This window comes from Levilactobacillus enshiensis, assembly GCF_007115095.1.
GTDB classification, from domain to species: domain Bacteria; phylum Bacillota; class Bacilli; order Lactobacillales; family Lactobacillaceae; genus Levilactobacillus; species Levilactobacillus enshiensis.
Genome location: NZ_SULH01000005.1, coordinates 152199 through 209869 on the forward strand (window position 1 = coordinate 152199; position 57671 = coordinate 209869).

Sequence of the window (57671 nt, forward strand, 5' to 3'; positions counted from 1 at the left end):
AGCAGCCAGGTCCCTGCGCTTAACAAAAATAACCCTTCTGTCCGGTGGCGGCTTTTAAACTCAAGACTGTGTTAGGGCGTTATACTTGCTCTCGCCATTCAATCCCTATCCTGGCGGCCTCCGAAACGTGTTCCGCAAGGCAGGTCCCTGCGCTTAACAAAAATACACCTTCTGTCCGGCGGCTTTCAAACTGAATATTGTGTTAGGGCGTTACACTTGCTCTCGCCATTCAATCCCTATCCTGGCGGCCTCCGAAACGTGTTCCGCAAGGCAGGTCCCTGCGCTTAACAAAAATACACCTTCTGTCCGGCGGCTTTCAAACTGAATATTGTGTTAGGGCGTTACACTTGCTCTCGCCATTCAATCCCTATCCTGGCGGCCTCCGAAACGTGTTCCGCAAGGCAGGTCCCTGCGCTTAGTAAAAATAAGGACCCGTGTCCGGCATCGGCTTTTAAATTCAAGACTGTGTTAGGGCGTTACATTTGCTCTCGCCATTCAATCCCTATCCTGGCGACCTCCGAAACGTGTTCCAGCAGCCAGGTCCCTGCGCTTAACAAAAATAACCCTTCTGTCCGGCGGCTTTCAAACTGAATATTGTGTTAGGGCGTTACACTTGCTCTCGCCATTCAATCCCTATCCTGGCGGCCTCCGAAACGTGTTCCGCAAGGCAGGTCCCTGCGCTTAGTAAAAATAAGGACCCGTGTCCGGCATAGCCGAACACGGGTCCTTATTCTCACTAATGCTCAGGACCTAAGCGCCTTGCTCCACACTCTTATACAAAAAAGACCGAAGTAACCACTCTCCGGCCTCACTAGCATCATTAGAGTAATTCAACATAATCACAGATTGTAGTCAGGAAAACGCTGTTCGCTCAGATTAGCTATTGAATCTCAATATGTAGTATTGAGTTAAAACCAAAATACGTTTAGTTCTGGGAAAACTAATCGTATCATGAAGAAAACTCTAATTCGTTTAATTGAAGCTTTCTTCACAAAGTTGAGAACCTATCAAATACCGCTATTTGCTAACTTCTCAACCTGATTCATTGCTATTACAAGTCCTAGTATATCAGACAGTCATAGAATTGCAAGCGTTTTCATCGAGTTAGCTTATCTGAATTATTACTCCTCAGTTAACGGTTCACCCTACGGACTTTGTGAATAGTCCAAGGCCCGGACTATCCCGTTGGTAACGTGACAATCAGCTGGCCCCAGTGAAGCTTGAGTTGTAGGGCCATGGTTGCCGACTGCGAGAGCGACTCCCTTAGTTTAGAAAAGTCGAGAACTTCCTGTTCGGTCGTCACACGCGTATGGCCGTCTAACTTCGCATCGAGTGGCACGGGAAAGGTCAGTGAGAAGCGTAATCGACCAGCGACCTCTCTTAGCTCCAAAGTCACCATTGCTGGCGTTAATTCACTCACTACTGGCAGGACGACTGGCAGGGTCTGGTCAATCACGTCACCCAGTTCCTTCAACGCCGTCACGGTTGCCGTTAAAGGCTCTGGTGTCTGAACGAAGAGTTGAACCTGATTTTGCTGCGCCAACAGATAATTATGGTACAACTGAAATTTTAAACTGGGACTGGCAACATTATCGAGATCTTCAATCGTCAATTCCGCAGCATTACTGGTGGCCCAACCGGACCGAATGTCAATGTAGAGTTGCCGAAAACCGGCGTAATCCTTATCTTCAAGATAGCCCCCTAGTCCCAGCAACATGTTTTGATAGTCATGACTAAACTTACGGACTGCCGCCATCTGGCGATTGAGTTCCGCTGTGTACTGCTCACGAAATTCGTGTTGTTGGGTTTGTAGCTGCGTATGCTCCTCTTGCAAATGCGTCTGCATTAAAATATACGTGCTTAACGTCAATCCTACTAATAAAACACCAGCGATTCCCGCCAAAAAGATCAGGTACTGTTCCGATTGTTGTAGCTTTTGGAGCGAATACTCAAACAGGATGTAAGCAAGCGCCAAGACCGACATAAAGCCCAAGAAAAGGTACTCCGTCGACCGCCCCATGATATCACCAATCAAGTTTTCCATAGGCGCCCGCGTTAGCCAAATCGCAATACCCAATATTGCATAAATAATATTGTCGATTACAATTTCGATAAAGGTGCCCCAGAAACTGACCGCAAATGACATGCTGGTTAGCTGAATCGTTGCTGAGATGACCAGCATATCGATAAATTCCAATAGCACATAGGAAAGAATCGTGACATCAATAAACGCTGGCAAATACTTTAAGTGGTGATAGTAGCTCATGATGCCAACTTCAATTCCTAGAAAGAAGACGATGGGAATCGCACCCACCAAGGTACTAGCCGGCACAAATGAGACTGCTGTATTCAGCAATGCGAATCCCGCCGACAGTAACGCACAGTACAACAAGAAAAAATGTTCCTTATGGAGAAACCGTTCGTTACGTAACCGCGGAAACCAATAGTATTGAAAGTAAACAAACCAAAAGCCCAACGAGAAATTCGCCAGCGTGTAGCTTAACCGACTTACCGTAATCACTCTGAGGACCTCCCTGGTTTGGTTAAAATAATTGTAAAATACAGCATATCACGCTTCAATTCAATCTGTAGTGCCGCGTTACTGGTCTGCGCCACGATATCGTGAACCGTGTTCAATCCCAATCCGTGACTGCCACCCTTGGTCGTATACCCCGCAGTCATCAAGCGGTTGATTTTAGGCGGATTCTGCGGCGAGACGGGATTGGCAACCGACAACTCGACCGATCCCGGATAATCCAAAACCGCACAATGAATCTCCGAACGCGTCCCCACTGGACCGGCCTCCAAGGCATTATCCAGTAGAATTCCCATGATCCGCAAGAGTTGAATGCTGTTCATCGGGATTGCCCGAACCTTATCCGGAATCTCTAAGCGCAGACTTCGCCCCTGATTTTGCGCGGCTAATATTTTTTGAAAGAGGAGGCTTTTTAATGGCGGATCAGCCAGTCGCTGGAGGCCTTCTTCTTCCAGCCCCGCCAACTGACTAGTGGCGTGCCACCGATCATTTAACGTCCAATAGTATGCCTCCAAACCCGCGTAATCTTCCTTATCTAGATAAACCCCCAGTTGCAACATCTGCCGTTGATAAAGTTGTTTAAACTGCCGAATTGCCTTGACCTGATCAGACATCCGGCGATCATACCGCGTGCGAATCCGCGATTCCTGGTACAGCACCCGTAACCGCTGCCGTTGGAAGAAACTCTGAAGGAAAATAAAAAGACTGGCACTGATCAGCAGGACCATGACCAACTCGATACTTAAAGCAAACGTCAACATGGCATGCGTAATCTCTAGCTTATGGATCACGACCGTCGACAGCTGCGATAGAAAGCCCAGACTACCCATTAAAATGGTGACGATCCACTGTTCCTTCCGACTAAATGCTAATCGTTCGAGATTCCCAGGTTGAATCCGCATCCCCGATACAGCTAAAGAAATCAGCGAGTAGATTAGAATCTGAAATCCTAAGCGACTGACAACCACCCAAGGCTGCTGACAAAAGGGCAGTCCCCACAATTCGATCATCACTTGATGGACTAAATCATTGATCAGAACCACGACCAGATAAATCACGATAGTCGCATTCACGAAGATCAATGACATCCTTGGCCGGTGATGAATCAAGTACAGCAACGCACTTAACGGTGGCAACAGCAATGCCCACGGTCGCGCAATGACTGACGGGATCAGCGCCCATCCCATCCATTTTAAGGGTAGCTTCCAGTTTTGCGGCCGAATCAAGCCGACCCACAATGTCAAAAACCACTGGACCACTATCGCGAGGACGAAAGTAATCCAAAAGTACTGATCGAAGAAATGCACCGTTGTCACCTTCTTACTTCTTTAGATGCTTTTGCACCAACGTTTTGACCTCATGAAAACGGCGAGTGGCGACGTCCGTTTCATCGCCATTAGGAAAAAGCAGTCGTCGATTGGCCGTATCAATGCCGCTCACATTGTCTAAGTTAACCAAAAAACTCTTATCTGTTCGGTACAATTCCGGGTATTGATCCGCAATGTCCTTCAAGAATCCCGGGAATTCGACCAACTGACTAGCCGCATGGACCGTCACTTTATGGGGCGTTTCGGCGGTAGCAACGAAGTACACATCCCCCATCGGCAAACTAAATTTCCGGCCACCGATCGTATAGCTAAAGAGATTTTCCGTGTTGCCTAAATAATTGGTATAACGTTGATACCCATAATCCACATTTTCCCGCAGCTTCTCATCGATCTGCGCTCTGCCGAGATCCTTAACCACAAAGTCCATGGGCTCTACCTTCCGCTCGAACGTCAGGAGCGCCATCTCCGAATGGGTCGTCACGAAAACAATCTCAGCAAATCCCAATTGCTGTCGAATGGCAATGGCCGTTTCCAGCCCCGTTGTCTCCTCATCGGGAAACTCAATGTCGAGAAAGAACAACGCGTACTCTGGCGGATTAGCCGTCAAATCAGCCAACAATGCGTGAGGACTAGGCGTTGCTAGTCGAACTTGCATGTCAAAATCATTGATCATAATGTAGCGCTTCACGGTATCCGTGTAGTGCTTGAGCTGCTCAGGATTATCTTCACAGAGATAAACGGCTAACACCAAGATCACACTCCTTTCAATCAGTCTTAGCTAGCTAATTAGTGCTGCCATAGCACTACCCTGTCGTTTTACCGACTGTATCCTAAATATAAATACTATGTAACCCTATCACCCACTAATGTAACCTGAAAATTCAATAGTTGCAATTCTTTTCGTCACGGAGCTTTCAAACTGAGCATAACTATTTCGCTATTTTACTAACCAGTCTATTTACTATTAAATTTAGGGCGACCGCTAGCCATTAAAAAAGAACCACCCCATAGGTGATCCTTCTTTAAGTGGATTATTTAATTGCCGGTGCTGGCTTTATTAGCACTCCCCCAAGTTCTAACGTCGCATAACCCCTAGGCATTCCAATAACCATCACTTACTCTTCAGCTCATTGCTGTAAAACTGCCGTTCGCCTAAGTTGTGTTTGACGTTCTATCAGGCCGCCCGTATTCATTAGATAATCGTGGGATGCAAGGTCAGAATCAATCCGTTTGAATCGCTCACACTTTGATCCATTGACCCGCAAAATCAGTTGCCGTAAAACTGACCCCTTCCAACTGTTACTACTTTAACATGCTTTCTACCTAGCAAACGTTAAGCCGCACAAACGTCATTTTTTTAACGTTCAAGCGGAGTTTAACAGCACAATTTAATTGTGCTTGAGTGAATAAGTGACAAAACCACCCAAAATAATGGGGGCCATGAAGGCCAGTGCGATGTCGATCAGTAACCGCCAGTACCAGGCCTGTTTCGACTTAGGCGCTGCCGTTAACCGTGGCGCACGTTCTGGCTTGGCCATTTTTTCGTAGACCGACGCCGTTTCATCGGCTGCCTGTCTGCGTCGCCGTCGCCGCCGAAAGACCGGTGCTTGTAGCTCCCGGTCGTCCATCAAGATGACCCACTTGGCAAATGGAAAACAAACCCAACTCAACAGAAAATACCAATCCGCACCCGTAAATCCGCCAATCAACTGACCCTTCGCGTAATTAAAGTGACCCAAAACGGCAATAATCAGGACAAAGATCAGGCCAATCCCCGCCTGCTTTAACCAAAAACGACCAAAAGCTTTCATCTGACAACTCCCTTTTCTTTTTAAAACTAACTATGTAGAATGGAGACAACTCTGAAATAAATGAGGTGTTTCAATGGCAAATTCAGGTGACTTCAATCCCATCACAGCGGCCGGCTACCGCGACTTACAGCATAAAATTGCGGCGTTGGAGGCCGACCGACCGGAAAAAATCGCAATTTTAGCCGAAGCCCGGGCCCACGGCGACCTCTCAGAAAATGCCGAGTACTCCGCCGCCAAGCGTGACCTGCGCCATTTGGAAAGTCAGTTACGTTTCTTCAACAAGCAGCTACAGTACGCCAAGGTGGTCGATCCCACCAATAGTGACGTGGTCGAGCTGGGCAAATGGATCACCGTGGCCTTCATGGATGACAATGACCAGGAAACTTATCAACTCGTTGGCACCCAAGAAGCCGACCTCGATGCCGGTAAGATCACGCGGGTCTCGCCATTAGGCCGCGCGTTGTTAGGTCATCATCCAGGTGATACCGTCACGATTCAAGCGCCTAATGCCAATTATGATGTCCACATTATCACGGTCAGCTTGACGGCACCAGCCTAATATTAGTATACCATTAGAAAATACCGGTTAGACTTGCGCTCGCAAATCTCGCCGGTATTTTTTACGTGTATTTCTAAAAGTTGCGCCTTCCAAAGTACGTTCCTTGCCTGTTCTAGTCACCACAGTGGGACTGAAACTAGGCACAATGGTGGTTGTGTCGCCTTACTAGCTGGCAGATCGATGCGACTGAGACGAGGCAGGCAGCTCAACTTTCAGCCTTTAGACCTCAAAAGGAGCCCGCCCCCGACCACAACGGTCAGTAGCGTGCTCCTCATTTTTAAATCAAACTATTAATGGACTACTTCAGTGGCTTCCATTGCCAAGCGTTAACTTCTGGCAAGTCGGTCCCAACCTCACGGATGTAAGCATTGTGCTTAGCAACCATGTCGTCCATCCGTTGTGCAAAGTAAGCACCCTTAACGGCGTACTCATCAATATCACTAACGGCTTCCTTAGCCAAGTGGTAACGGTCCAAGTGGTTCAGGACACGCATGTCAAATGGCGTGGTGATATCACCGTTTTCACGGTAACCATGAACGTGTAAGTTGTGGTTGTGACGGTCGAAGAAGAGATCCTTAACCAGGTCTTCAAAGCCATGGAAGGCAAAGATAACTGGCTTATCCGTCGTAAACAGACGGTCGAATTCTTCGTCGGAAATCCCACGAGGGTCCAACTTAGGTGAACGCAACTTCAACAGGTCAACCACGTTGATGAAGCGCATCTTCATTTCAGGGAATTCGTCATGCAACAATGAAATTGCGGCTAATGATTCCCAAGTTGGTTCAGTACCAGCTGCGGCGAAGACGATATCAGGTTCTTGACCTTGGTCAGTAGATGCCCAGTCGATGTAGCCCAACCCATTGTGAACCAGGTTAGTGGCTTCATCAATGGAGAACCATTGTGGACGTGGGTGCTTAGACGTCACGATCAAGTTGATCTTTTCGCGGCTCCGGAATGCAACGTCACCGACAGCTAACAAGGTGTTGGCATCGGCTGGCAAGTATTCACGGATAAAGGCTGGCTTCTTTTCAGCTAAGTGGGTCAACATCCCAGGATCTTGGTGGGTGTAACCGTTGTGGTCTTGCTGGAAGACAGTTGACGTGTCCACGAAGTTCAATGATGGATAGTCATGACGCCAGTCTTGTTCAGCAGCCTTACGCAACCACTTGAAGTGTTGCGTCAACATGGAGTCCACAACACGACCAAATGATTCGTAAGTTGCGAAGTAACCATGACGACCAGTCAGAACGTAACCTTCCAACCAACCTTCAGCTTGGTGTTCGGAAAGTTGTGAGTCAATGATCCGACCAGAGTGGGCCATGTTTTCATCGTTTGGTTCATGAATGTCTTCCATCCATTGACGCTTCCCATAGTCCAGTGCGTCATAAAGCCGGTTAGACTTGGTTTCGTCAGGGCCAAAGCCACGGAACGTGTCTGGGTTCAACTTCATAACATCAGCCAGGTACTTGGACCAAACTAACATGTCTTGCGCAATCGTCTTGCCATGTTCAGTCGTGTCAACGGCGTACTTCTTGTAGTCAGGCAACTTCAATGGTTCTGGCTTGATCCCACCATTAGTGATTGGGTTCATTGCCATCCGTTGATCACCCTTAGGCGTCATTGCACGGACGTCAGCCTTCAGTGAGCCATCTTCGTTGAACAATTCTTCTGGCTTGTAAGACTTCAACCAGTCAGTCAACATGTCAACGTGTTCCATGTCGCCAGCGTCAACAGGAATTGGCACTTGGTGCGCACGGAAGGAGCCTTCGATAGGGTTACCATCTAAGTCCTTCTTAGGACCAGTCCAGCCCTTAGGTGAACGCACAATGATCATTGGCCATACAGGTAATGAGTCATCGTTGTTGTCACGCGCATTCTTTTGAATGTTCTTGATTTCAGGGATGACTTCGTCCATGACCTTAGCCATGTCTTCGTGGGCCTTCATGTGGTCTGCGCCATCCGTTTCGACAAAGTGAGGATCCCAGCCCATGCCTTGGAAGTACTTCGTTAAGTCTTCGTCGGACATCCGTGACAGGATAGTTGGGTTAGAAATCTTGAACCCGTTCATGTTGATGATTGGTAATACCGCACCATCTTTGATCGGGTTAATAAATTTGTCTGAGAACCATGAAGCGGCCAAAGGACCAGTTTCAGATTCCCCATCACCGATTTCAACAGCGGCAATGACATCTGGGTTGTCTAAGATCGCACCAGTCCCATGAGAAAGGCTGTAACCCAGTTCCCCACCTTCGTGGATAGAACCTGGGGTTTCAGGTGCGGCATGAGAAGCAACCCCACCTGGGAAGGAGAATTGTTTGAATAAACGCTTCAAACCAGCTTCGTCTTGAGAGATGTTTGGATAAATTTCACTGTAACTACCATCAAGATATGAGTTAGAAACCATAACTTGACCACCGTGACCTGAACCTTCAATGTAGAACATGTTCAAGTTGTACTTTAAGATCGCCCGGTTTAAGTGAGCATAAATAAAGTTTTGAGAAACAATCGTTCCCCAGTGACCAATTGGCTTAATCTTTACATCATCAGAGGTTAAGTCACGCTTCAATAATGGGTTGTCACGCAAGAATAACTGTCCGACTGACAGGTAGTTCGCTGCACGCCAGTACTTGTCAACGCCTTCCAAGTATGCCTTGGAGTCGAAGTCTGTATTTGCCATGTAATTAACACTCCTTCTTTGAATTCATAACTGCATAATCTAGTTGATAGAAAATGTGTAAAATTTATCTCGTAGTGAATACCGGGATGACTTTTACAGCCTCTATCATAGGCCGTTTTACAGAAAAGTCAACCTTTTTGTAAATTGGACCGTATCAATTTATAAAAAGAAGGCCCAAAGACATTTACAGGACCAATGCTGCCACGATTCCGGGTAACAACGGCGTTTTTTTACTGCGTCAGCTTGGGCTTTAGGTCTGACCGTCAAGCTTGGCGAACACCGGCCGAATTGGTATACTAGCAAACGACTCAAAAAAAACGACTACCCGAGGGCAGCCGCGACATGGTGCTTATTCTTCATCTAATGAAACAAAGGTGTTATAGTTCAAATATTGATAGTGTAGCCGCATATTCGAGACTTCAAATGGCGTCCCATCATCCAAGAAGAAGATGCCTTCCATAATGCCAACGGGTTCCACTGGCTTCAAATTGAGTAGCTCTTGGTCGTCCGCCGTCGAAGGCTGGGCTTGAATCGACATGAAGGACTTGGTGACGACTTTACCCTGACTCTCTAAATAATTAAAAATGGAATCCGCCACGGTTTTTTGCGACAAATTCGGGGCGATCTTAATTGGAATATAGCCGGTTTCAATCATGAATGGCTTATCCTCAAACAGCCGCAGTCGCTTGATCTCATAAACGAAGTCCCCTTCTGCTAAGAAAAGGTCCTGCTGGATTTCCTTGCTGGCTGGCACCACGTTAAAGTTCAGCAGTCGGATACCGGGCGTGGTGCCGGCCGACTTCATGCTGTCAGTAATTCCTAGATTTGATCCCTCATATTGAAAAATAGTTTGATTTTTCATATATAATGGGTTAATAAAGGTGCCTGACCCACGCTTTTTAAAAATAATTCCCTGATTGGCTAAAACACTGAGTGCGCGCTTGACTGAGCTACGACTAACTCCGTAGGCTTCGCTGAGGCTCCGCTCATCAGGTAGCCGCTTGTTGGGAAATTCATTTTGATGGATACGTTGCTTTAAGTCCCGCATCACCTGTCGATAGACTAAATCTGCCATGATATCTCCTCATAAACTCTTCAACTAGACATTCTCTGTGAGTAGAGTATAACAGGTTTTAACGGCGGTGTCTTCTTTTACTGAAAAACAACCGTCCCATTTATTTTTAAAGTGCGGTCCAATTTATATTTTTATCACCGGGATGCCGTTCTAAAGGCGTGCTTAAGGCCCCATGATTGCTGGCGCCTAATCGCGTTAATGACTGGTATTCCGCGAATAAGGAACATTAATTTTGATTTTGAAAGGTGAGCTAGATGGCCAAAAAGAAAAAAGGTAAACGTCTGCATAAGACGTTAGTTGAACAGATTCTCGACAAAAATAAGATCACATATAAACAATTTGAGTTTGCGACCCACACCAAGGGTGATGTCGCCCAGCTCGAAGTCGACCATGAGGCAGTTGATGAACATCACATCTATAAAACATTAGTCCTCAGCGGTCCCACGACCGGTCCCGTGGTTGGCGTCTTACCAATTGATGAACACCTCGATGAGAAGAAACTAGCCAAAGCGTCTGGCAACAAAAAGGTCGACATGGTCCCCCTAAAGGACCTGGTAAAAACCACGGGTTATGAACACGGTGCCAACACGCCCGTCGGCATTTGGGAAAAGAACCACTTCCCCATTTACTTCGACACCACCGCACAAAAACAAGGAACCATTCTCGTCTCCTCTGGTCAAATCGGTCGTTCCGTTGAACTCGACGCCACCGCACTGGCTGAGTTGGTTCACGGCACGTTCACCGACCTGCTGGAGTAAGGGTCATGAATACGGACCTCAATTTGATCTTTAAAAACCTGGGGATCGTTGGCCTTGATCTTTTAGTGATTCCCTTTGTGTTCGTGACATTGCTGACCTATCTGAATCGCGATACCAAAAAGTTTTTAGCCAATGGCTTCGGTATTAACAGTGAGCTCTACCTCGGATTCATCGGCATCTTTTTTCACGAGTTGAGTCACCTACTAACGGCGATTTTGTTTGGTCACCGGATCGATAAGGTTCGTTTACTTAAACGGCCCCATCCTAATCGCCGCGGGGCAGATGGTCAACCGGATCTGGCGTTAGGTTACGTCAATCACACCTGGAATCAGCGGAATTGGTACCAAGTTATCGGCAACCTCTTCATCGGAATCGCCCCCATCTTCGGGTGCGCCCTAATTCTGTTGATACTGACGGCCGTGCTGATCCCCAGCCTTTTTCAGGGTATGCTGGCCCTTATCGCCGATCCATTTCGTCTCGACTGGTCTGGCTTCTTTCAACGTATCGGCGGCGATGATCACCCTGTGATTCGCTGGACCGTAATGATTTTGCTCTCACTCAACATTAGCATCGGTGGCTTTGACCTCAGTACGGCTGATTTCGCCAATTCCCGAATTGGTCTAATTGGTTTCGTCGGGATCATCACGGCAATAACCGTCCTCCTAACGATGGGCAATCTGGCTAGTGGCTTTCTAAAATTCATTACGGCTGCCATTATCCTCTTGGCGGTAATTCTGAGCTATGCATTACTGGTTTCACTCTTCACCAATCTGTTAGTCCGCCTGGGACTGCAGATCAAGGAACATTAAAATATGATGAAAAAGACGTGGTCAGGGCAACCTGATGACGCCTTTTTAGTCGTACCACGGATACGCCCCCGCAAAAAAGTTTTGAACCGCCAGTTCATGTTGGGTGTTCAGCATGGGCGGCAGCGCTGTAGCCGGAAAATAGGTCAAGGCCAACGTCTCGTCGTGATCAGGATGCAAGTGGCCGCCGGTTCGCTCAACCGCAAAAGTAATGACCACTGCTTGAGCAACGTCGCCATTGGGATATCGCTGAATCTGATTGGAGGAGATCCCCAGAATTCCCGTAACTGCAACGTCTAATCCGGTCTCTTCTTTGAACTCGCGTATACAAGTTTCCCGCGCACTCTCGCCAAATTCAAGGGCCCCACCAGGAAGACCCCAGCGGTTAAAGTCTGACCGTTTTTGCAGTAAAATTCGGTGACGGTGATCGACTAAGATTCCCCCGGCAAAAGTTAAAATCACCGGCCGATGGCCAACTTTTTCCCGAAGTTCCTGAATGTAATCTGCCACATTGGTGCCCCCTCGTCCATCACAATTGTTTAAAAATAATTAAACTATAATTAAAATAAAATGTCAACATTCTAATTGTTCAAGAACTTCTGTTTATAACAAAACAAATTTAAAGTCACTGCTACCTAGTGCCAGCTAGTGTGACATCCCATCAGCTTTTTAATACGAACATTTGTTCTGTTAAACGCCAATGAAACCTGCTATACTACGATTACTGTCAAAGACGCCCAGTCATCACCTAGGAGGATTCTCGCATGAAAACCTACCAACTCGCTAAGTTGCACGCACATACCAAGCAACTCCTTCACCAAGTCGTGACGACCCAGCAAGCAATCGAAATTAAATTACCAGCCCAGCGCAGCGTGGTCGTCATGAGTAAGGATCGCTATGCCCAACTACTTGAGCTAAATTATCTCTGGGAAACGGGTTCCCTTCCCGCGGCGCTCCAGCAGCTCGACTTAGAAGCTGACGTAGGCTAATCCACGGTATACAAAAAGCACTGTCTGACCGACAATGCTTTTTGGTGACCACTACTTGAGGTGATAAGCATCACCGTACATTTTCCAATTCAGCGGCCGGTTCAAACGGTACTTTTTCTCGTTGATCAATTGCCGTTGCACATTTAATCGTGACAAATCTTTGTGTGCCTTTTCTTGCCGCATGACCCGTGTTCTAACTTTCAAAAAAGCCTTTAAATATGTCGCTTGGTCCCCGCCTTGTTTAGGCGAACGGGCCAATTTGAGTGCTCGCTGGCGAATACCGCCAAAGCTATTCGCATCTTGTCCTGGCCCATGAACGACCATAGCGTCGTAGTAGATATACTGCCCCAACGGACTCAGGTCATCCTTTTGCGCTGCTCGTAAAACCGGCCGCAGATAGACCCGATCGACCTCTACATCCTGTGCATGCCGCATCTGGCTATCCTGCGCTGCGTGCCGCCAATCACTTACAAAATGGTGACCGAGTCCCCGATGAGAAGCCGTACCGTCAACGCGCCGTAATGCGGGCAAGTATTTCCGCAAGCGATTGTGATACGGCTTTAACCGTACATACCTTTGGACCACCGTTCGTAAATCACCGGTGGCCGATGTAAAGCCAATAATCCCTGCCGTATAGCCCCGGCCATCCCCAATATCTTCGATGTACCGGTATTGCTGGCGGTAATTTAGGCTCGAATTCTCGGCACTAGAAACGAGGGCAAAGGTCGTGGCTCGCAACTTTCCCGTCCGAATCGTCTGATTTGCTTGATATCCCGGTGCCGCTGATTGGCCACAAGCCGTTAGTCCCAGCACTGTGCATAGCATAACTATTCCCCAAACTGCTCTCTTTACTTTCATCCCACTGACTCCCATTTAATAAAATTAACGTCACCGTTAGCTTACCAAACATCCCCAAACTTTTCTCGACTAATTAACTCGCCAACAAAAAGAACCTTGTCAAACTGACGAGGTTCCCCCTGATTACTTATCGTTCTTTTGATAGCGGAAAACAATGAAGTAGAACCCAAAGTTCAAAATGCTCAGAACAAAGATCAACCCAAATGCCAGTTGACTCCCAATCGCCGTCTCGTGAGCGTAAGACATGCCACTCACTTTTACAGACGACATCAATGCAGCCAAAATCGTTGTCCCTAGTGATCCGGCAAACTGTTGACCGGTATTATAAATGGCGTTGGCATCCGCCCGTTGGCTCATATCAACTTCCTTGAGCCCATTCGTTAGCGTGTTACTGAAAGCCATCGACCGCCCGATACTGAACAAAATATACATCGCTGAAATTAAAACGATACTTAGATTCTGACCGAACACGGTAAAAATCAAGGCCGCAACCAAAAACAAACTACTCCCGAGCAGAATTGGTAACCGCGCACCATGTTCATCCAGCAAGTGGCCGAACCAGGGTTGCAGAATGGCCGTAATCAAGCTACCAGGTAACAACATAAATCCACCGATTAGAGATGTCGCCCCAACAACGATCTGTGCGTAATTCGGTAGTGCAAAATTAATCCCGATATTACAGAATTGGAGGATAACGTACGCAAAAAAGCTATAGGTGAAGACTGGGTTCTTAAAGATCTCCAGCTTCAGCAACTGTTGGTCACTCCGGTGTGATACCCGCACGTACAGTAAAACGGCCACCACTGCCAGCAGCACACCACCTAAGAACTGCCAGCTCAAGATGCCGACCGCAGATACACTGTTAACCCCCAGCGTAAAACTAATAAAGGCTACTCCCAGCAAGATAAACTGTAACCAGTTAAATCGAACTTGCTGTACAGCCGAGAATTGTTTAATGGCGGTGACCCCTAGAGCCAGAATTAAAACTTCAACTGGCAATGTTGACCAAAAAATCATGCGCCAATTTGCCAGGTACACCATGAGGCCCCCAAATGTTGGCCCACTAGCCGGTGCAATCATTAAAATCAGACCGGCCATTCCCATGTAAAATCCTAAGCGCGAACGGGGCACACTTTCGACGATAATGTTAAACATTAACGGAATTGCTAGGCCCGCACACCCCGCCTGAATCAAACGACCAATCAGTAAGATTGGAAAATTGGTTGCGAGCGCACAAATTAAGTCTCCTAAAATAAACGCCGTTGCGGCGGCCACGAATAATTGCTTATTCGTAAAACGTTGCTTTAGAAAGGCCGACGTAATCATAAGGAGGGCCACCATCAGGAGATACCCCGTTGTCAGCCACTGCACAGTATTCAATGACACATTCATTTGTTTCATTAGTGCTGGAAACGCCACGTTCATTGACGTCTCTACCAAAATCCCTAAGAACGCCATCAAAGCAATTGCAAAGATTGCAATTAAATTCTTTCGGGGCACTTTCTCGGGTTGAATCGTTGTTTGCATCTAAATCTCTCTTCTCTCTTAATAGCATTACTTTCCATCATACGCATGTTGACCAAAAATTGCATGACAAAATTAAAAAAACGCGGTTGCCTAAGCTTCCGCGTTCCATTCAGCCTTGTATTCAGCTAGAAAATCAAGCATCACCTGTTGCCGATGTTCAGCCAGCTGTTTTGCCGCCGTTGTATTCATCAAGTCCTTTAGCGTCAGGAGTTTCTCATAGAAGTGATTAATAATGGTTTCATTGTCCAAGTTACGGTATTCCGCATGGGTCATTTCGGTCCGCGGCTTCACCGCCGGATCATAGATTTTCTCACCAAAGTGACCACCGAAGTAAATCGCCCGTGAAATGCCAATCGCCCCAATCGCATCTAACCGATCGGCATCCTGAACGATTTGACCTTCCAATGGCAACGGCTTAGCTGTCCCATCAAGGGTCTTATGGTAAGACATGTTATCCATAATTAAAAACACGGTGTCAATCTGCGCTGTCGTCAATCCTTGATTCACCAAGAACTGGCGAACTTCTTTACTGGCAGCAGCCGTATCTGTGACCAGTTTTTCATCGATCACATCATGCAGATAAGCCGCCGTTAAGGTCTCCAGCCGATCAGTCTCCGGATAGGACTTCCCGATGCGGTCGGCCAAGCCCACGACCCGTTGAATATGATCAAAGCCGTGTCCCGTCTCGTCATCCCCCATTTTAGACTGTGAAAATTGACGAACTGCTTCTAAAACACTTGTGTCTGTCATGTCTCATCCTCCTGATTAGTTGGTTGTGATTCCGTTGATGGCCCATTTCCACCAGCAAAGCCGTAGAAAAACAAATGAATCATTTGATCGATCAATCGCTGATACTTTTCTGATGGAATATTAGCGGTACTAAAGTACGTGACGTACATGTGTAAGTATAACAATAATGCTTCATCAGAGATATCTGGATTGATCATCCCAGCTGCTCGTCCTCGTGCAACCACGGCATCCCAAAATTTCTTTTCACCAGCCTCATAAGTTTGCTTGACCACACTACTTCCGTATACGCCCCGCATTTCATCCATCACGAATTGATAAAAGTCCGGATGAAGCGCGTTACTCAGTTTAACCTTATTTGCCATCATCGCTTTCACAATCTCTTGAAAGGGTACGGTGTCATCATCAATCAACTTTTGGAAGCTCGCGTAACCTTGGACAATCATCTCAATAACCACTTGCTGGCCTAATATCAGTTTGCTGTCAAAGTATTTATAGAGGGTCACCTGCGACACGCCAGCTTCCTTCGCAACTGCTGCAATGTGCGTTTCTTTAAAGCCATCCCGCGTAAACAGCTTGATTGCCGCTTCCAAAATCCGTTGTCGCTGTTGCGCCTTACGTTCCTGATTGGTTGCCACTTGCTTCACCACCCTCACTATCTCAGCGAATATTCGTTTCTAATTTTATCATACTGCAAAATACTTGGGTTTTTAATTTTGGTGAACTATTCCGACAAAATAGTTCACCTTTTCGTTGACTTTCGCATCTGCGGGGCTTACGATGTAATCGCTTTTAAAACTGTGAGGAGGGATTGCTGATGACAACTCCTGTACTTCAAATTAACCATCTTCAAAAGAAATTCGGTCACTTTCAGGCCTTAAAGGACATTACCTTTGAGGTCCAACCCGGTGAAGTCTTTGGCTTTATTGGCCCTAACGGCGCGGGAAAATCGACAACGATTCGAGTCCTACTGGGCATCATTCGTGCCAGCGGTGGCGATGCCACCATCTTCGGAAAAAACGTCTGGTCCGATAGCGTTCGTATCCATCAACGCCTCGCCTACGTTCCTGGCGACGTCTACCTCTGGCCCAACCTAACTGGTGGCGAAATTATTGATTTGCTGCTCAAGCTGAATGGAGCTACTCATACCGCTAAGACCGACGACCTGATTAAAAAGTTCGGTTTAGATCCCACGAAAAAGGCGCGCACCTATTCCAAGGGAAACCGACAAAAGGTCGCCCTTATCGCTGCCTTCTCGCAAGATGCCGACTTTTATATTTTCGATGAACCGACTTCTGGACTCGACCCCCTGAATGAACGTCTTTTTCAGGAGGCCGTCTTGGACCTCAAAGCTCATGGCAAGGCCGTCTTACTATCCAGTCATATTCTCTCTGAAGTTGAACGGATGTGTGATCGTATCGGTATCATCCGTGAGGGCCAGATCATTGAAACCGGGAGCTTAGCCGAAATGCGCCACCTGACTCGGACCATGATTACCGTCACGCTCGGTGATGATTTTGACGTCACGACCTTAGCCGGTATTCACGGCGTCACTGCGGGGCATCACCCTCACGACTGGCAATTCTCTGTCGAAGATGCACAACTCAGTGCCGTTATGAACACCCTTGCTCAGCATCAAGTCATCGCCCTACAGAGTACGCCACCCACTTTGGAAGACCTCTTCATGCACTACTACACGGGAAAGGAGTGACCGCCATGTCACGTTACGGACGTACCGGCCAACTGATCCGGTTGAACTTACGCCGGGATCGGTTCCGAATTCTCATGTGGATCATTCTCCTCGCCGCATTGATGACCAGTGTTGCTTGGAAATTTGAAGGAATCTACGGCACGCAATCTGAAATTGCCGCGATCAAGGGAACACTGGCCAGCCCCGGTATCGTCGCCATGTTTGGTGCCTTTTCTTTCACCGGTAAGGTGACCACCGCTGAAATATTTGCAAATGAGATGTTGCTCTTCATGGCCTTGATTCAAGTCGTCATGAACTTGACCCTCAGCATTCACGCGACCCGTTACGAGGAAGATCTTGGTATCACTGAACTCGTGCGCGCCCACGCCGTCGGCACGTTAGCGCCCTTAGCCGCCGCTGCGACTGAGTTGCTCCTCGTAAATGGCTTTCTGGGGATTCTTTACAGTCTGGGCCTCACCGCCGCCAACATGCCTGGTGCCACCATCGAAGGCAATTGGCTGATTGGCCTAGGGTTAGCCAGCACCGGCTTACTCTTCGGCCTTCTCGGCTTACTAACTGCTCAGTTAGCCGACCATTCGGCTAGTGCCACCGGGCTAGCTTATAGTCTGTTTGGCCTCAGCTACCTCGTCCGGATGATTACCGACGTTCAGCATCCCCGTCTCACTTGGTGGTCACCTCTGGGTTGGATTGAGAAATTAGCGCCCTACAACCACCCCAACTGGTCCCCCATTTGGTTGAGCTTATTACTAGCGCTCGTCTTGGCCCAAGTTGCCGTTATTGCCCATGATCACCGGGATCTCGGCGCCGGTGCCATTACGACCCGCCCCGGTCGCCGGAATGCCTCCGTCTTTCTACGTGGTCCCGTCTCGTTGATTTGGCGACGGCAACGCAACGTTATTCTCGGTTGGCTCATTGGTATCATTATCTTCGGCGTCGCTTATGGAACTGTGTTCAATACCATTGGTGATATTCTCAAAACCAATCCGACCATGCAACAAGTTTTCGGTAAAGCCATGGTCCATGAAGCCAATCATCAGGTCTTACTCAGTTTTACCTCTCTCTTAGCAATCGTCATGGCCGCCGTTGCCGTCATTCCCGGCATGCAGCTCATCCTAAAGTTACACAGTGACGAAACCCGCGGCTGGCTTGAGGCGCTCTACGCCCGGCCACTCAGTCGCACACGATTGCTTTTTAGCTACGTTGGCACTGCATTTATCACCAGTACGTTGGCCTACATTGGCGGCTTAGGCGGTATCGTTGTTATGGGCGATGCCAGTCTGAAACACGTTCAAGATGGCATCAGTGCCAGCGAGTTTTGGCAAGGTGTCTGGGCACAACTTCCCGAAGTTTGGGTATTCTTGGCGCTCAGTGTTCTCCTGGTCGGCTGCTGGCCCCGCCTGAAAGCCTTCAGTTGGTTTTACCTCGCCCTTGGCTTCATTAGTGTCTACATGGGGAGCCTCTTAAAATTGCCCACCTGGGTCAAGCGGCTCGCTCCCTCGGGCTGGATGCCCCGTGTTCCCCAACATGATGTGAACTGGACGACCTTTAGTTGGATGATTGCTTTAGCGCTTGTTTTCGTGCTTATCGGTTGGCTTGGCTACCGTCGCCGTGATCTTCACATGAGCTAACATCGGATTGTCATAACAGTAAACCGCTTAAGTGTCCGCATTAATAATCAAACTTGCCAAACTCATCACCCCACGTAGTCTTTAGGGGCTCTAGCTATCTGTCCCTCAGACCTTTCTGCCCCTAATTAGTACAGCATCATAATGCTCGCAATTTCCGAAGGCATCCGGTATGCTGAGGGTACGTTGGCTCCCCCGAGTCCATAACGTACGACTTAAATCAAAAACATATCCCCCGGCCACCATCGTTGGTAGTCGGGGGATATGTTTTTGACATCTTTTATTTGGTTAGGCGTTCAACATCACGCACAATCATGAGTTCTTCGTTTGTTGGTACAACGAGGACCTTAACCCGACCATCATCTGGACTGACAATATGTTCTTCACCCCGGAAATCATTCTTAGCGGGATCAATCGCGATGCCAAAGTAAGCGAGCTTATCCGCAATCGCTTGTCGCATCGCCACACCATTTTCACCAGAACCCGCCGTAAAGACGATGGCATCCACCCCATTCAACTCAGCAATGTAACTGCCGACATAGCGGACGACTCGGTTCACAAACATGGCTAAAGCGAGCTTCGATTTTGGTCGATCATCCTGTGTCTTTTCCAAATCTCGTTGATCTGGTGACAGCTCGGAGATCCCTAACAACCCCGATTTATGATTCAAGACATCGATCATTTCCGGCATCGTCTTCCCCAATTTTTCCGCCAAGAAGGCGACCAATGAGGCGTCAATATCACCAGAACGCGTGCCCATCATGACCCCCGCTAATGGCGTGAAGCCCATCGATGTGTCCAGCGCCTGACCATGGTCGAAAGCTGTAATCGATGAACCAGATCCCAGATGTAGCGTAATTAATTTCAGTTCTTCCAGTGGCTTCCCCAAAATCTCAGCCGTTCGGTGGGCCACATAGCGGTGGCTGGTCCCATGAGCGCCATATTTTCGAGCTCCGAGCTTCTCGTAGTACGCATATGGAATACTATACATATAGTTGACCGCCGGCATCTCAGCGTACAGTGAGGTGTCAAATACGGCAACTTGCTTGGCTTCCGGCAGCAATTGCTGAAAGACTTCAATGTAGTACGCCTGAACCGGGTTATGCAACGGCGCGTAGTCCTTTAATTCCTTGATCTGCTTCAACACGATCGGCGTGATGACCGCAGAGTCCTTGAACACCTCGCCACCAGCAACGATGCGGTGACCAACACCGGTAATTTCGCTCAGGTGCTTCACGATACCGTAAGACTTCAACCGGGTCAGAACCATTGCCGCCGCAAGTTCGTTGGTAATGTTGTCCTGCGTATCAACGATCTTCTTACCATCTGGTAGCTTGACCTTAAAGATCGACCCCGGGAGATTTAGCCGATCGACCATCCCCGATGCGATAACGGTTTCTTCCGGCATGGAAAACAATTTCCATTTCAATGTGGAGCTGCCTGCATTAATTGCCAATGTTTTTGCCATGATTAGTGTTACTCCTCCCATTTGACTTACTTCCTAGTCTAAAGAAAAATGTAACCGTTTTCAAGAAAAAGTTCACTCACCGGTGAAACTCTTTATCAATTTAGTTATAACCACCAAAAAAGGCCCGAGAATTTTCATCTCGGACCACCAATTTTAAATTTAGAACCAACCGTAGCCTAACCAGTGACGCTTAGCACCCTGCCATGACCCATAACGATTGTGAGCATAGTTATCAGCCGTCTTTTCTTGATTCGACTTGCTGTAGTCACCGCGCAACATGGAAACGGTCAATTGGTACTTTCCGTAATAACGACCATTACGGGCACGATAATTGCCACCAGATTCTTTTCTGGCGATCCAAGCCTTAGCGCGCTTTTCTTTCTTAGTTAGCGTGCAAACGTACTTGACGCTGGCATCAGCTGTTGTGGTGCTCATCACACCGGTGACGCTAGGCAGAGCCATGGAAACGACCATGACGATAACCATAAAAAATGTCTTGAGCTTCAACGTGGTTCCCCCTAACGGATTTGTTAAGAATATCATAACCTTTTCAGGTTACAGTCTAGTTGTCCGAATGTTACAGAACTGTAACATCCCACCCCACTTTTTACTGGATGGTGTCAAAAAGCGCTTTAAACCAGCAAAAAACGGCGGTTTCCTCAGGAGGAAATGCCGTCGTTTAGAAATCACATTTTTTTAGCTAACTTACCAAACGGGTTAAGCTCAGACTGTTTAGTACCAGCCATTTGCTTGCCAGAAGGATTTAGCAGCAGACCATGAACCGTAACGCGAGGTGACGTAAGAATTGGCCACCTTTTCTTGGTTAGCAGCGGAATAGTCCCCATTTAACAATGACTTGGTCAATTGGTACTTCCCGTAGTAGTTCCCGTTAGACGCCGTGTAAGAGCCACCAGATTCCTTGTTGGCAATCCAAGACTTCGCTGAAGAGGTGGAGCTAGAAGTGGTGTTCGACGTCGTGGCTGCCGTGGTCCCAGTAGCGGCAGACTGATTAGCGGACGTGGTCGTCCCCGTGCTCTTTTGACTGCTATAGTTAGTCGTCGTTTGTGCTGAGCCAGTCGTGGCTGCATTGTTCGTTGTAGCAGTCGTGGTGGTTGATGTGGTTGAATCCGGAATCGTTAAGGATTCACCCACGTAGATTAAGTTAACGTTTTTTAAGCTGTTAGCCGTTTCAATGGCCGAAACACTTGATTTATATTGATTAGCAATTTTAGCGACCGTGTCTCCTGACTTCACCGTTACCCGGACGTCGGCGTTAGCGGAAGTGGTGTTCGCGAAGAATCCAGCACCTAACACAGCAGCAGTACCTAACGTAGAAACTAAAACTTTTTTGATATTCATAAAAATGAACGTCCTCCTTTTGATTAGTGAAGCTTGTCTGTCTATCAATTACTTAACGAGACCTATCATAACCTGTGGACGTTACATCCGAGTTGTCGGGACGTTACACCCTGATTAAGAAAAACTGGCTTAAATGACAAACCGTAATGTGGTTAACAACACCGAAACATTTGCCACCTAATCTATTCACAACTGCGGGTAACCGGGAGATAATCTAACGGTTTCTTGCCAGTAAACCGATTTAAGTGGCCCCTCAATTTATTTGAATTTAGAGCAAATCTTGGTTGACTTACTTGCCTATCGGGACTTTTAACCCAATTTAGTGACGACTTGTAAGCAACGATCAGTCAAATCCATACCGATAGCTCGCAAAAAGTGCGGCTGACCCACAAATCAATAACTCAATCTAAGTGATCATTGATCCCACGTTACGTGGTTCTTACTATTATTAGTAGCCAAGGTCACAACATGTGGCCCTCAAAAGTTCCCGGATGGTATTGGCCAGGTCCTCACCCGCCAGCCATCCTGGTCAGAGATTCCGAATAACCATCATCAGTAGCTCAGATTTCTGGATCGCGTCTTGAACAGCTTAGACAAAAAACGCCCTCAGACCTGCATCTGAGGGCGTTACTTGAATTTAAACGTAAGTTGGCTTTACTAAGCTAGTTTAGTACCAGCCGTTTGCTTGCCAGAAGGATTGTGCTGCTGACCATGAACCGTAACGGGAGGTTACGTATGAGTTGGCAACCTTTTCTTGGTTGGCGGCTGAGTAGTCACCGTTCAAGTAGGAAGAGCTCAGTTGGTACTTCCCAATGTATTGGCCATTGGTTGCAGAGTAAGAACCGCCAGATTCCTTGTTGGCGATCCATGCCTTGGCACTAGCTTCTGAACCAGAAACGCCAGTAGAAGCAGTGGTGTTACTGCTGGTGTAGTTAGAAGTCGTGTTGTAGTTAGTGTTGTTGCTGCTTTGACTAGTTGATTGGCTAGCCGTGTTGTTGCTGTAGTTTTGCGTTGCAACTGAAGCAGATGAAGAACTGTATTGCTTAGCTTGGGTGCTGTTCGGCACGTTCAACGTCTGACCGACAAAGATCAAGCTAGCGTTGCTCAAGTTGTTAGACTTTTCGATAGCCTTAACGGATGAGTCGTACTTGTTAGCTAATGACCAAACAGAATCCCCCTGCTTGACCGTAACCTTAACATCGGCGTTTGCCGTTTCGTTTGTGGCGAAGAGACCGGCACCGACAACGGCAACCGTCCCAAGAGTCGTAACTAAAGCTTTTTTGATATTCATAGAAATGAATGTCCTCCTTTGTTTGCTTAACGGCTATTAGAATAACCGATAGGTATGTCATTCAGGTTGATGTTAGGTTACGCCAGTATTAAGAAAAATATTACAGTATGACATTCCGTAATATTTGTTACACCGTTGTCATATAAAACGCTTTTTTTGTCCCATTTTTACCCTTTTTAGCGAAAATGAGCCGTCAAAATCAGTGTGTTTTGCACGCAAATAGCTGTAAAATTTGTCATATTTAATGAAAATTCGATGATAATTTGACTCTTTTGCCTCAATTTTATTGAAAATGACCGCAAAAAATCCGTCATCAGTCTCGATGACGGATCATTTTTAATGACTCTGAGGAACCAAATCACTCTAAATTGCGACTCATTTCCAGGTCAATTCACCTCAGCAATTTAACAACGGTCGCCGGGCCGTCGTCAAAAATTGATGATAACCTGTCAGTTAAAACGGGGGTTTAATTTCCGGTCAATCAAAACGGGTCTATATTATAGTAGAAACCCACTTTTTTTAACACATTAACCCCCGCTAAACCCCTTGCCCGTATTGCATGCCAGCCTACTTTTGACTGGTTGGTCGGATAACCAATTCATTCATGCTGGTATTTTCTGGTAAGTTCACGGCAAATAGAACGGAATCCGCCACTTCTTCGGGACTGATTGCGTTGTCAGCCCAGGCATGTTCCAACCGATCCTTGGTGGCCGCATCCGTGATGTGATTAGTCAATTCGGTTGCGACCATCCCTGGTGAAACGACCGTGACCCGTACGTTACTGCCCGCAATGGCTTCTTCCTGCCGCAGACCTTCGCTAATGGCCCGCACCGCGTACTTCGTGGCACTGTAAACGCTACTTGCCGGATGAACCGCGTGACCCGCAACGGAAGCCGTGTTGATAAATTGCCCACTCTTTTGGGCCCGCATGATTGGTAAGGCCGCTGCAATCCCATACAAAACACCCTTGATGTTAACGTCGATCATGCGATCCCAGTCTGTCGTCCGCCCCTGAATCAGTTCGGATTGGGGCATCAAACCAGCATTATTCATCCAGACATCGATTCGGCCATAAGTGTCCACGGCTTTTTGGGCCAAGGCCTGCACACTGTCGCTGGCAGTCACGTCCGTTACCGCATAAACGGCCTCGCCACCGGCCTGTTCAATGGCCGCAACAATCTCTTGTAGGCGTGATTCCCGCCGTGCACCTAAGACCAATTGATTCCCGGCAGCAGCCAATTTCTTCGCCGTAGCCTCGCCAATGCCACTAGAAGCACCCGTGATTACAACCACTTTTTTCGTCATTTTGAAATTTCCTCCAATTCAGTTCTGATACCTCTATGATACCTCTTAGTTCTTATTTGGCAACTCATTTTCCATATAGGTAATTTTACCATTGACCTTTCGCCAAGCCCTCGCCTACTGGCCTCACCACTTTTGTATTTCCAATGACTAGCCACAAAAAAAGGCGACCACCCATTACTGAGCAGTCGCCTTCAATCAATCTTTATTTTTCAACGTTCTTTCCGTCGTATTCATCTAACATAATCTGTTTCAATTCGGAAACTAAAGGTTCCTTAGGGTTAGCCGTCGTGCATTGGTCTTCGAAGGCCAATTCGGCTAAGTGGTCAACGACCTTGTCGAAGTGGGCCTTGTCGACACCGTTGGCCTTCAAGCTCAACGTCACGTCGACGGAGTGGGCCAAGTCAATAATCTTCTTGACGAGGGCTTCCTTCAACTCTTCCTTGGTCGTTCCTGGCAAGCCGAGGTACCGCGCGATTTGAGCGTAGTCTTCATCGGCTCTGAAGGATTCGTACTTCGGCCACATGGACAGCTTCGTTGGTTCCTTGAAGTTGTACCGGATAACGTGTGGCAAAGTGATGGCGATGGCCAAACCGTGTGGTAACCCGAATTCCCCACCCAGTTTGTGGGCGATAGAGTGGTCGACCCCGAGAAAGGCGTTGGCAAATGCCATCCCAGCTAACGTTGAGGCGTTGTGCATCTCTTCGCGAGCGGTAATGTCACCATTGTAGGAGTTCGTCAGGTTGTCCATAACTAATTTAATCGCTTGTAACGACCATGGCCGCGTGTAATCGGAAGCCATGTTGGACACGTAGGATTCGATGGCGTGGGTCAACACGTCCAGACCAGAGTAAGCAACCGTGCGCTTAGGCACCGTTTCGATAAATTGTGAGTCCACGATGGCCACATCCGGCGTCAACGCGTAGTCGGCCAATGGGTACTTCACGTGGGTCTTGGAGTCCGTAATCACGGCAAATGGGGTGACTTCAGAACCGGTACCAGAAGTCGTTGGAATCGCAACGAATTGGGCCTTGTGCGGCTTATTGAACTTGTAAGCCCGCTTCCGAATGTCCAAGAACTTCTGCTTGGCACCAAAGAAGCTAGCTTCTGGATCTTCGTAGAATAACCACATGTTCTTGGCAGCATCCATCGCAGAACCCCCACCTAAAGCCACAATCGTATCGGGCTTGAAGGTCCGCATTTGGGCAACTCCCCGGTTAACCGTATCGGTCGTTGGGTCCGGTTCAACGTCGGAGAATAATGAGTATTCAATCCCGTTTGGTTGCCGCTTCAATTCGTTCAAGACGGTATCAATGTAACCTAACTCTACCATGGCTGGGTCGGTGACTAGGAAGACCCGCTTAACACCAGGCATGTCGTCTAAGTAACGCACCGACGTCTTTTCAAAGTAAACTCGAGGTAATTTAATCCACTGCATGTTATTTCGCCGCTTTGCAATCGTTTTGATGTTCAACAGGTCAAATGAGGAAACGTTGTGGGACACGGAGTTCTTACCCCATGAACCAGTTCCCAACGTTAATGATGGCACCATTTCGTTGTAGATATTCCCGATCCCACCAACGGCGGAAGGGGTATTGACTAAGACCCGACTAGCCTTCATCTTGATGCCAAATTCGGTTGCCAAGTCATCATTCATGGTGTGGATGCCGGCCGTGTGTCCCAGACCGCCAAAGTGCAGCAAGTCGTCACAGAGCTTGAACGCGTCTGCTTGACTCTTGGCCTTGTATACGGACAGAACTGGTGACAACTTTTCACGAGAGAGTGGGTACTTTGGCCCCACACCAGTAATTTCGGCAGCCAAGACCTTAGTGGTTTCTGGTACCTTGATGCCGGCTAAGTCAGCGATCTTTCGTGCGGACATCCCAGCGATTGGGCCTTTGACCCCACCGTTTGGCACAAACATAGCATCAGCCAATGCCTTTTCATCGCTCTTCTTAATGAAGAAGACGCCACGGGCTTCCATTTCCTTCTTCACATCAGCGTAGATCTCATGGTCAATAACGGCGCTGTTTTCTGAGGCACAGACCATCCCATTATCAAACGTCTTAGAAAGCACGATGTCGTAAACGGCCCGCTTGATGTTGGCCGTCTTTTCAATGTAGGCTGGGCCGTTACCAGGACCGACACCCAAGGCTGGCTTCCCAGTTGAGTAAGCGGCCTTGACCATGCCAGGACCACCGGTAGCCAAGACACTGGCAACCATCGGATGGTTCATCAGAGCGGTCGTGGCTTCCAAGCTAGGCTTTTCGATCCACTGGATCACCCCTTCAGGTGCACCGGCAGCAATCGCAGCATCCCGAACGACCTTTGCGGCCATGACGGATGACTTCTGTGCTTGTGGGTGGAAGGCGAAGATGATTGGGTTCCGCGTCTTCACAGCAATCAAGGACTTGAATAACGTAGTTGACGTTGGGTTAGTGACGGGGGTTACCCCGGCCAAAATCCCCAGTGGTTCAGCAACGGTGATCAGTTGCCGTTCGCGGTCGTCCTTAATGATGCCAACGGTCTTATCCTTCTTGATGGTATGCCAAATCTCTTCGGTCGCAAACATATTCTTGATGGCTTTGTCTTCCATGACCCCCCGGCCAGTTTCTTCAAAGGCGGCCTTGGCTAATGCCATGTGTTGGTCCAATCCAGCAATGGCCATCTGGTGGACGATGTGATCAACTTTTTCTTGGTTAAAATCATCCATGGCGCACAGCGCGTCGTGGGCTTTAGCGGTTAACCGATCGATCATTTGGTCAACCGTTTCTGTCGTTTCTTTAGGTGTCGCTTTTGAATTTTCTTTCACGTTTTTTAACATGCTTATGCCTCCATTTTTTGAAAACATTCTTGTTAACTTCTTCACGAGTTTCATATTATCATATTTGAAAAAGTTTGCAAGACGTAAATGTTAAAAATATCACAATTGGTTAATCCGGTAGTTAAACTCAACAGTATCAACGCTTACAGTCAGACAAGTTGTAAGCGCTAACACAAAATTAAAAACTTTTTGGGATTATTTTTCGGTGTGAATACAATCACTAATGGGTGCTTTCATTTTCATAACCGGACTGAGCTATTTTCAGGAAGTGAAATTTAGTGCAGTCACCCCTCCGCCACAAGTATTTTTCCAAATTTAAGCGCCAGATTATGCTAAAGTAAGGTATGGATTTGCTAAGCGTTGTCATCCTTAATCTTACATAGCAACTTTACTTTGAGAGGAGTTGAGAACTGTGCAAACTTGGCAGTTCTGGCGGGAATCAACTCGCCATTTTTTCCAGCACTGGGGAAGCTACGTCACCCTCGTCTTTGTGACCAACCTCGTCATTAGCTATCTCGCGGTCCCCGTCTTCACTTGGCTTACCGCTGAACTCATGGCTTGGCAACACGTCCCTTATGTGTCCTACACCAATATCGGCAGTATCGTCATCAGCCATCCCCTGGCCATCGTTGGGCTACTCCTGATTCTATTGGCCGTGGTCATCCTGATCTACTGGCAATTTGCCTATCTCCTATTAGGGATCACGAATATCAAACGGGGGCGGCCACAAACCTCCCGCGATGTCCTGAGCGACACGTTCCGGAGCATTGCCGGGGCCTCACCCAGTACCTTCCTTTTCTTCATTGGTTACTTCATTGTAATCATGCCGTTCGGAAGCATTCTGTTCACAACACCGCTGCTCAATAAGGCCCGCATCCCATCATTTATCGTCAGTTATTTAACGGATAATAATCTGTTCGCCGTGTTGCTGGGACTCTTCTACGTCGGTGCAGCCTACTTAGGGATTCGGCTGATTGCCGTCCTCCCGCTGATGATGATCGACCACCTGCATAGTCGAGCGGCGATTCGATCCAGCTGGCAACGGACGCGGGGCCATTTCTGGCGCTACCTCAGTCGGATCCTGCTGACGCTGGTCATGGTCAGCATTACCATCGCTGTCATCTATGCCGCGTTATACCTCGGTCAACTTCTCTTTGATAAGACCGGGATTGCATTGGCGGCCGCGACCGTGAATCTGTTTCTCATGGAAGTTATCACGGAATTTATCGTTTGTTACTCCACCGTCATCTTCATGATGATCATTCTGAGTAGCCACGACACCCACCAGTTATCACCGTCCATGCTCTTTAGCTTCCGCGAACCGGCGAAGACGCGCTTACGAACACGACTTTTAATTCTCAGCGGCCTGACCCTTATCAGTGCGGCACTTGTTGGATTCAACCTGATCTATCTAAATGGTCTTGCCATGAGTAAACCGCTTACCATCGCACATCGCGGTGTGGACAATGGCAATGGTGTCCAAAACACCATCCCCGCAATGGTTAAAACGAGCAAGGAAAAACCAGACTACGTTGAAATGGATATCCGGATGACCAAGGATCACCAATTTGTCGTGATGCACGATGCCACGCTAAAAACACTGGCGAACCTGAAACGAAGCGTCTCCAAGATGACCCTGGCTCAGTTGACCAAGGTCACCGTCACGGAGAACGGCTATCAGGCCAAGATTCCGAGCTTCAATCACTATCTCAATACCGCCATCAGTCATCATCAAAAATTGCTGATTGAAATTAAAACCGGTGGGGCCGATACACCCGACCTTCCCGAACGTTTCTACCGGCAATTCGGCCAGCGCATCATTGCCAACCACGAGCAGGTCCACACACTGAGTTATGGCATCATGAATCGGCTGAAAAAGGAACACCCTGATCTATTTGTCAGCTACATCTTGCCCTACAACTTGACCTTCCCACATACGCGCGCCAATGCCTATACCATGGAGTCGACGACCCTCAACGATTCATTTATCGACCAAGCTGACCGCGAACACAAGAAGGTCTACGCTTGGGACATCGACGATATTACGACCATGGATCAAATGATGTTCATGGGCGTCAATGGCGTCATCACGAATAATCTGCACCTGATTCAACAGGAAATCAAAGACAACACGGATCATCCCAGCTACGCCAACTTGCTGCTGACGTTTATGAATGATTTGTCGTTGGAAACCCAGACACAATGATCTTAGAAGCGAAAAAAAGGGAATCAGCCATCAGGCAAGCAGTTGCGCTTATAGCCCCCGCTTCGACACCATAATGGCAAAATAAAATCGGCTTTTTCAGAATTAACAATGTACTAGTCCTTGTCAACTTGACAGGGACTAGTACAAATTTCTGAAAAAGCCGATTTTGAGTTAAGTTAGTCTATTTTGCCGTAGTTCTAAAACTTTAACGTTATTTCTTCTCGATTTTTCGGAGTGGTCGCTTGATCAAGTGCAGTAACTTCTCCGACTGTAGCCGAGCAACCACTGCATCGACGGCCACCTGCATCAACTTTTCGTTTAAGTCTTTCGCCGCTGGTTGAACCTGTTCCTCGCCGAGGTGGTGAAGGCGATCCTCCAACTGACCAATAAAGTTGTCGTAGGCTTGCTTCGGATAATCACCAGCCGTGATCTGGTCGATCCCCGAACGGACCGTATCCGTTTGGAACATGGGCTTGAGGAGGCTGATCATCAAAATATCCGTCAATTGCATGGTCTGATACTTCTTCTTAACGGGTGCCAAAATGACGTTGTGCTTCACGTAATTATTGATCATTGCCGGTGTAATCGTGTCGATTCCCAGCGGTCCCAGCACATCGTTGATCAGCGCCGTAACCTGGTCCATGTAAAGGTCAAACTTCGGTAAGTCGTCCCAACGTGGGAGTCTGACGCCATGCATCTGATGTTCCCAGCGGGTGTATTGATTAAAATCAGCCATGTTACTTCCCTACCCTTCCGTTTCTACCTCCGATTATAGCATAGAATCTAGTCCTAATGACTAGCTAAGAAATAAATCCGGGAATTCACCTAGTGAAAAGACCAGTAACGGGTTAACGCCAGCGAATTCGGCTTAAGATTCGGCGACCCAGGATATCCTGAACCACGATAAAGACGGGAATGACGCTAGCCATGAGGGGCAGATACAATAGTGCTAATTTCCAATTCAACAAATTGACCAGCGAGAAAATCGGCCCAAAGAATAGGAAAATCACAGCGAACAAGCCGGCCATGATGGCCACTAGCGCAATCTTAAAGCGATTCAGTGGGCGGGCAACCATCAATAACGCATTTAAACTGATCATTCCCGTCATCAGGACGCTTAAGGTCGAGGTCGTCGCAAAGCTCAAACCAAATTGCGTTCCCAACGCCATGATCACGAGAATATACCCGACCACGCAGATAGCGGCCGGTGCGGCAATCTCCATGACCTGCTGCATGAAACGTCCCGTGATGCGGGCATAGTTGGGCTGCAACGCCAAGAAGAACGTGGGAATGCCCACCATTAATGACGAAATGGGCGTCAGTTGAATCGGTTCAAACGGATAGCTCCGCGTCATGAAGATAAAGATCAGCGTTAGAACGACCGAATACATCGTTTTGATCAAGAATAGGGACGCGACCCGCTCGATGTTATTGATGACCCGGCGCCCCTCATTAAGGACGTTAATCATGGCATCGAAGTTCGAGTCGACCAGCACGAAATCGGCCAGACTCTTGGTCGCCTCGCTCCCAGACGCCATGGCGATACTGCAGTCAGCCTGACGCAAAGCCAATAGGTCGTTGACACCATCCCCGGTCATCGCTACTGTGTGGCCGGCACGTTGATAGGCTTTAATCAGTTGTTCCTTTTGCTGGGGCGTGACCCGACCGAAGACATTATTCTCACTGACCAGTCGATCATAATCTGGTTCAGCGCCCACCTGACTCATGTCGACCAGCTGCTGGGCACCGGCAATTCCAGCACGCTCGGCAATACTTGCGACCGTAACGGGATTGTCCCCGGAAATGACCTTTAGGGCCACGTCTTGATTGGCAAAGAAGCCAAAGGTGTCCTTGGCCCGCGGCCGCAATTCATCCGTAATCAATAGGAGACCGATTGCCCGGGGGTTCAGCGGCCGTGGTGTAGTCAATTCATCAACTTCGGCCAACAACAACACGCGATAGCCCTGCGCTGCCAACGTTTGAATTCGCCGTTTGACGTCAGCCGGCACCGTTTCAAAGATAAACTCGGGGGCCCCCATGACGTAGGCGTGTTGATCAAAGGCCGCGCCACTCCATTTACGACCAGAAGAAAACGGCAAAATGGTATCGGCAGCAACCGTGGGCGTGCCCAGTGCCGTCTGAACGGCCTGAGCCGTTTCGTTATCATCCCCCGTTGCAGCCACCAGTTCGGCCAAGATCGCATTGAGTTGCTCAGTCGATTGCTGGGTCAACGATTCAATGCGTTCCAACTGAAGGAGACCATTGGTGATGGTGCCCGTTTTATCCAGGCACAACACGTCTACTCGCGCGAGCGCCTCAATCGCCGGCAATTCACGGACGAGGACGTGGCGCCGGCCCAACGTAAAGGCCCCCGCTGCCAGTGCCACGGACGTCAACAGGACTAACCCTTCTGGAATCATCCCGACCATGGAGGCTACGGTGCCCAAGATCGCGCGGTTTTGACTCTGACCGCGCATCATCGCTGAGATAAATAATGCGGCCCCCAAGGGAATGATGGCAAACGTGAGCACTTTAATAATTCGATTGATAATCGTCAACAGTTGACTGGCCGTGCGCCGTTTCTGCTTAGCCGAATGCGCCAATTGCTTAACGAAACTCCCATTACCGACCGCCGTCGTCTGCACGATGGCGTGCCCGCCGAGAATAACACTCCCGGAAACCAGGTCGTCTCCCGTCTGCTTGATAATGGGGGTCGACTCGCCAGTAATCTGGGATTCATCGACCTCCATGCCCTGCGTGTCACGAATCAGACCGTCTACCGGTAACTGATCTCCCCGCCCGATTTCAAGGAGGTCGTCCATGACAATGGCATCTTGGTGGCGCGGTGCGACCTGACCCTCGCGAAGCACGTTAATGTTAGCTTCTGAAAGTAAAGCCAGCTTGTCGACCTGACGTTTGGAGCGAATTTCCTGGAAGATACCGATCCCCGTGTTGACGACAACGACGCCCAAAAAGAGTAAGTTTTTGTAGCTCCCGGTGAACAAGACCAGTCCTCCCAGAAGTAAGTTGATTAAATTAAATAGGGTTAATAAATTATCCCGAAATATTTGTTTGACACTCCGAGTCAGCGGCGGTAACGGGTCATTCTGTTGGCCCGCAGCGATTCGCTCCTTGACTTCAGTGGCCGTCAATCCGCTAGTAATCGGTGGTAAATAACGGTCTGCCATCACACCAGCCTCCTTTACCGTTTCGTTACCCCCATTGTACTAGATATTTGGGATGCGCTCTCCTAATCCGTTCCAGTTTTCACCATCCTTAAGTGAATCGCTACCGATTTAACGGCCAGTCGTGAAACGGCTATACTAAAATTAAGAAGATTGTAGAACCCAGCTCACGTCCGCCTCGCGTAGGTGCGCTGATTTCTACAATCTGCCGGCCCGTCATCGGTCGAACCCCACTGATGAACTGGTCAACTTAATCCACGGGAGGAATCATCATGAATCATAAATCATCAGCTGTTATCCTATTTATCCTCTACTTAGTTCTGCTCGGATGTATGTTAGCCCATCAAGATATGCTGGCCATGTGGCTCATGACGTTTGGCATGCTGATCGAAGCTTCCATTAATCTTTATGACCAGTTTAAACGCCGGTAGAAAGCGTTGTCATTTTAGTAAATTTAGCCTAAACTAGACTTATTATGCTGACGACATTTGCCGTCAAGGAGGAACACACGATGACACCCACCAAGATTACGGATACGATTGAACTCGCCGACGGCAACCGCATGCCCGTTATGGGTTTCGGCACCTATTTAATCGGCGACCAAGAAACCATGAACACGACGATTGACGCCGCCTGGAACGCCGGCTACCGGATGTTTGACACGGCCATGATGTACCGCAACGAAGACATTCTTGGGCCAACGCTACACCAGCTAGGCTTACCACGCGAAGGCCTCTTTTTGACCAGTAAGGTCGCCGAAATTGTCCAAGGCTATGACCGGACGATGAAGGCCGTTGAAGGGTCGCTGAAACGGCTTCAGACAGACTATTTGGACCTCTTGTTGGTTCACTGGCCAGTCCACGAATACTTCTTCGACACCTGGCGTGCCATGGAACAGCTGAAAGCGGACGGCAAGGTGAAGTCAATCGGCGTGTCTAATTACACCATGACCCACCTGGAGTTACTCGCCACCCAGGCCAAGGAAATGCCGGTCGTCAATCAGGTCGAATACCACCCCTACTTGAATCAACAGGCGTTACTCGACTTCGACCGGAAGCAAAAGATTGTCACGGAAGCCTGGAGTCCTTTAGGCCGGCGCGTCGTTTTGGACAACCCCATGCTGGCAAAAATTGCCAAACATCAAGGGAAGACGCCCGCCCAAGTTATTTTACGTTGGGAACTACAACATGGTCTATTACCAATCCCCAAGTCCACTCACGTCGAGCGAATTCAGGAAAACGCCGATATCTTTGACTTCACCTTAGCCGAAGACGAGATGACCATGATCGACCTGTTGAATAAGAACGAACGAACCGGCAATGAACCGGAAATCGTTTATGAAACGGGAAAGCAATATTAACTTAAAAGTCGTGCGGCTATCCTATCTGGACAGTCACACGACTTTTTACTTCCTTATAGAAGTCACGAATGGTTTCGCCAGAACTGACCAAAAACGCCCACCCCAGAGCATCTCTAGGGTGAGCGTTTTGTTACTTGTAACGGTTAGTCAATGCTGATTTCATGATTATCGTCAACTTTGGTTTGTTTTGGCAAGGTCAGCGTCAGAATTCCAGCGTCATACTTGGCCTGAACGTTCTTCAAATCAATATCTGGGAGATAGAAGGAACGCGCAACATTTTGACTGCTCCGCTCTTGGCGAAGAATCCGACCATCATCGTTTTTTGCAGATTGGTTGACTTCAGTCTTGCCAGAAATACGTAACGTGTCATCGCGATAGTCGACGTGAATATCGTCTTTCTTAAAGCCTGGCAGTTCAGCCGTGACCACGTAGTCTTTGTCGTGTTCGACCACATCCGTCTTCATTGCGCCATCGCCACTAAACATGTCGCGACCCAAGTTACCCACTTCATTGAAGAAATTCATTGGATCAAAGAAATCAAAGTTCCGGTTCATAACATCGTTAGCCATAATTCATAACCCCTTTCTGCTTGATTACATTATCTATAATAGTCAGGAATGGTCAGGAATGCAAGTAATTAGCACTCGCTGTCTAATAGTGCTAATCGCTTGATGTAATCCCTATCAGAATAGTATTTATATCTATAGGTGTCCAATCCACATTAGATTTAAATCATATCTTTGCATTAAAGGTCAAATAAAATCAAAATATATCAAACTGGTAAAGGTTGTGTTCAGTCTTCGTAAAGGTGAACATTTGTTTGCCTTTTTATGCTAAACTTTGATTTGTCATCACGTTGCCGAAAAAAATGGTCGCTGCAGAAGTCATCTACAACGACCAAACCAAACTTAATTTTGACGTTTCAACCCGTCTCGTTCTACTTTGTATAATCCGGTCCGGACGCGCTGGTGGAAGACCTTTCGCACCATGACCGTAAAGGTATGATGGTACTCAGGAATCACCACGTATTGATAACGGAGAATGTTCTTCTTAAAGTCGGAATTGGACTCCATAAAATTCTCCTGACCGACCGCTTTATCTGTGAAGTAGTAATAATTGGCTAGATACCCCGCATAATAACTATCCACATCTCCTGGATGCGGATCAACAATCAACATCTTCGTGTGACTCAGCTTCGTCCACGGCTTTGAGGTTCGATCGAGCTGAATTGGCAACGTCCCCCGATTATAAATATTGGTATACTTCGTCCCATTGATTTCTGAATACATCATAATGATCGCAAAGAAAATCATCAGAAAGGTGCCCAATTGATACGCATTCTTCGTCACAATCGACTTGAACGCGCGCAGGTCCCGTTTGCTAAAGTTCTGCTCATAGAAGGTGCGGTCAATCGCACGGACTAGCACCATCGCGCCGATAAAGAGATTTAGAATCACCGTACTACTCATGTAACGTTCGAAGCCATCCAGCACAATCGCTTCAGCATATGGCATAGATAAGATATACATCCCAAACAGACTACCGTAGTAGAGGACAAAGACAACATCTAGCAAGATCAACATCCCCAGCAACTGATTACGCTGGTGATTCCGGTACCGAATAACAAACCAAGCAACAAACAGAATGACATTAATCAAAATGATGCCCTGCGTCGACAATGAGTTGAAGCTCAAAATCTGATGCAAGAACTTCTCACCGATCTTAATAATGTGGGTCGTTCCCTCACCAGATAGCTGGTGAGAATACGCCTGGGCACTAATTTCATGTTTAGACTCGGTAAAAGTCGTCTTGACGTGCCACTCCCACCAGAGAAATGGCGCCAAAGCCACACCCACTGTCATCGCAAAACGAATAGGGATACTAAATATCTGCCAATACCAATGGCCGTGTGCGTTCGTAATCAGCTCATACAAGAAATAAATGACTAGAACCGCCACAAAGAAAGCCGCTGAATTTTTGACCAACAAGAGGCTCGCGCTAAAGATCGCCACATGCACACTCAGATGCCACGGCTGGTTGCGATACACATAGATACCAACCAATCCAGCCACCGTGATAATCGGCAACACGTAATCCACCAGTAAGTTATTCAGGCGAATATTAATGTTAAAGACGTATGAGACCGCAATCGTCAGGCACAGGATAAATGAGGTCAGTCCCCGCGTACGGTCACGTAAAACATTAAAAATAGCATATGAGGCAGCCCAAATGAGACCAAATTGTGCAACCAGCATGGCACCTTCACTGTATCCGGTCCAAGTCACCATCTGCGTGATCCATAAGGCAGTCGCCGGTGGGTACGACGTGAACGAGATAATGGCATCATGCGCACCAGGAAGCCGGCCAGTAAACGTTAGAAACTTAACGATTACCGCCCAGTGAGAAAAGTTGTCATAGTGGACCAACGGACTGTGATACAGCACATACGCCATCACTAATCCCAATCCGACCATCCAGAAGTCAAAGCTGTGAATACCTTCGAACTTTAACGCACCCTTACCAAAGTACCCCAGTATCAAGCGAACCACTAATAGGAGCACCCCGAAAAAGGTCACCAGTCGCAGACCCAAGTGCAGTAATCCCAACATTGCAAAGACATAATCTAGGAGAATCTGCACTAAGATACTCGTAATCCACGCGAGGTACGGACTCACACCCAGACGACGAATACTGCCGTTATACCCCATCATTGATAAAATAATTAGTAGTAAACCTAACCAGGACAAGCTGGCACCTCTCTCCTAGCGATGACGCTTCTAATGCAGTTGCTGCAAATAATGCTGATGGACCTTAAACAGTCCCGTTTTGAGTTTTTGATGGTAGACCCGTTTTGTCAGTTTCGTAAATGTTCGATGATACTCCGGAATGACCACGTATTGGTAGCTTTGCACAGTCTGCTTAAAAACGGCTGGCGTGACCATAAAGTTTTCTTGGCCCACTGCCTTGTCCGTAAAGTAATAGTATCGCGCCGCATATCCCGCATAGTAATCGGCGACATCACCGGCATGCGGATCGACAACCAAAATCTTTCGATGATTCAAGTGTGTCCAGGGCTTCGAGTCCCGCTGCAGCTGCAAGGGCAACGTATTATGGTTCATTTCATTGGTAAACTTGGTCCCTGTAATTTCCGAGTACATCATGGTAATTGCAAAGAACCCGACGATCAACGTCCCTATCTGATAAGCATTTTTCGTCACGATTGTTGCAAATGATCGCGAATCTCGCTTCTGAAAATTCTGTTCATACATGGCCCCATCCATGGCACGTACCAGAAACATCGCCCCAATATAAAGGTTTAAAATTACCGTGCTTCCCATGTACCGTTCAAATCCATCCAGTAAAATTGCCTCTGCATAAGGCATGGACAGAATGTACATACCAAACAAGCTCCCATAATACAGTAAGAAAATCACATCGAGCATGACCGCAACCCAAAGCAACGCATTTTTCTGCTGACTGCCAAAGCGAATTATGACCCAAGCTCCGATTAAGATGACGTTAATTAGCAGGATTCCCTGCGTTGATAACGACCCGAGACTCAGGATCTGACTAAGGAACTTGTGGAAAATTTTCATAATCGTCTTGGCACTCTCACCCGACAACTGACTCGCATAGGCCTGCGAACTGATTTCATGCTTTGAAACGGTGAAGGTCGTCTTCACGTGCCAGTTCCAAACCAGGAACGGCACCACCGCCAACCCCAACGTCAGCGCCGCCTGGATCGGTATTCGGAGGGTTGCCACGTACCAGTGTTCCCGATTGTTCTGAATCAGGGTAACCACAAAGTAGATGCCAATGACCACGACGAAGAACGTTGCCGAGTTCTTGACGAGCAATAACACCGCCACAAACAGTGCCACATGGCCACTCAACACCCAAGGATGTTTGCGATAAGCCCAAATACCGGCAATCGCGGCCACTGCCAAGATTGGTAACACATAATCCACCAGCAAATTGTTCAAGCGAATGGCGATGTTGAAGACAAACGAGACCGCAATCGTCAGACACAAAAGCATTCCCATGAGCGCTCGTGAGCGATCCCGTAACACAGCAAAGATCGAATAAGCTGCAGCCCAGATCAATGCGAATTGCGCCAGTAACATCGCGCCTTCGCTGAATCCCGTCCAATGTAAAACCTGTGTGATATACAATGCGGTCGCTGGGGGATAGGACGTAAACGAAATTAGTTTATCTGCCGCCCCTGGTAATCGTCCACTGAAGAACATAAATTTGACCATGACAGCCCAGTGAGAAAAATTATCGTAATGGACTAGCGGACTGTGATACAGCACCTGGCCCATAGCGAGGCCCAAGCCAATCATCCAGAAGTCAAACAAGTGAATCCCTTCAAATCGGAGTTGGGCTTTTCGCCAGAAACTCAAGATTGTCCATAACACGAACTGCGCAACACCAATATAAGTGACCCACTGAATACCGGCATTCAAAACGCCAACCATGGCGCAACCATATAACACGATGATCTGAAATAACATGGCCGTAATCCAAGAAAGATAGGGACTAACGCCTAACCGCCGACAGGTTCCCCCGTAGCCGATCAGCCCTAACACGTATATTCCTAATCCCAGCCATGACACAGTCGACCACTCACTCTCTTTTCAAATTTAGAACCGGTTGAAACGCCGGCTAAAGCTACGTTCGAATGCCTGCGCCCGCACGATGAAGTTCATATAGAGCTCATCAAATGGGGTGATCCAGGTGTCCTGAACCCGCGGCAAGGTTTGGTTCGCCCCGTCGTAGATCAGCTGTAGATAATAATCGCGATTGCGGTCCGGTTCAACGGAAACCATGGCACTGTAAATAGCTTGCTTCCCTCGGTGACTGATGCGCGCAATCTTACCGTGCAAGATGATTTTCTCGTGCCGGTATTCGAGCTGAAAGTCTGTCTCGTCGCCTTCCTTAAGCGCAATACCACTGTCTTCTGGCATCGTGAAGGCAATCCCACCCTCAGAAACATCTTCCGTGGTGAATGGATGCCACGTCTTGTCACGACGGACTTGACCGGAAATCCGGCGTGTGAACCGTTCATTCTTCCGGTAAACTCGACGCCCCATAGCAATAAATAGGCACATACTCAAATTGATAAAGTGCATTAATAGCCAGAAGGTAATGACACTACCGACTAAGATTTCCGAACCATACTTGCCGTAATTGAACTTGATGATGGACACTAACGTAATGGCCCAGAGGAAAAAGTACGGCAAAATGTATAACCGATCTTTCAAAGAAATAGTCACGTTCTTCGCTGTCACTTTGAACTTTTTAGCTTTGATTCCCAACGTTTCCAACAAGACTGGAATGAAGAGGTATGGGGCAAAGAAGGTCTCCTGCACCTCACTCCAACGTTCATTTCGGATTTTCCCATTCGTCTCGTGCATGCCCGAGGTATCCCCCATCACGTAGTGTAGGAGAAAGTAACCGGGTGCCCACACGACCATGAGTACCCAGAAGTTGGCGTTAACTACTTGAATCTTAAAAAGCGCATAGAGAATCGGCGCGGTAATGTAGACCATCCGCCGAAAGAATGCCCACCAGTAAAAATAGGTGTTGATCAAGATCAACCGGTTGATCCAGGAAAGATTAGGATTCGTAAAGATGTGTAGGTTCCGGCAACTTTGGATAACACCTCGTGCCCACCGGGTCCGCTGTTTAATGACCCCTTTTAAGTCAATTGGCGTAATCCCACTAGATTCAGGTACCTTTGTCGCCAGACTGATGTAGCCTGCCATGTTCAACATGGTTCCCAGTTCAAAGTCTTCCGTAATCGTGTCCGTTGGAAAGCCCCCGACCTCGTCAACTGCCTTCCGTAAGAAAACAGCGTTCGATCCCGTAAACAAGGCCCGCTTGTTGCCCCCGTTAAGCACGTTCACATCGCGAGAAAAGAAATCCTGTTCGTTAGGAATCACCTTTTCGGAAAATAAATTGAATTGAAAAATGTCCGCGTTGTAAAAACTTTGTGGTGTCTGCACGAATCCCAGTGGCTCCGTATTGTCCGGATCTTCTTCCAATTCCCGAAAATTCTTCTGAAATAACGGTACCGTAGCGTTTAAGAAGCCAGAGAATGGGATCATGTCCGTATCAAAGATCACAAATAGCGGTGAATCCAATTTGGCCATCGTGCTGTTGATATTCCCAGACTTGGCTTGCTTGTTGTCGACCACTCCAGAGTAAGTGACGTGATAATGCTCAGCCAAGGCCTTAACCTCTGGTCGATTCCCATCATCCGAAATCACCACGTGGACCTTACTTTTATCAGGATAATCAATAAAGGTCGCGGCATTCACCGTTTTACGCAGGAGTTCAACGTCTTCGTTGTGAGTCACAATAATTAAATCCACATCGGGAACTGTTTGCGCTGGATCATAGTCCGGAATAGTAATGTCTTGCTTCTTCCGCGTCGCTAGCATCCGGAAGAAAATCAGGATGAATCCCGTAAAATTTGATAGGATTTCGCTAATCACCAAGAGTAACGCAAAAATTAGCGTAAAAATATTAGCATGCCACGGGATGGTAAAGAACACCCGCCACAACAAATAGATCACCGATAAGACAATGGCTAAGATGTAAACTGCTCGACGTTTATTAGACATGCTGTCCCTCTTTGAAAATCAGATTCTTTTGAATGTAGTAGCTAATCAGAAACAAACAGAAATCCCCCAACATTTTGGCAACCGTTGGCGCCCAGTGTGCTGAACCAAAGGGCAACATCACGGTCAAGCCATGTGTCAGATAGCCCGATGCGACCGTCTGAACGGCCAGCAAGGCACCATACTTTAACAAAGTTTGCTCACCAGCATTACCAAACACCATGTGGCGATTCAACAGATAATTGACGATAGCAGACAACAACCGGGCAATAATCGTGGCCACCATGATGGCCCGCAACGCGTGATTGCCAATGAGGCTCATTAGCAAAGTGAACAAACCAATGTCCACTAAAAACGAAACCACTCGCCGAGAATTTGAGAAAACGCGAGTAAATGGCGATAGAATCCCGAATCACCCGGAAATGAGAGGATGAATTACCATCGAGATAGATCGTCGGAATCGGTTGCTCGCTGATGGTCACGTGATACTTTTTTGCTTCGAGTAACATATCAAATTCAAATTCAAACCGTTCACCAGGGAAGCTAACCAACCGCTGAACGTAACTCATCGGAATGACCCGTAATCCAGTCTGGGTATCACTAATCGTTTGGTGCGTAATCAACCGCACTAACCCATCCGTCAACAGGTTACCAAACCGACTCCGAAATGGAATGTCCTCCGTGAACTTGCGCGCACCAATGACCAGGTCGTCTGGACGCTGACCCGCTAAGGCCAAGCACTTTTCCAAGGCCGCCACCGTATGCTGACCATCGGAATCCATGGTCGCAATCCCCGTCGCCGGTGTCGCTTGGTCGAGATAAAATTGAAAGCCCGTCTTTAAGGCCGCACCTTTCCCCCGATTATGGTCGTGGTGCAACACATGTAATCGGGGATCGGGCATCCTTTCAATCTGCTTAAAAATCAGTTGATGGGCCGCGTCACTGCCGTCATCAACGATTAGAATCGTTGAAATTGGCCCATTGCTAACCAGTAACTGGCGCAATAGGTCGATTAATTTTTGATCCGGATTAAGTGCCGGAATGAGTACACCAAAGGTTTGCATATTTATTTCCCCTGAAAGCCGAGGCGTTATATAAACACTCAACCTCGTTAATTAATTCCAAATAAAAATAGAATTGTTTTTCATATATAAGTCTACATATATGTTATAACAAAACATGAAAAGCGCCTAACGTTTCGGGACACTCTCAGCAGACTGGGTAGGCAAGTAATTTTCCATAATTAATCGCGAATCATCAGTTAATTTGTACGTTTTAATTTCGTTATTGGGGGTAACGGTTTCATGCACAAACCATGCTTAGTCCCAGGCCATCGTGTCGATTCATCATGCGCTGGGACCTAGCTCTAGCAGAATATCGTCTCAATTAAATCATATGTGGCGTTAATTATCGACTGGGTGCTTGTAATAATTACGTATAGAAAACAAAAAGTGAGCCCGAGATATTATCTCTGACTCACCTTTATTTCCAAGTAACAAATTAGTAGGTTGTTTGTTGAACCTCGTTGTTCACAATCTTTTCACCTAGAGCGTCTGCCAGGTCGTGCAAAGCTGCGTCTCTAGTCTTAACGATATCCATGTTGAAGATAACGGAATCGATATCCCCACCATCAAAATCGAATTGTTCGAAGTAAACGTACGGGTCATGGTCATCGTCGTCGTTTAAGAAATGCTTAGTTACAGCATCAGATAGCGCGGTTGCCCAGGCTAAATCTGCCATCTTTGGTAGGTCTTTTTTCGTCACATACCCCGGATCCAGAATCAACTTCGCTGCCTTTTCCACATCTTCTGCTGGAATGTCAACGGTTGGTGTTGCTGCTTTTTCCTTTGGTGTATCTGCCATAATCAAAATCTCCTTTGATGTTACTAAAATTAAGTCTAGTCCTTTTTGGTCAAAACGTTAAGCAATCCATTCTTTCTCTGACTTTTTTCGTCTGTTCGGTTGCTAAGCGAACTTAGAAAGGGTAGAATTTGCTACAATTCACCCCCTGTGAAAAGGCGGTGAGACGCGCTATAATAAAGAGACAGAACGATATGAAATGAGGAATGATGTGTGGATAGCGGTCAGATAGTTGTGAATCTAATTATTATTTTAATTACCTTCTTTTTTGCAGCTTTCTTTGTTGCCTGCGAGTTTGCTTTGGTTCAGACGCGTCCAAGTGCTTTGGAAGAAAAGATTGCGGCATTGGACAAGCCATCGACTAAGCTTAATCGGGCCATGAAAATGGTCACCAATTTAAATGAATATTTATCAACGACACAAGTGGGGGTTTCCCTCGCTGGAATCATCTTAGGGTGGATCGGGGAAACGTTCTTCGTTGACCTATTACTTGGCGGAATCGCCCCTGCCCACCTGAACACCGCCACGGCGCACACAATCAGTGTTATCGTCGGGGTGCTGCTGTTAACTTACTTAGAAGTGGTCTTTACTGAAATCGTGCCTAAGAACATCTCCATCGACATGCCAATGAAGGTGTTGATGCTCATCGTCACGCCGTTACACTACTGCCACGTCTTGTTCTACCCGTTCGTCTGGTTACTCAACACCAGCGCTTCCGGGGTTGTCAAAATGATGGGCTTGAAGGTTGCCAATGAAAGTGACGAAGTCTTCTCCCAAGCTGAAATCCTAAACCTTTCGCGGAGTGCCGTGGAAGGTGGCGAGTTGGAAAAGAACGACTTGGTCTACATGCAACGGGCCTTCGAATTAAACGACAAGGTTGCTAAGGATATTATGATCGACCGGACGCAGCTGATCGTCATCGACATCACGTCTAACGTTAAAGAAGCGTTGACGGTGTACCTGCAGGAACGGTTCAGTCGCTTGCCTGTGGTTGCTGACAATGATAAGGATAAGATCCTCGGTTACGTTTATAACTACGACCTCATTCGACAGCAACAAGTCGACTCCCACGTCCGCGTGGATAAGTTGATTCGTGACATCTCAACGACACCAGAAACAACGCCAATTACCCAAGTCCTTCAACAAATGATCAAGAAACGAACACCTATCGTGGTCGTTGTCGACGAATACGGTGGAACTTCCGGGATCATTACCGATAAGGATATCTACGAAGAGTTGTTCGGAACTGTTCGTGATGAAATCGACGATGCGAATGATCAATACATCTTCAAGCAACCTAGCGGCACGTTCCAGGTCAACGGGAAAATGACAACTTACGATTTCGAACGATACTTCAACGTTGATATCAAAGAGTTTGAATCGACCGAAACTGTGACGATGGCCGGCTACATCATCGATAATTACCCTGATGTGAAGGTCAACGATGTCATTCACTTGGAAAACTTCGACTTAAAGATTCTCGATTATGAAAATTCATTCATCAATTGGTTGGAAGTCACGGTCAATACGCCGCAAAAGCAGATTGAATTTCATGACACTGACGACAAAGATGACAAAAAAGATAACTAGAACCATTAAAAACAGGCCAGGACATGATTGTCCTAGCCTGTTTTTTTCGGTCGATCTTAAATCGGGTCTCTCTGATTAAGCCTTCGGTCTGTTCTTCTTGCCAAACAGCCCCGTAATCACATAGTAAATCCCACCAGCAATCAACAAGAGCGATACCCACCAAAAGACACTGGTCAATCGTACTGGCAAGATATCCCATACCATCAGTGCCAAAATCAGCACACCACTCCAAAAATCAACGGACTTATAAAAATATTTATTAAACGTCATGCTTTTTATGCTCCTTGTCATCCGTTGACTGATTACTGGTCAAGCCGCGAAATAATTCGTAGATGCCCACCATCAGTAAGGCAACGGAAAATATCCAATAAAAAAAGTCAGCCCCAATCGGCGATAATCCCCCAAAGCCCACAATCAGTGCTACCAACCCGGCCCAAAAATCAACGGATCGGTAAAATAAACGGTTAATGCGCATTTAACCTGTCCTCCTACCCCTATGAATCGGTGGCCCCTTACCATCCCTGTTCATTATATGACTAACTTCTCCCAAACAACAACCTGCCCAGAACTAATTCTGCCATTGATTGTTAATCACACACTTCGAATCGTCAAGTCAAGCCCCCACCCCAACTGCTGGCGGTGATGTTTCCTGGGTCCCGTCCCTAAAACCGTCGAGCAGCTGGGCAATTTTCTAACTATTGGCGTAATCATCACTGTTCGTTGCGGCGGACCACGGTTTGTCGTGAGCGTACGCTGGACCGTCTTCATTTATTTTCAAGCATTGACACGTTCATGAAAGCAGCGCCATAATAACCTTTGACTTGATCTTTTCAGAAGGAAGGCCCCCTAAATGGATATGGGACAATTAACCAGCCAGATCACCTTGATGTTTCTTTTAATGGCCATTGGACTGCTGATTAACAAGCTGGGATTCATGCACGGACAAACTGCCACCGATCTCACCAACATCTTACTCTACGTGGTATCCCCCTGCCTCATCGTGAATGCCTTTGAACAGCACTTTTCCGTAACTCGCCTCCAGGCTCTGTTCTGGGTAATGTTAGGGATTCTGCTCACGTATGGTGTCATGGTGATTGTCACCAACTTGGTTTTTAAACGCGTCACCGATGTCAATCTACAGCGCATTATGCGGTTTGGCGCTGTGTATTCCAACGCTGGTTTCATGGGCGTTCCCCTTGCCAGTGCGCTCTTTGGCAGCGCCGGTGTCTTTTTCGCTGTTGCTTCGCTCGCCGGCTTCAACATTTTTTGCTGGACGCACGGCATTGCCCTCTTTACGCCGCACAAGAATCAACGTCACATGAACTGGCACCAGATACTCTTAAATCCCAATATCGTGGCCATTGCTATCGGCCTGCTCATTTTCATCAGTGGCATTAAGCTCCCCAATCTGTTGAATCAGACCATCACCTACGTCAGCTCAATCAATACTCCACTGTCCATGATTGTGATTGGGAATAGCCTAGCCGCCGTCAAGCTAAATCGGCATACTCTGGACTATCGACTTTGGGCGCCCCTGTTTCTGCGAAATTTGCTCTTTCCGATCATCATGCTCTTCATGTTAAGGCTATTCGGTGTTCAGGGTATCCCGCTCTACACTACGGTTTTGATGGCTGCTTGTCCGGTTGCCGGTAACGTCGTTCTCTTTACCTTGCAAGCTCATGGTGACACCAGTCCAGCCGTTACACTAATGAGTCTATCAACGATTCTTTGTCTGATCACCATCCCAATCATTTTCGCGCTGAGCGATCTGCTCTGACTACGACTTCATCTTCAGTTTAAAACATAGCTTAGCCGTTATCACTGCTAATCATCCGCAATAAGCCTGTCTTTATTTATAATTTAATCAGGTTATAAATGATGTAATAGCATCTTTTTTTACAGTATTGTATAGTTGCTATTTAACTGTATAATTGTGCTAAAGGGGTGATTTACTTTATGAAACTTAAGCTTAACCTACTATTCGCGTTCCTTACCGGACTACTCATCACTATCGGCGGATCAACCGCCGTGGCCAAGCAAGCAGCGACGTCAACGCCAACCGCACTGCGCGGAACTTGGACACAGTACCATCCATCAGAGAAGAGCTACACTGTCGTTCAGATTAAGCCCCACAGCATCAGCTACCATTTGGAAAAAAATGGTAAACGCGTGGGGGGTAAACCTGCTGTCTTTACTTTCAAATCTAAGGGTTACCACCAGCTTAACGTCAAACGTTTCAATCATCCAAACGCCCAACCAAGTTACCAGCTGAATACTGCCCATCACTACTATGAAAAACTGCCACAAATGTGGATCGGTCACCAAACCATTAAGGGCCACCGTTACCGCGTCCTCAAAACCTATGAAAAGCGCGGTCACCGGGTTGGTGTCTTTACACCAAAGAAAATGACGGTCGATGCCACTTACGACTACGGGACACAGAAACCTGCATCATTCCTTGGTCATTAAAACGTGCCCCCAACTCGATAACCTGTTTGAAAACGCTTATGATTCGTCTAAAAAAGACGGCATCACCAGTTCTCATTGAGAACCTGACGATACCGTCTTTTGTACACCCTTCATCGTTCGGGCGTAGCTATTATTTATTTCGTTTCAGCCTTAGGTAACCGTAAAGCTAACAGGAAACCCACCAATGCCAACACAAAGGTAAAGTAGAACCCATAGTGAGTCCCATTGACAAACGCGCCAGCAGCATTGTTGGCACCATTAGCAATGTACGCCGCTTGACCAATCCCTAACAGACTGGTAGCAATCGCCGTCGCAATGGCGCCGACGATTTGTTGCAACGTATTCATAATGGCACTACCGTCAGCAGCGATTGGGCCCGTCAACGCGTTTAACCCGTGCGTTTGTGAAGGTGACATCGCAAGTGGTGCCCCAATCATCAAGATCACGTGGGCCAAAATAATGTACCAAACAGCCGTTGCGGTTGACGTTAAGGCCAACATCAAGGCCCCAACCATCGAAATGATAAACCCAATTCGGGCGGGCATCTGTGCGCCCACTTGGTCATATAAGCGACCAGCAACCGCAGAAACTACGGCGTTCATCACACCACCAGGGAACATGATGACCCCGGTCAACGCAACCGGTACCAACAGTCCCTTTTGGATGTACATTGGTAACAGATACATAGCGGACAAAATAATACCGAAGTTGATCATGACCAGCACGGCCCCCATCCGGAATCCCGGAATCGCAAAGGCCCGCAGGTTCAAGATTGGCTTTTCCATCGTCAATTGACGGTGGGTATACCAAGCCAGAACTAAGATACCAACAACCAAGGCACCAATGACAACGGCGGAACCCCAGCCCCGGTCACTCGCCATGCTCACACCGATCACCAAGCTCCCAAAACCAATCGTGGAGAGGATAATGGACAAGAAATCGACCTTTGGCCGTGTCACTTCAGCAATGTTCTTTAGCGATGTAACGGCAAACGCAAGGGCGATCACCAAGAATGGCACGAATAACCAGAAAATCCACCGCCAGGAAGCAACTCCCAAGACGATTCCGGCTAACGTTGGCCCCACGGCTGGCGCGAACATGATGACCAAACCAACCATCCCCATGGCAGCCCCCAACTTGTAAGGTGGGAAAATCTGCATAGCGACCGTAAACATCAGCGGCAAAATCAAGCCGGTCGCAATTCCTTGAATCATTCGACCAAAAAGAAGTATGCCGAAACCTGGTGCAGATGCCGAAATAATCGCACCGACCGTAAAGTCAATCAATGCGAACAGGATCACCTGCCGCGTCGTAAACCATTTCGTTAAAATACTGGATAGCGGGAGAACGATCCCCACCATTAACATATATCCGGTGACTAACCACTGAACCGTGGCCGTTGACACGTTTAATTGTGCCATTAATTGTGGTAACGCAATGTTCAGGGACGTCTCAGAAAACATCCCGACAAATCCCCCGATAAGCATCCCCATCATGGCAAGCATGGGGTGAGCAACTTGTACCCGTGCTTTTTTTGCCATTTCAGGTTGGCTACTTTGTACTGAATCCATTCGTTTTCACACTCACTTTCATTTCAAAACACAATGGATTACTCTAACAGAAAAAAATTCTTTTCGTAAGTACAAATTTAGAAAAACTTAAAAGTAAACGTTTTCTTGTGAAATTTCTATCCAAAACCCTCTATTTTGACGATTTGATAGCCGCAATCTGTTCACGAAGTTCCTTTAAACGTTGCGTATCCAATTCTGGTGCCATCATCGCTTGATCATACTCAAATTGTAATCGTGGCAAGTCCGTTGCTGGTGTCCCCACCGCTGTTCGTGCCGGGTCCGTCAACTGATGATCAGCAAGGGTCAACGTCCGCGTTGCCACGTGTTGCCGGAAGGTCTGGTCATGGGCCACAAAGAGCACGGTGCCCGGGTAGCCCTGCAGAAAGTCTTCCAACGCCCGTAAAGCCGGCAAATCCAAATAATTCGTGGGTTCGTCTAGAATCAATAGGTTGCTGGCACTGACCAAAATCGTCAGCAATTGCAGTTTGACCTGTTCACCGCCGCTGAGGTCCCCCACCAGCCGGTCGTAGAACTTAGCTGTTAATCCAAACGCTCCCATGATTTGGCGTGTCCGGTTCTGATCCAGGGCCGTGGCCGTCCGAATCACCTGCCAGACCGTCTTGTCCAATGGCAACTCCGTCATGTCTTGATGGAAGTAACCGACCCGCGCACTCGGTGCCAACCGGGTCTGCGCAGCATGGGCTAAAATGGCGTCGATCAAAGTCGACTTACCACTACCGTTCGGTCCGGCTAAAGCCACCCGTTCACCCGGCTTGATTCGCAACTTCACGTGTTGCAACAGATCATGCTTTCCACGAGTTAAATGTAAGTCGTCCACCGTGATCAAATATTTCCCGGTCACTGGTGGTAAGTCCGTTGCAACCAACTTCAAAGCGGCCGTCTCATGGGGCTTCACCGTTGTCGTCTGGCGATTGGCACGTTCTTGTAATGCCTTCGCACCACGTTCCATTTTACCCGCGTTTTGTTCCCGGACGGATTTACTGTTGGCCCGCTCCATGGCACTCATGCGCTTACTACCCTTGCGAACGCGAGCCGCCTTTTCGTGCCGGGCCTGCACGGCTTGCTGTAATTCACGCCGCTCCCGTTGCTCATGCTGGTACTGTGATAACGTATTTTGCCGGCGCTGTGCCCGATAAGCCTCAAAGTTAGCGAAGCTTCCGTTGTACTGCGTGTAGGTGTGCTCTTCCAGCGACCAAATTTGGGTCGCCACGTGGGCCAACAGGTCTCGGTCATGCGAAATCATGATCAGTAAGCCGTTGAAATGGTTCAGCTGTTCCGTCAACCAACGTTGGTGATCATCATCGAGGTTAGCTGAGGGTTCATCTAAAATTAAAATTTCTGGTCGTTGCGCTAAGGCGACCCGAATCCGGTCCAGCATACTCTGACCACCGGAGCGGCCCGCAGTTGGCGCAATCTGTGGCACCAAGGTCACCGGGGCCGTCACGTTGCGTTGCCCGGCAAAATCCGTATCTTGACCACTGATAATCCGTGCTAAGGTGGTCTTTCCAGTTCCATTAGCGCCAATAATGCCAACGCGGTCACCCGTTTGGGCGGTTAAATGGTCAACGGTAAATAATGTGACTCCCGCGACCGTTTTCGTTAAATTCGTTAGTGTTAGTTGTGTCAAAAAGTCGTCCCCCTTTTGTAAGCAGGGATTGTGGGTCCAACCGACCAATTTTCAGGTACAAAAAAGTGGCCGCTTTCCGTTCGGAAATGGCGCCCACTGGTTGCTTGGCAACTCAGTCGGCGTAACCCATCAATCCCAATTGCAGGCCCACTCCACCCCTTAACGGTGATGAAGCTGACTAACATTTGTGGATTGAATTAGTTACGCATCGGCTGAATACCTCGTTCTTTCTTAAAGTAGCTACAGAATAGCATATCGTTTAAAAATTGACAAGTCCCGACTTATCTAGCTGATATCACCCCGCCTAAAATCTTAAGAGCATTCCTGCCCAAATCCGTGTACACTAGGACTAAAGAATTTGGTGAAAACGGAGGAACAAACATGCAACCTTTACGACTATTATTCATCTCAATTGAGGGCAATACCCGGAGCTTCGTTGAACACCTGACCGCCTATGCCGCTAAGCAACACGCTGCTGATGCCAGTCTTCCTGAAATCGAATCTAAGGAAATCAGCGAAGCCAGCGACTTTGAGGACGAGACACAACCTTACTTTTGCTTCGTCCCGACCTACCTCGACGGCGGCAACGGCATCGACAACGGCGTGAAGGAGCTGATGACCAACGTTATGGGCGAATACATCGCTTACGCTGACAACGCCCACCAGTTACTCGGCGTAGTCGGCAGTGGCAACCGTAATTTCAATGAACAATACTGCTTAACTGCTAAACGTTACGCTCAGCAATTCAACGTCCCATTCGTTGCCAATTATGAATTACGCGGTGTTCCCCGCGACGAGACTCGGGTCTACGATGCCCTGGTCGCCCGTGCCAAGGAGGTGGCCCAAGCTTGAATCCAACATTAACCACCCTCATGGCGCACCGCAGCATTCGCCAATTTACCGACCAACCGTTGACGGCAACAGAAGTCGACACGCTTATCACTGCTGCGCAGCACGCGCCAACCAGCACCTTTTCTCAACAATACAGCATCATCAGTGTGACCGATCCGAAAAAACTGGCCGTCTTAAGTGACATCACTGGCCATCATTGGTTGAAACGTGCTGGCCACTACTTTATCATGGTCGCTGATCAATACCGCAACCAACAGTTGGTACCGGCAACTGCCACGACCCAGGCTAACCTCCACAGTCTTGATAAACTGCTGGCCGCTATCTTCGATGCCACTATCGCGACAGAAGCTATGGTCACGGCCGGTGAGAGCATGGGGCTCGGCAGTACCATTATGGGCAGTATTCTGAACGATGCCCAACGCGTCATCGACCTGCTGGACCTGCCACCACTGACGTTTCCCATTCTCGGTCTCGCCATGGGTCACCCCGCCGAACAACCGGAACAAAAACCACGGTTGCCGCAATCACTCATGCACTTCACTGACGGTTACCAACGATTGGCAGCCAATGATCCAACGCTGATGGCTTACGATCACCTCATCACGGATTACTACCATCAACGCGGCAGTCACCAGCGCGATGAGACCTTTACGCACCACATCATTAGCGAAATGAATCGTGACCCGCAAAACCGGGCTACTATCTTAACTGCTTTACAACATCAAGGATTTTTAACTCATTAACTAGTTGAAAGATAAAATCCAGGTCTCATCTCAGTATGGGTAAGCTGTCACACCGTTAAATTAGCCTAAATTGAGCGCACTCCGGCTGCCAGGGATTCCGCCTGCTGTGGGGACGCTTCAGCCTGGCAGAACACCAGTCTTCTCGCTCGATTTGAAGCCACGAAAACCACGTGTCTCCAAAGTCGCCCGTGCTGTAAGCTGGCTCACCAGCTAACACCACTTTCACGGCCGGCTCCATCCCTGACCTCCTCCGACGCTGACGGCGTTTTATCAAGACAACGACAGCTACCTGGCATTTTTTGAATTCGCTTAATAACGACCATTATGGTTATTCTCAGAGTCGTCTGAGAACACAATGTAAGCCGAGAGGTCGGCAGATATGAGCTCAGGCGCGTCGTTCTACTTAGTCAGTAAGTGACTTTCTTACTGGCTTAGTAGAAAACCAAGCTTGTAGACTCGGACCCTTCGAGGCTTCAAGTTGTGTTCGCACCGTTCCAGCTCATATCTGCCGACCGGTAAGGCGACTAGCCCACCAAGTTGCCTACTTTTAGGGCTACTGTTGTTGGTAGAAACCGCACTTTGGAGCTTTATTAACAGGCGTGCGTCAGCCCCGAAATGGACTGATCGACGCCTTTTTATTTTGCAATAAATGGGGATTCAACGCCACCTGCAAGCCAGCTACATCAATGGGGCGCGCCAATGGCATCTCTGTGACCGTCGTCAGCGGGAGTAATTGACTCTCACCCCGATAGTTTTTTTCGGCCAAATAGATCTGATCCGGACTCAGCGTTTCCTCAATCAGGAGGGGCTGGTTCGTGACTAGGATCAGTTGGCTCCGATTGGCTGCCGAGTTCAATAATTCCAATAAGGCTTCGACCACGATGGGTTGGACGGCCAGCGCGAATTCATCGGCTAACACAGTTTGGGGATACGGTGCCCGTTGCGCGGCAATCATGGTCAGCCCCAATGTTACCAGTTCCTGAATCCCTAATGAGGCTTGCTGGAGCGGGAGTTCATCCGTTCCAACGACTTCGCCCTCTTCATTGTATTTTTCATAGATGAGGTATAGATCAGGTCGGGTAAAGGCCGAGCCATCCAAAAACTGCACGGCCACTTGGTGTTGTTCGATTCCTGCGACCTCACTATCCACAGCCTGGAGGTACTGCATCAGCTGATTCGTAACCCAGTCGTCAATGACTAAGCCAGAATTGGGGCGCTTTTCGAGCACCAACAAATCCTCATTAAACCAGCGAAAAGCTGCAATGGCTGGCCCATAATTCCAGTTTTGCAACGTGTACAGTAGGAGCATGTTGGGCCGGGTGTTGGCCACCGCAACAGCCTGATCGGCGGGAAACTGAGTCACCTCGCCATTTTCACGAACAAAGAGCACCTCATAGTCCTCACCAGTCGTCTGGGCCAGGGATTCATTGATCACGTGGGTCGCGTCATAGCTGAGCACGTAGCGGTAACGCCGGTCGCCACGGGTAAAGTTCACGACGAAATCAGTCTGCCCGTTCTTAGACCCTTCATCGAAGCGAAACGGATCGAAGGGCAGGTCATCGGCAATCTGTTCGGTCGGCGTCACGACTAAGCGTTGGAGCATCGCCAACCCCGCTAACAACGTACTCTTGCCGGCCCCCGCAGCGCCAAAAACGGCCGCACATTTCAACAGGCTTAATTGGTTATCTACGGTGAGCGTCTTTTGCGGCCGCTGTAACGTCCCACCCGTCGCCACCAACGATAGCGTCGCGGCATCCTTGAACGAACGAAAATTAGTCAACGTAAAATCAATTAGCACGATGAAAACCTCCCTTATGTACTTGTGAATGTTACGCCAGTTATACTGATTCACAACTACTTGCATTCGATTCAGGGAAATCGGCTATAACAGCTTTAATAATCAGTCCATATTTGACTTTAGAACCCGTCACCTCCGGAAATATCACTACTTTCTTTGGGTTGCTGGTTGTTGTAAAAAGGCCGCCTTCACCAGAAGACGACCCCATTATCACTTATTTAATTTAGCTATATTCAAGCGATTCCGCACCATCACTGCTGCTAATGCCAACAGCATGAACGCTGTGACCGACCAGAACAATGACTGGTAATTGCCATATTCAATGATCAGACCACCATATAGGGGCCCAACTGCCCGGCCAAAGGAAATTGCCATATTATAGATTCCTTGGAACTTCCCCTTATCATTGTCGCCTGCCAGTGAATCGATCCACGCGGGGATTCCCGGGAAACCGGTCATTTCACCCACCGTCAGGATAATCATCGTGATCACAAACATCGCATAGCTCTTGGCGAACACCAACAACAAAAAGGACAGAATAAAAATCAACGACCCCACCGCAATCTGTGAACTCATCTTAAAGTACGTCCCAATTCGATTAGCCAGTGGTTGGCCGAACACGATCAATAGCCCGTTCAGCGTCCAAAGCAGACTGTAATGTTCAAACGAAATGCCCAGATTAGTCATGTGGACCGAGATCACACTTTCCCACAGTGAGTAACTGAGGTACATGCAGAACACCAAGAGGGCGATCAACCAGATCAAGTTTAGTTGCGCTGGCTTGGCTGGTCCCTTTTTAAGGTGCTTGGTCTCCTGCACAATCTCCATGCGGAAGTCCGCAATAAAGATGATCAAGAGAGCGGCATAGCACACGCTGGCCGTAATGAAGACCAGTTGCACCCCATGATCCATTAAATAGCCGACCATCAAGGTTCCCAGCACGACCCCTAAGTTCATGCCGATGTAGAGCCAGTTAAAGACCCGGCGACTGCTAATTTGGGTCACGTTCGCCGCAAATGAGTTCACCACGGTCATGACGATCCCGTCACCTAACCCGATAAAGAGCAGCATAATCCCAAAGATTGGCCAACCGTGGAAGAAAATCAATAAGACCATTGGGATCAGGGAGCACAGGGTGCCCACCACGCCCGAGAGAAACGGTGACCACTTATCAAATAACACGCCACCGAGCCAATTGCCTAAAATCATGCAGAGCGACATGCCCAACAGGGCCACTCCGGCTAATGCCAACGTTTGGTGAAGCTGATTATGCATATAAACAGTCGTTAACGGCCACATGCACGCGGCAGCGGCGTTAAGTAGCAACGTTGCCGAGAGAATCCCCGCTAAACTGACTTCCTTTCTGGTCTTCCACATTTCATGTCCCTCACTTCTTCTAGATTCCACCCCTCATTGTCGCATACTCTAGAAAAATCCGAAACGGTTAGGTGACTAAAAAGGTTGTTAAGTCGGCATTTATGGGCAACTTCTCATAATTATTTCAATAAAAAGGAAAAAACTTTGCCCGACTTGATTTGAGTCAAGTTCTTTTCGACCCGTGCCCCGTATACTAGGTCTTGTAATCAAGACAAACGAAAACCTGAGGAGGTTTTAATTATGAGTAAAGTAACCATGAAGTTAGACGATCTGACCTGCCCATCTTGCATGACCAAGATTGAAGGTGCGCTCAGCAAAAAAGACGGCGTCAAGGACGTTAAGGTCCTGTTCAACGCTAGCAAGATCAAGGCCGAATTCGATGATGCGACTGTCACCGCTGAAAGCTTAGCCGACACAGTCACCGACCTCGGCTACACCGTTAAGAGTTCTAAAGTTAAAGCCCTCTAAGCCAGTTAAAATCTGAAAGGAAGTTCATCCAATGACTACAACTACCATGACTATCGAAGACCGTTACGCTGCCGAACAAGCCCAAACTGAGCACGACCACCACGTCCCAACGGCCGGCGCCATGACCAACCACATTCTGGCTAACCTGCACATCTCAATTGTGAAATTCCACCAAGTACGCTGGTCCGTCAAAGGCCCATTAGCCTTGAGCGTGCGGCACCTACTCAGTGACTACATCGCTACCTACCGCGACCAATTCGACGCCTTAGGTGAACTTCTCTTAGACGAGGGCGAAACGGTCTCCACAACGACCAAGGAATTCCACGACTACAACATGCTCCAAGAAGGCGGCGACAAGAAGTACCTCAGTGCCGAAGACCAAGTCAGTGAGCTGGTTCGCGACGCGGATACCCACAACCTCTTTATCGACCGGGCCATCAAGCTTGCCGAAAAGGAAGAACGCCCAGCCTTAGCTAGTTTCTTAGTCAATCTGCGGGGAACGAACAACCACATCATCCGTGAACTGCAAGCCGTTCTAGGCAACGATGCCCGTGACGGTCTGGACGAAGAAGACGATGACGATGATGAAGACTAATCTTTAACTTTGAGGGAACGTCAACACACTGCGAGGTGCTGGCGTTTCCTTTTTACATCCCCTATACTAGAGGTAGGGGTGATTTCATTGCATACATATCTTCGCCGAATCGGCATCGGCTGTCTCTTTATCTTTTCACTGTTGATGGCCACCGTGGCCACACATCTGCTGCCCGCGTATACGCTTTTACTTTATATTTTGGCTGGTATTTTCTTGATCAGCGCCATCGTTTTGATTTTTAATCGACGCGCACCGGATGACAAGTGAATCGGTATTGATTCTTATTTGCCGTTTGCTTAGTTTAACATACAAAAGCAAACAAACGTTCGAAGAGAGTGAACCTGTACTTACTCTTTACAATCTTTACACAGCAAAGGACCGCGGCAGACTTGTCGCGGTCCTTTCTCTAGTTTTAGCTAAAACACAAGGTTAGCCCACACGTTTGACACTTCCACGTTCCACCAGTTTGACCGGGACGAACGTCGCCGCCGCTTCGCCCAGCACTCGATCGACGCTCTGGGCACCAATCTGATAAAAATCCTGCGTCAAGCTGGTCAATGCCGGCGTGGTGATCCGGCAAATATCGGTCCCGTCAATGCTGACCAGCGACAACTGCTCTGGCACTGCGATACCCGCTTCCTGGGCCGCATTCAATAACCCCGCCGCGACCATGTCACTAGCCGCAATGATGGCCGTGACCTTCAGTGGGAGGAATTCCGCCAACAACTGCCGCCCCGATTCGTAACTGTAATCGCCGTATTTAATCGTCGTTTCCTGAATATCACGTGCCGCTAACGCCCGCCGGTAGCCAGCAATTCGCTGACTCCCCGTGTGGTAGGTGTCAACGCCGGCGAGACCAATGTGCGTGTGACCGTGATCCAGAAGATAGTCCGTTGCGGTTGCCGCCAACTTTTCATTATCTGAACTGACTGCTAAGACTTTGTCGGTACCCAAATAGACCGAGACAAAGCAGAACGGCACGTGGGATTCCTTTAGCAGCGTCAGATCCTCTGCATCCGGCTCAATCGCCGCCAGTAAAATACCTGACACCGCGCGTTCCAGCGCCGTCACGATTGCTTGATGCTGCAACTCGGCGTTCCGGTTGCCCGCGTATAAAATAATCACGCCCTGCCCCAATTCGCCGGCCCGGCGTTGAATCCCGTCGATAATTTGCGTGGAAAAGTTGGTTGGCGTGGCGTTAATGATCAACGCAATAATCGCTGCCTTTTTCTTGACCAACTCCACGGCGGTTGAATTTTTTCGATAGCCTAACCGCTTGGCTACGGCCAAAATTTTAGCCTGTGTTTTCTCACTATACGTTCCCGTTTTATGGCTCAGCACTCGTGAAACGGTGGCAATCGACACGCCCGATTCGGCGGCGATATCCTTAATCGTTGGTTTCATCCGTCCCCCACCTCACTTTAAGATACTCCCATTATAGCCTTAAACCGGCCGTTTTCCTAGTTAAAAGAGTAAACGTTTACATTCCTTCCGAATAGGCATTGTAAACGTTTACGTAACGTGCTAGTATGATGGTGTTGAAAGAAGTAGCCATTATTTAAAACTCAAGGAGATGCCATTACCATGAATCAACCAGCAACTAACTCGCTGGGAAATCACAAAGTCACCACGGCTGCCCCATCTAAGACCAAGCGACTCGCGAACTCCCTGCCTAATTTACCGTTAAAAACACTATTTGCCATCACGTTCGGCTTCTGTGGGGTCAACATGGCCTTTTCCCTGCAATCCTCACAGATGAGCCGCATCTTCCAGACCATCGGTGCTAACCCGACTAACCTGGGACTGTTCTTCATTCTGCCCCCGCTGGCTGGCTTAATCGTGCAACCCTTAGTCGGCAAATATTCCGACCGAACCTGGAACCGTTTCGGTCGGCGGATGCCCTACCTGTTGTTCAGTGCCCCCGTTGCCGCTTTAGTGATGATCTTACTGCCTAACGCCGGCTCGTTTGGCTTCGGCTACGCGTCCATGGCGGCTCTGATCTTCGGTGCCGTTGCCATTCTGTTCATGGACCTGTCCAGCAATATCTGTATGCAACCCTTCCGAATGATCAT

Annotated in this window: 51 protein-coding genes (1 of these 51 only partly in view); 18 read left to right on the forward strand and 33 right to left on the reverse strand. The window is 48.1% G+C overall.

The features are described 5' to 3' along the window. Positions 1 to 1177 precede the first annotated feature (1177 nt). From FAY32_RS06810 to FAY32_RS06825, 4 genes are all read right to left on the reverse strand, one after another. Positions 1178 to 2521 (reverse strand): signal transduction protein, encoded by a 1344-nt coding sequence (locus FAY32_RS06810; RefSeq protein WP_143462702.1) that lies wholly within the window; start codon positions 2519 to 2521, stop codon positions 1178 to 1180. Beyond that, a complete protein-coding gene (locus FAY32_RS06815; RefSeq protein ID WP_143462703.1) occupies positions 2518 to 3843 on the reverse strand; it encodes a GHKL domain-containing protein in 1326 nt (441 codons plus the stop codon). The genes FAY32_RS06810 and FAY32_RS06815 overlap by 4 nt, the downstream gene beginning before the upstream one ends. Before the next feature lie 13 nt (positions 3844 to 3856). Beyond that, positions 3857 to 4612, reverse strand: a complete 756-nt coding sequence (locus FAY32_RS06820; protein ID WP_143462781.1) for a response regulator transcription factor — start codon at positions 4610 to 4612, stop codon at positions 3857 to 3859. Positions 4613 to 5252: 640 nt separating this feature from the next. Further along, positions 5253 to 5675 (reverse strand): hypothetical protein, encoded by a 423-nt coding sequence (locus FAY32_RS06825; RefSeq protein WP_143462704.1) that lies wholly within the window; start codon positions 5673 to 5675, stop codon positions 5253 to 5255. Between the two features lie 73 nt (positions 5676 to 5748). Between FAY32_RS06825 and greA the strand changes: the two genes are divergently transcribed. After that, positions 5749 to 6234, forward strand: a complete 486-nt coding sequence (greA, locus tag FAY32_RS06830; protein WP_143462705.1) for a transcription elongation factor GreA — start codon at positions 5749 to 5751, stop codon at positions 6232 to 6234. Positions 6235 to 6532: 298 nt separating this feature from the next. Here the strand turns inward: greA and FAY32_RS06835 are convergent, their stop codons facing one another. After that, a complete protein-coding gene (locus FAY32_RS06835) occupies positions 6533 to 8911 on the reverse strand; it encodes a phosphoketolase family protein (RefSeq protein ID WP_143462706.1) in 2379 nt (792 codons plus the stop codon). Between the two features lie 349 nt (positions 8912 to 9260). Continuing rightward, the gene (locus tag FAY32_RS06840) at positions 9261 to 9986 is read right to left on the reverse strand and encodes a GntR family transcriptional regulator (protein ID WP_048734019.1); all 726 of its coding nucleotides are present in this window, start codon (positions 9984 to 9986) and stop codon (positions 9261 to 9263) included. 254 nt (positions 9987 to 10240) lie between these two features. Here FAY32_RS06840 and ybaK point away from each other — a divergent pair, with 254 nt between their 5' ends. Together ybaK and FAY32_RS06850 are read left to right on the forward strand one after the other, a co-directional pair. Beyond that, the gene (gene ybaK / locus FAY32_RS06845) at positions 10241 to 10744 is read left to right on the forward strand and encodes a Cys-tRNA(Pro) deacylase (RefSeq protein WP_143462707.1); all 504 of its coding nucleotides are present in this window, start codon (positions 10241 to 10243) and stop codon (positions 10742 to 10744) included. Between the two features lie 5 nt (positions 10745 to 10749). Next, positions 10750 to 11553, forward strand: coding sequence for a hypothetical protein (locus FAY32_RS06850; RefSeq protein ID WP_143462708.1), 804 nt, complete (start codon positions 10750 to 10752; stop codon positions 11551 to 11553). Positions 11554 to 11598: 45 nt separating this feature from the next. Here the strand turns inward: FAY32_RS06850 and FAY32_RS06855 are convergent, their stop codons facing one another. Next, positions 11599 to 12060, reverse strand: a complete 462-nt coding sequence (locus FAY32_RS06855; RefSeq protein WP_143462709.1) for an NUDIX hydrolase — start codon at positions 12058 to 12060, stop codon at positions 11599 to 11601. Between the two features lie 254 nt (positions 12061 to 12314). Here FAY32_RS06855 and FAY32_RS06860 point away from each other — a divergent pair, with 254 nt between their 5' ends. Continuing rightward, a complete protein-coding gene (locus tag FAY32_RS06860; protein WP_143462710.1) occupies positions 12315 to 12539 on the forward strand; it encodes a type II toxin-antitoxin system Phd/YefM family antitoxin in 225 nt (74 codons plus the stop codon). 51 nt (positions 12540 to 12590) lie between these two features. Here FAY32_RS06860 and FAY32_RS06865 read toward each other — a convergent pair whose 3' ends face one another. The 4 genes from FAY32_RS06865 to FAY32_RS06880 all read right to left on the reverse strand — a co-directional run bounded on the left by FAY32_RS06865 (position 12591) and on the right by FAY32_RS06880 (position 16309). Then, entirely contained in the window at positions 12591 to 13397 is an 807-nt protein-coding gene (locus tag FAY32_RS06865) for a chitosanase (protein WP_158727553.1), read from the reverse strand. 123 nt (positions 13398 to 13520) lie between these two features. After that, positions 13521 to 14924 carry an MFS transporter gene (locus FAY32_RS06870; RefSeq protein WP_143462712.1) on the reverse strand — a complete coding sequence of 468 codons (1404 nt, stop codon included), beginning with the start codon at positions 14922 to 14924 and terminating at the stop codon, positions 13521 to 13523. A gap of 90 nt (positions 14925 to 15014) precedes the next feature. Beyond that, positions 15015 to 15674, reverse strand: coding sequence for an HD domain-containing protein (locus tag FAY32_RS06875; RefSeq protein ID WP_143462713.1), 660 nt, complete (start codon positions 15672 to 15674; stop codon positions 15015 to 15017). Beyond that, complete coding sequence (locus FAY32_RS06880) at positions 15671 to 16309, reverse strand: TetR/AcrR family transcriptional regulator (RefSeq protein ID WP_158727554.1); 639 nt, start codon at positions 16307 to 16309, stop codon at positions 15671 to 15673. The genes FAY32_RS06875 and FAY32_RS06880 overlap by 4 nt, the downstream gene beginning before the upstream one ends. A gap of 179 nt (positions 16310 to 16488) precedes the next feature. On the opposite strand from FAY32_RS06880, the gene FAY32_RS06885 reads away from it, so the two are divergent. Together FAY32_RS06885 and FAY32_RS06890 are read left to right on the forward strand one after the other, a co-directional pair. Beyond that, positions 16489 to 17382 (forward strand): ABC transporter ATP-binding protein, encoded by an 894-nt coding sequence (locus FAY32_RS06885; RefSeq protein ID WP_404820122.1) that lies wholly within the window; start codon positions 16489 to 16491, stop codon positions 17380 to 17382. A 5-nt stretch (positions 17383 to 17387) separates the two neighbouring features. Next, positions 17388 to 19010, forward strand: coding sequence for an ABC transporter permease (locus tag FAY32_RS06890; RefSeq protein WP_143462715.1), 1623 nt, complete (start codon positions 17388 to 17390; stop codon positions 19008 to 19010). Positions 19011 to 19287: 277 nt separating this feature from the next. Here the strand turns inward: FAY32_RS06890 and FAY32_RS06895 are convergent, their stop codons facing one another. From FAY32_RS06895 to adhE, 6 genes are all read right to left on the reverse strand, one after another. Continuing rightward, positions 19288 to 20475 carry an acetate/propionate family kinase gene (locus FAY32_RS06895; protein WP_143462716.1) on the reverse strand — a complete coding sequence of 396 codons (1188 nt, stop codon included), beginning with the start codon at positions 20473 to 20475 and terminating at the stop codon, positions 19288 to 19290. Between the two features lie 159 nt (positions 20476 to 20634). Beyond that, entirely contained in the window at positions 20635 to 20982 is a 348-nt protein-coding gene (locus tag FAY32_RS06900) for an aggregation-promoting factor C-terminal-like domain-containing protein (RefSeq protein ID WP_143462717.1), read from the reverse strand. Positions 20983 to 21207: 225 nt separating this feature from the next. Further along, entirely contained in the window at positions 21208 to 21834 is a 627-nt protein-coding gene (gene apf / locus FAY32_RS06905) for an aggregation-promoting factor (RefSeq protein ID WP_143462718.1), read from the reverse strand. A 667-nt stretch (positions 21835 to 22501) separates the two neighbouring features. Next, positions 22502 to 23125: an aggregation-promoting factor gene (apf, locus tag FAY32_RS06910; protein WP_143462719.1), complete on the reverse strand. Its 624-nt coding sequence runs from the start codon at positions 23123 to 23125 to the stop codon at positions 22502 to 22504. A gap of 567 nt (positions 23126 to 23692) precedes the next feature. Continuing rightward, entirely contained in the window at positions 23693 to 24430 is a 738-nt protein-coding gene (locus FAY32_RS06915; RefSeq protein WP_143462720.1) for an SDR family oxidoreductase, read from the reverse strand. A gap of 202 nt (positions 24431 to 24632) precedes the next feature. Further along, complete coding sequence (gene adhE / locus FAY32_RS06920; protein WP_143462721.1) at positions 24633 to 27251, reverse strand: bifunctional acetaldehyde-CoA/alcohol dehydrogenase; 2619 nt, start codon at positions 27249 to 27251, stop codon at positions 24633 to 24635. 412 nt (positions 27252 to 27663) lie between these two features. Here adhE and FAY32_RS06925 point away from each other — a divergent pair, with 412 nt between their 5' ends. After that, a complete protein-coding gene (locus FAY32_RS06925) occupies positions 27664 to 29457 on the forward strand; it encodes a glycerophosphoryl diester phosphodiesterase membrane domain-containing protein (RefSeq protein WP_143462722.1) in 1794 nt (597 codons plus the stop codon). 211 nt (positions 29458 to 29668) lie between these two features. Here FAY32_RS06925 and FAY32_RS06930 read toward each other — a convergent pair whose 3' ends face one another. Together FAY32_RS06930 and FAY32_RS06935 are read right to left on the reverse strand one after the other, a co-directional pair. Continuing rightward, positions 29669 to 30193 carry a DUF1836 domain-containing protein gene (locus tag FAY32_RS06930; protein WP_048733978.1) on the reverse strand — a complete coding sequence of 175 codons (525 nt, stop codon included), beginning with the start codon at positions 30191 to 30193 and terminating at the stop codon, positions 29669 to 29671. A 112-nt stretch (positions 30194 to 30305) separates the two neighbouring features. After that, positions 30306 to 32645 (reverse strand): cation-translocating P-type ATPase, encoded by a 2340-nt coding sequence (locus FAY32_RS06935; RefSeq protein WP_143462723.1) that lies wholly within the window; start codon positions 32643 to 32645, stop codon positions 30306 to 30308. A gap of 269 nt (positions 32646 to 32914) precedes the next feature. Here FAY32_RS06935 and FAY32_RS14795 point away from each other — a divergent pair, with 269 nt between their 5' ends. Further along, positions 32915 to 33073 carry a hypothetical protein gene (locus tag FAY32_RS14795; protein ID WP_191988156.1) on the forward strand — a complete coding sequence of 53 codons (159 nt, stop codon included), beginning with the start codon at positions 32915 to 32917 and terminating at the stop codon, positions 33071 to 33073. Between the two features lie 80 nt (positions 33074 to 33153). Further along, positions 33154 to 34002 carry an aldo/keto reductase gene (locus tag FAY32_RS06940; RefSeq protein WP_143462724.1) on the forward strand — a complete coding sequence of 283 codons (849 nt, stop codon included), beginning with the start codon at positions 33154 to 33156 and terminating at the stop codon, positions 34000 to 34002. Positions 34003 to 34145: 143 nt separating this feature from the next. Here FAY32_RS06940 and FAY32_RS06945 read toward each other — a convergent pair whose 3' ends face one another. From FAY32_RS06945 to FAY32_RS06970, 7 genes are all read right to left on the reverse strand, one after another. Continuing rightward, the gene (locus FAY32_RS06945) at positions 34146 to 34571 is read right to left on the reverse strand and encodes an Hsp20/alpha crystallin family protein (protein ID WP_143462725.1); all 426 of its coding nucleotides are present in this window, start codon (positions 34569 to 34571) and stop codon (positions 34146 to 34148) included. Between the two features lie 339 nt (positions 34572 to 34910). Then, positions 34911 to 36749: an ABC transporter permease gene (locus FAY32_RS06950; RefSeq protein ID WP_143462726.1), complete on the reverse strand. Its 1839-nt coding sequence runs from the start codon at positions 36747 to 36749 to the stop codon at positions 34911 to 34913. A 30-nt stretch (positions 36750 to 36779) separates the two neighbouring features. Beyond that, the gene (locus FAY32_RS06955; protein ID WP_143462727.1) at positions 36780 to 38618 is read right to left on the reverse strand and encodes an ABC transporter permease; all 1839 of its coding nucleotides are present in this window, start codon (positions 38616 to 38618) and stop codon (positions 36780 to 36782) included. Between the two features lie 27 nt (positions 38619 to 38645). Further along, positions 38646 to 40631 carry a glycosyltransferase family 2 protein gene (locus FAY32_RS06960; protein WP_143462728.1) on the reverse strand — a complete coding sequence of 662 codons (1986 nt, stop codon included), beginning with the start codon at positions 40629 to 40631 and terminating at the stop codon, positions 38646 to 38648. Next, positions 40624 to 40950 (reverse strand): GtrA family protein, encoded by a 327-nt coding sequence (locus tag FAY32_RS14880; RefSeq protein WP_263862544.1) that lies wholly within the window; start codon positions 40948 to 40950, stop codon positions 40624 to 40626. Before FAY32_RS14880 ends, FAY32_RS06960 begins: the two co-directional genes overlap by 8 nt. After that, positions 40838 to 41692, reverse strand: coding sequence for a glycosyltransferase family 2 protein (locus FAY32_RS06965; protein WP_225428304.1), 855 nt, complete (start codon positions 41690 to 41692; stop codon positions 40838 to 40840). Before FAY32_RS06965 ends, FAY32_RS14880 begins: the two co-directional genes overlap by 113 nt. Before the next feature lie 436 nt (positions 41693 to 42128). Then, positions 42129 to 42491: a hypothetical protein gene (locus FAY32_RS06970; RefSeq protein ID WP_143462729.1), complete on the reverse strand. Its 363-nt coding sequence runs from the start codon at positions 42489 to 42491 to the stop codon at positions 42129 to 42131. Positions 42492 to 42701: 210 nt separating this feature from the next. Between FAY32_RS06970 and FAY32_RS06975 the strand changes: the two genes are divergently transcribed. Further along, positions 42702 to 44078 (forward strand): hemolysin family protein, encoded by a 1377-nt coding sequence (locus tag FAY32_RS06975; RefSeq protein WP_143462730.1) that lies wholly within the window; start codon positions 42702 to 42704, stop codon positions 44076 to 44078. Between the two features lie 75 nt (positions 44079 to 44153). On the opposite strand, the gene FAY32_RS06980 is transcribed toward FAY32_RS06975, so the two are convergent. Further along, a complete protein-coding gene (locus FAY32_RS06980) occupies positions 44154 to 44348 on the reverse strand; it encodes a hypothetical protein (RefSeq protein WP_143462731.1) in 195 nt (64 codons plus the stop codon). Further along, entirely contained in the window at positions 44338 to 44553 is a 216-nt protein-coding gene (locus FAY32_RS06985) for a hypothetical protein (RefSeq protein WP_143462732.1), read from the reverse strand. The genes FAY32_RS06980 and FAY32_RS06985 overlap by 11 nt, the downstream gene beginning before the upstream one ends. Before the next feature lie 375 nt (positions 44554 to 44928). Here FAY32_RS06985 and FAY32_RS06990 point away from each other — a divergent pair, with 375 nt between their 5' ends. Together FAY32_RS06990 and FAY32_RS06995 are read left to right on the forward strand one after the other, a co-directional pair. Next, entirely contained in the window at positions 44929 to 45855 is a 927-nt protein-coding gene (locus FAY32_RS06990) for an AEC family transporter (protein ID WP_143462733.1), read from the forward strand. 179 nt (positions 45856 to 46034) lie between these two features. After that, positions 46035 to 46547, forward strand: a complete 513-nt coding sequence (locus FAY32_RS06995; RefSeq protein ID WP_143462734.1) for a hypothetical protein — start codon at positions 46035 to 46037, stop codon at positions 46545 to 46547. 134 nt (positions 46548 to 46681) lie between these two features. Here FAY32_RS06995 and FAY32_RS07000 read toward each other — a convergent pair whose 3' ends face one another. Further along, positions 46682 to 48118 carry a DHA2 family efflux MFS transporter permease subunit gene (locus FAY32_RS07000; protein WP_143462735.1) on the reverse strand — a complete coding sequence of 479 codons (1437 nt, stop codon included), beginning with the start codon at positions 48116 to 48118 and terminating at the stop codon, positions 46682 to 46684. Between the two features lie 130 nt (positions 48119 to 48248). Then, complete coding sequence (locus tag FAY32_RS07005) at positions 48249 to 49766, reverse strand: ABC-F family ATP-binding cassette domain-containing protein (protein WP_143462736.1); 1518 nt, start codon at positions 49764 to 49766, stop codon at positions 48249 to 48251. Between the two features lie 381 nt (positions 49767 to 50147). On the opposite strand from FAY32_RS07005, the gene nrdI reads away from it, so the two are divergent. Beyond that, positions 50148 to 50618 carry a class Ib ribonucleoside-diphosphate reductase assembly flavoprotein NrdI gene (gene nrdI, locus FAY32_RS07010; protein ID WP_143462737.1) on the forward strand — a complete coding sequence of 157 codons (471 nt, stop codon included), beginning with the start codon at positions 50148 to 50150 and terminating at the stop codon, positions 50616 to 50618. After that, positions 50615 to 51361: an NADPH-dependent oxidoreductase gene (locus FAY32_RS07015; protein WP_143462738.1), complete on the forward strand. Its 747-nt coding sequence runs from the start codon at positions 50615 to 50617 to the stop codon at positions 51359 to 51361. Before nrdI ends, FAY32_RS07015 begins: the two co-directional genes overlap by 4 nt. A gap of 604 nt (positions 51362 to 51965) precedes the next feature. On the opposite strand, the gene FAY32_RS07020 is transcribed toward FAY32_RS07015, so the two are convergent. Both FAY32_RS07020 and FAY32_RS07025 read right to left on the reverse strand, forming a co-directional pair. Further along, positions 51966 to 53159 carry an AAA family ATPase gene (locus tag FAY32_RS07020; RefSeq protein WP_158727555.1) on the reverse strand — a complete coding sequence of 398 codons (1194 nt, stop codon included), beginning with the start codon at positions 53157 to 53159 and terminating at the stop codon, positions 51966 to 51968. A gap of 210 nt (positions 53160 to 53369) precedes the next feature. Next, positions 53370 to 54536 carry an MDR family MFS transporter gene (locus FAY32_RS07025; protein ID WP_143462740.1) on the reverse strand — a complete coding sequence of 389 codons (1167 nt, stop codon included), beginning with the start codon at positions 54534 to 54536 and terminating at the stop codon, positions 53370 to 53372. A gap of 240 nt (positions 54537 to 54776) precedes the next feature. Here FAY32_RS07025 and FAY32_RS07030 point away from each other — a divergent pair, with 240 nt between their 5' ends. The 3 genes from FAY32_RS07030 (at position 54777) to FAY32_RS07040 (ending at position 55866) form a co-directional block, all read left to right on the forward strand. Continuing rightward, on the forward strand, positions 54777 to 55004 hold the full coding sequence (locus tag FAY32_RS07030) for a heavy-metal-associated domain-containing protein (protein WP_048733911.1): 228 nt from the start codon (positions 54777 to 54779) through the stop codon (positions 55002 to 55004). A 31-nt stretch (positions 55005 to 55035) separates the two neighbouring features. After that, positions 55036 to 55599: a Dps family protein gene (locus FAY32_RS07035; RefSeq protein WP_143462741.1), complete on the forward strand. Its 564-nt coding sequence runs from the start codon at positions 55036 to 55038 to the stop codon at positions 55597 to 55599. 87 nt (positions 55600 to 55686) lie between these two features. Beyond that, positions 55687 to 55866, forward strand: a complete 180-nt coding sequence (locus FAY32_RS07040; RefSeq protein ID WP_143462742.1) for a hypothetical protein — start codon at positions 55687 to 55689, stop codon at positions 55864 to 55866. Positions 55867 to 56028: 162 nt separating this feature from the next. Here the strand turns inward: FAY32_RS07040 and FAY32_RS07045 are convergent, their stop codons facing one another. Then, positions 56029 to 57003, reverse strand: coding sequence for a LacI family DNA-binding transcriptional regulator (locus FAY32_RS07045; RefSeq protein ID WP_143462743.1), 975 nt, complete (start codon positions 57001 to 57003; stop codon positions 56029 to 56031). A gap of 180 nt (positions 57004 to 57183) precedes the next feature. Between FAY32_RS07045 and FAY32_RS07050 the strand changes: the two genes are divergently transcribed. Next, positions 57184 to 57671, forward strand: partial view of an SLC45 family MFS transporter gene (locus tag FAY32_RS07050; RefSeq protein WP_143462744.1) — the beginning only. 937 nt of this gene lie beyond the right edge of the window; 488 of the gene's 1425 nt are visible here — the first part of the coding sequence; its start codon is at positions 57184 to 57186; its stop codon lies beyond the right edge, outside the window.

Excerpts from the sequence above, each read along its gene's own strand:
- FAY32_RS06825 (WP_143462704.1), bottom strand. The coding sequence starts at position 5,675 with ATGAAAGCTTTTGGTCGTTTTTGGTTAAAGCAGGCGGGGATTGGCCTG.
- greA (WP_143462705.1), top strand. The coding sequence starts at position 5,749 with ATGGCAAATTCAGGTGACTTCAATCCCATCACAGCGGCCGGCTACCGC.
- FAY32_RS06835 (WP_143462706.1), bottom strand. The coding sequence starts at position 8,911 with ATGGCAAATACAGACTTCGACTCCAAGGCATACTTGGAAGGCGTTGAC.
- FAY32_RS06840 (WP_048734019.1), bottom strand. The coding sequence starts at position 9,986 with ATGGCAGATTTAGTCTATCGACAGGTGATGCGGGACTTAAAGCAACGT.
- ybaK (WP_143462707.1), top strand. The coding sequence starts at position 10,241 with ATGGCCAAAAAGAAAAAAGGTAAACGTCTGCATAAGACGTTAGTTGAA.
- FAY32_RS06850 (WP_143462708.1), top strand. The coding sequence starts at position 10,750 with ATGAATACGGACCTCAATTTGATCTTTAAAAACCTGGGGATCGTTGGC.
- FAY32_RS06860 (WP_143462710.1), top strand. The coding sequence starts at position 12,315 with ATGAAAACCTACCAACTCGCTAAGTTGCACGCACATACCAAGCAACTC.
- FAY32_RS06865 (WP_158727553.1), bottom strand. The coding sequence starts at position 13,397 with ATGAAAGTAAAGAGAGCAGTTTGGGGAATAGTTATGCTATGCACAGTG.
- FAY32_RS06870 (WP_143462712.1), bottom strand. The coding sequence starts at position 14,924 with ATGCAAACAACGATTCAACCCGAGAAAGTGCCCCGAAAGAATTTAATT.
- FAY32_RS06875 (WP_143462713.1), bottom strand. The coding sequence starts at position 15,674 with ATGACAGACACAAGTGTTTTAGAAGCAGTTCGTCAATTTTCACAGTCT.
- FAY32_RS06885 (WP_404820122.1), top strand. The coding sequence starts at position 16,489 with ATGACAACTCCTGTACTTCAAATTAACCATCTTCAAAAGAAATTCGGT.
- FAY32_RS06890 (WP_143462715.1), top strand. The coding sequence starts at position 17,388 with ATGTCACGTTACGGACGTACCGGCCAACTGATCCGGTTGAACTTACGC.
- FAY32_RS06895 (WP_143462716.1), bottom strand. The coding sequence starts at position 20,475 with ATGGCAAAAACATTGGCAATTAATGCAGGCAGCTCCACATTGAAATGG.
- apf (WP_143462718.1), bottom strand. The coding sequence starts at position 21,834 with ATGAATATCAAAAAAGTTTTAGTTTCTACGTTAGGTACTGCTGCTGTG.
- apf (WP_143462719.1), bottom strand. The coding sequence starts at position 23,125 with ATGAATATCAAAAAAGCTTTAGTTACGACTCTTGGGACGGTTGCCGTT.
- FAY32_RS06915 (WP_143462720.1), bottom strand. The coding sequence starts at position 24,430 with ATGACGAAAAAAGTGGTTGTAATCACGGGTGCTTCTAGTGGCATTGGC.
- adhE (WP_143462721.1), bottom strand. The coding sequence starts at position 27,251 with ATGTTAAAAAACGTGAAAGAAAATTCAAAAGCGACACCTAAAGAAACG.
- FAY32_RS06930 (WP_048733978.1), bottom strand. The coding sequence starts at position 30,193 with ATGGCTGATTTTAATCAATACACCCGCTGGGAACATCAGATGCATGGC.
- FAY32_RS06935 (WP_143462723.1), bottom strand. The coding sequence starts at position 32,645 with ATGGCAGACCGTTATTTACCACCGATTACTAGCGGATTGACGGCCACT.
- FAY32_RS14795 (WP_191988156.1), top strand. The coding sequence starts at position 32,915 with ATGAATCATAAATCATCAGCTGTTATCCTATTTATCCTCTACTTAGTT.
- FAY32_RS06940 (WP_143462724.1), top strand. The coding sequence starts at position 33,154 with ATGACACCCACCAAGATTACGGATACGATTGAACTCGCCGACGGCAAC.
- FAY32_RS06945 (WP_143462725.1), bottom strand. The coding sequence starts at position 34,571 with ATGGCTAACGATGTTATGAACCGGAACTTTGATTTCTTTGATCCAATG.
- FAY32_RS06960 (WP_143462728.1), bottom strand. The coding sequence starts at position 40,631 with ATGTCTAATAAACGTCGAGCAGTTTACATCTTAGCCATTGTCTTATCG.
- FAY32_RS14880 (WP_263862544.1), bottom strand. The coding sequence starts at position 40,950 with ATGAGCCTCATTGGCAATCACGCGTTGCGGGCCATCATGGTGGCCACG.
- FAY32_RS06965 (WP_225428304.1), bottom strand. The coding sequence starts at position 41,692 with ATGCAAACCTTTGGTGTACTCATTCCGGCACTTAATCCGGATCAAAAA.
- FAY32_RS06970 (WP_143462729.1), bottom strand. The coding sequence starts at position 42,491 with ATGGCAGATACACCAAAGGAAAAAGCAGCAACACCAACCGTTGACATT.
- FAY32_RS06980 (WP_143462731.1), bottom strand. The coding sequence starts at position 44,348 with ATGACGTTTAATAAATATTTTTATAAGTCCGTTGATTTTTGGAGTGGT.
- FAY32_RS06985 (WP_143462732.1), bottom strand. The coding sequence starts at position 44,553 with ATGCGCATTAACCGTTTATTTTACCGATCCGTTGATTTTTGGGCCGGG.
- FAY32_RS06990 (WP_143462733.1), top strand. The coding sequence starts at position 44,929 with ATGGATATGGGACAATTAACCAGCCAGATCACCTTGATGTTTCTTTTA.
- FAY32_RS06995 (WP_143462734.1), top strand. The coding sequence starts at position 46,035 with ATGAAACTTAAGCTTAACCTACTATTCGCGTTCCTTACCGGACTACTC.
- FAY32_RS07000 (WP_143462735.1), bottom strand. The coding sequence starts at position 48,118 with ATGGATTCAGTACAAAGTAGCCAACCTGAAATGGCAAAAAAAGCACGG.
- nrdI (WP_143462737.1), top strand. The coding sequence starts at position 50,148 with ATGCAACCTTTACGACTATTATTCATCTCAATTGAGGGCAATACCCGG.
- FAY32_RS07025 (WP_143462740.1), bottom strand. The coding sequence starts at position 54,536 with ATGTGGAAGACCAGAAAGGAAGTCAGTTTAGCGGGGATTCTCTCGGCA.
- FAY32_RS07030 (WP_048733911.1), top strand. The coding sequence starts at position 54,777 with ATGAGTAAAGTAACCATGAAGTTAGACGATCTGACCTGCCCATCTTGC.
- FAY32_RS07035 (WP_143462741.1), top strand. The coding sequence starts at position 55,036 with ATGACTACAACTACCATGACTATCGAAGACCGTTACGCTGCCGAACAA.
- FAY32_RS07045 (WP_143462743.1), bottom strand. The coding sequence starts at position 57,003 with ATGAAACCAACGATTAAGGATATCGCCGCCGAATCGGGCGTGTCGATT.